Annotated in this window: 53 protein-coding genes, 1 pseudogene and 2 riboswitches (1 of these 56 running past the window's edge); of the genes and pseudogenes, 29 read left to right on the top strand and 25 right to left on the bottom strand. The window is 55.4% G+C overall.

All coding sequences use genetic code 11. The annotated features are described in order from the left end of the window. The 6 genes in view from QQJ87_RS00270 to QQJ87_RS00245 are tightly spaced (at most 17 nt apart) and all read right to left on the bottom strand, a layout consistent with a single transcriptional unit that may run on beyond the window. Positions 1–746: the 5' portion of a lysophospholipid acyltransferase family protein gene (locus QQJ87_RS00270; RefSeq protein WP_284279247.1), read on the bottom strand. 22 nt of this gene lie to the left of the window's left edge; the window shows 746 of its 768 coding nt (coding positions 1–746); it begins with the start codon at positions 744–746; its stop codon lies beyond the left edge, outside the window. Positions 747–748: 2 nt separating this feature from the next. Then, on the bottom strand, positions 749–2,062 hold the full coding sequence (locus QQJ87_RS00265; RefSeq protein WP_284279245.1) for a dihydroorotase: 1,314 nt from the start codon (positions 2,060–2,062) through the stop codon (positions 749–751). A gap of 17 nt (positions 2,063–2,079) precedes the next feature. Continuing rightward, a complete protein-coding gene (locus tag QQJ87_RS00260; protein ID WP_284279244.1) occupies positions 2,080–3,054 on the bottom strand; it encodes an aspartate carbamoyltransferase catalytic subunit in 975 nt (324 codons plus the stop codon). After that, positions 3,055–3,555 (bottom strand): bifunctional pyr operon transcriptional regulator/uracil phosphoribosyltransferase PyrR, encoded by a 501-nt coding sequence (gene pyrR, locus QQJ87_RS00255; protein ID WP_284279243.1) that lies wholly within the window; start codon positions 3,553–3,555, stop codon positions 3,055–3,057. Continuing rightward, on the bottom strand, positions 3,552–3,977 hold the full coding sequence (ruvX, locus tag QQJ87_RS00250) for a Holliday junction resolvase RuvX (RefSeq protein WP_348534564.1): 426 nt from the start codon (positions 3,975–3,977) through the stop codon (positions 3,552–3,554). The genes pyrR and ruvX overlap by 4 nt, the downstream gene beginning before the upstream one ends. Position 3,978: 1 nt before the next feature. Further along, on the bottom strand, positions 3,979–4,563 hold the full coding sequence (locus QQJ87_RS00245) for a YqgE/AlgH family protein (protein ID WP_284279242.1): 585 nt from the start codon (positions 4,561–4,563) through the stop codon (positions 3,979–3,981). A 96-nt stretch (positions 4,564–4,659) separates the two neighbouring features. On the opposite strand from QQJ87_RS00245, the gene QQJ87_RS00240 reads away from it, so the two are divergent. Further along, entirely contained in the window at positions 4,660–6,174 is a 1,515-nt protein-coding gene (locus QQJ87_RS00240) for a cryptochrome/photolyase family protein (RefSeq protein WP_284279241.1), read from the top strand. Here the strand turns inward: QQJ87_RS00240 and hemL are convergent. From hemL to thiD, 3 genes are read right to left on the bottom strand one after another with little or no spacing between them, the layout of a single operon-like run. Then, a complete protein-coding gene (hemL, locus tag QQJ87_RS00235) occupies positions 6,166–7,443 on the bottom strand; it encodes a glutamate-1-semialdehyde 2,1-aminomutase (RefSeq protein ID WP_284279240.1) in 1,278 nt (425 codons plus the stop codon). The two genes, QQJ87_RS00240 and hemL, sit on opposite strands and share 9 nt — an antisense overlap. After that, on the bottom strand, positions 7,440–8,123 hold the full coding sequence (locus QQJ87_RS00230) for a thiamine phosphate synthase (RefSeq protein WP_284279239.1): 684 nt from the start codon (positions 8,121–8,123) through the stop codon (positions 7,440–7,442). The genes hemL and QQJ87_RS00230 overlap by 4 nt, the downstream gene beginning before the upstream one ends. Then, on the bottom strand, positions 8,116–8,937 hold the full coding sequence (gene thiD, locus QQJ87_RS00225; RefSeq protein WP_284279238.1) for a bifunctional hydroxymethylpyrimidine kinase/phosphomethylpyrimidine kinase: 822 nt from the start codon (positions 8,935–8,937) through the stop codon (positions 8,116–8,118). The genes QQJ87_RS00230 and thiD overlap by 8 nt, the downstream gene beginning before the upstream one ends. A gap of 127 nt (positions 8,938–9,064) precedes the next feature. On the opposite strand from thiD, the gene QQJ87_RS00220 reads away from it, so the two are divergent. Continuing rightward, entirely contained in the window at positions 9,065–9,229 is a 165-nt protein-coding gene (locus QQJ87_RS00220; protein ID WP_284279236.1) for a rubredoxin, read from the top strand. Between the two features lie 25 nt (positions 9,230–9,254). Then, the gene (locus QQJ87_RS00215; protein ID WP_284279235.1) at positions 9,255–10,604 is read left to right on the top strand and encodes a hypothetical protein; all 1,350 of its coding nucleotides are present in this window, start codon (positions 9,255–9,257) and stop codon (positions 10,602–10,604) included. On the opposite strand, the gene arsS is transcribed toward QQJ87_RS00215, so the two are convergent. Continuing rightward, on the bottom strand, positions 10,568–11,524 hold the full coding sequence (arsS, locus tag QQJ87_RS00210; RefSeq protein ID WP_284279234.1) for an arsenosugar biosynthesis radical SAM (seleno)protein ArsS: 957 nt from the start codon (positions 11,522–11,524) through the stop codon (positions 10,568–10,570). The two genes, QQJ87_RS00215 and arsS, sit on opposite strands and share 37 nt — an antisense overlap. 112 nt (positions 11,525–11,636) lie before the next feature. Here arsS and thiS point away from each other — a divergent pair, with 112 nt between their 5' ends. From thiS to QQJ87_RS00190, 4 genes are all read left to right on the top strand, one after another. Further along, complete coding sequence (gene thiS, locus QQJ87_RS00205) at positions 11,637–11,837, top strand: sulfur carrier protein ThiS (RefSeq protein WP_284279233.1); 201 nt, start codon at positions 11,637–11,639, stop codon at positions 11,835–11,837. A gap of 37 nt (positions 11,838–11,874) precedes the next feature. Then, positions 11,875–12,669 (top strand): thiazole synthase, encoded by a 795-nt coding sequence (locus QQJ87_RS00200; protein WP_431310062.1) that lies wholly within the window; start codon positions 11,875–11,877, stop codon positions 12,667–12,669. After that, positions 12,666–13,391 (top strand): tRNA (guanosine(46)-N7)-methyltransferase TrmB, encoded by a 726-nt coding sequence (trmB, locus tag QQJ87_RS00195; protein WP_284279232.1) that lies wholly within the window; start codon positions 12,666–12,668, stop codon positions 13,389–13,391. Before QQJ87_RS00200 ends, trmB begins: the two co-directional genes overlap by 4 nt. A gap of 86 nt (positions 13,392–13,477) precedes the next feature. Continuing rightward, positions 13,478–15,499 carry a putative bifunctional diguanylate cyclase/phosphodiesterase gene (locus QQJ87_RS00190; protein ID WP_284279231.1) on the top strand — a complete coding sequence of 674 codons (2,022 nt, stop codon included), beginning with the start codon at positions 13,478–13,480 and terminating at the stop codon, positions 15,497–15,499. On the opposite strand, the gene QQJ87_RS00185 is transcribed toward QQJ87_RS00190, so the two are convergent. Continuing rightward, positions 15,472–16,305: an undecaprenyl-diphosphate phosphatase gene (locus QQJ87_RS00185; protein WP_284279230.1), complete on the bottom strand. Its 834-nt coding sequence runs from the start codon at positions 16,303–16,305 to the stop codon at positions 15,472–15,474. The two genes, QQJ87_RS00190 and QQJ87_RS00185, sit on opposite strands and share 28 nt — an antisense overlap. Before the next feature lie 101 nt (positions 16,306–16,406). Here QQJ87_RS00185 and nadB point away from each other — a divergent pair, with 101 nt between their 5' ends. Next, a complete protein-coding gene (gene nadB / locus QQJ87_RS00180) occupies positions 16,407–18,023 on the top strand; it encodes an L-aspartate oxidase (protein ID WP_284279229.1) in 1,617 nt (538 codons plus the stop codon). An 8-nt stretch (positions 18,024–18,031) separates the two neighbouring features. On the opposite strand, the gene nadC is transcribed toward nadB, so the two are convergent. After that, positions 18,032–18,898, bottom strand: coding sequence for a carboxylating nicotinate-nucleotide diphosphorylase (nadC, locus tag QQJ87_RS00175; protein ID WP_284279228.1), 867 nt, complete (start codon positions 18,896–18,898; stop codon positions 18,032–18,034). A 26-nt stretch (positions 18,899–18,924) separates the two neighbouring features. Then, positions 18,925–20,079 (bottom strand): quinolinate synthase NadA, encoded by a 1,155-nt coding sequence (nadA, locus tag QQJ87_RS00170; protein WP_284279227.1) that lies wholly within the window; start codon positions 20,077–20,079, stop codon positions 18,925–18,927. A gap of 184 nt (positions 20,080–20,263) precedes the next feature. Between nadA and QQJ87_RS00165 the strand changes: the two genes are divergently transcribed. Genes QQJ87_RS00165 through QQJ87_RS00155 form a run of 3 tightly spaced genes read left to right on the top strand, consistent with a single transcriptional unit; the run spans position 20,264 to position 22,509 of the window. After that, positions 20,264–20,851, top strand: coding sequence for a hypothetical protein (locus tag QQJ87_RS00165; RefSeq protein ID WP_284279226.1), 588 nt, complete (start codon positions 20,264–20,266; stop codon positions 20,849–20,851). A 48-nt stretch (positions 20,852–20,899) separates the two neighbouring features. After that, the gene (locus QQJ87_RS00160; RefSeq protein ID WP_284279225.1) at positions 20,900–21,271 is read left to right on the top strand and encodes a hypothetical protein; all 372 of its coding nucleotides are present in this window, start codon (positions 20,900–20,902) and stop codon (positions 21,269–21,271) included. Between the two features lie 20 nt (positions 21,272–21,291). Continuing rightward, positions 21,292–22,509 (top strand): CsgG/HfaB family protein, encoded by a 1,218-nt coding sequence (locus tag QQJ87_RS00155; protein ID WP_284279224.1) that lies wholly within the window; start codon positions 21,292–21,294, stop codon positions 22,507–22,509. Positions 22,510–22,562: 53 nt separating this feature from the next. Here QQJ87_RS00155 and thiC read toward each other — a convergent pair whose 3' ends face one another. Continuing rightward, positions 22,563–24,479: a phosphomethylpyrimidine synthase ThiC gene (gene thiC, locus QQJ87_RS00150; RefSeq protein WP_284279223.1), complete on the bottom strand. Its 1,917-nt coding sequence runs from the start codon at positions 24,477–24,479 to the stop codon at positions 22,563–22,565. A 229-nt stretch (positions 24,480–24,708) separates the two neighbouring features. On the opposite strand from thiC, the gene QQJ87_RS00145 reads away from it, so the two are divergent. After that, positions 24,709–25,266, top strand: coding sequence for a cob(I)yrinic acid a,c-diamide adenosyltransferase (locus QQJ87_RS00145; protein ID WP_284279222.1), 558 nt, complete (start codon positions 24,709–24,711; stop codon positions 25,264–25,266). On the opposite strand, the gene QQJ87_RS00140 is transcribed toward QQJ87_RS00145, so the two are convergent. From QQJ87_RS00140 to mscL, 4 genes are all read right to left on the bottom strand, one after another. Continuing rightward, positions 25,267–27,273 carry a hypothetical protein gene (locus QQJ87_RS00140; protein ID WP_284279221.1) on the bottom strand — a complete coding sequence of 669 codons (2,007 nt, stop codon included), beginning with the start codon at positions 27,271–27,273 and terminating at the stop codon, positions 25,267–25,269. Positions 27,274–27,315: 42 nt separating this feature from the next. Next, complete coding sequence (locus QQJ87_RS00135; protein WP_284279220.1) at positions 27,316–29,139, bottom strand: glutamine--tRNA ligase/YqeY domain fusion protein; 1,824 nt, start codon at positions 29,137–29,139, stop codon at positions 27,316–27,318. A 47-nt stretch (positions 29,140–29,186) separates the two neighbouring features. After that, on the bottom strand, positions 29,187–30,476 hold the full coding sequence (locus QQJ87_RS00130) for a D-amino acid dehydrogenase (protein WP_284279219.1): 1,290 nt from the start codon (positions 30,474–30,476) through the stop codon (positions 29,187–29,189). Positions 30,477–30,538: 62 nt separating this feature from the next. After that, positions 30,539–30,636: riboswitch (glycine riboswitch) on the bottom strand. Between the two features lie 4 nt (positions 30,637–30,640). Then, positions 30,641–30,723, bottom strand: a riboswitch (glycine riboswitch). Positions 30,724–30,753: 30 nt separating this feature from the next. Continuing rightward, the gene (mscL, locus tag QQJ87_RS00125) at positions 30,754–31,197 is read right to left on the bottom strand and encodes a large conductance mechanosensitive channel protein MscL (protein ID WP_284279218.1); all 444 of its coding nucleotides are present in this window, start codon (positions 31,195–31,197) and stop codon (positions 30,754–30,756) included. A gap of 151 nt (positions 31,198–31,348) precedes the next feature. On the opposite strand from mscL, the gene QQJ87_RS00120 reads away from it, so the two are divergent. The 15 genes from QQJ87_RS00120 to QQJ87_RS00050 all read left to right on the top strand — a co-directional run bounded on the left by QQJ87_RS00120 (position 31,349) and on the right by QQJ87_RS00050 (position 44,329). Further along, on the top strand, positions 31,349–32,074 hold the full coding sequence (locus QQJ87_RS00120; RefSeq protein WP_284279305.1) for a YebC/PmpR family DNA-binding transcriptional regulator: 726 nt from the start codon (positions 31,349–31,351) through the stop codon (positions 32,072–32,074). 13 nt (positions 32,075–32,087) lie between these two features. Continuing rightward, positions 32,088–33,359, top strand: a complete 1,272-nt coding sequence (purD, locus tag QQJ87_RS00115; protein ID WP_284279217.1) for a phosphoribosylamine--glycine ligase — start codon at positions 32,088–32,090, stop codon at positions 33,357–33,359. Positions 33,360–33,363: 4 nt separating this feature from the next. Further along, complete coding sequence (hemF, locus tag QQJ87_RS00110) at positions 33,364–34,281, top strand: oxygen-dependent coproporphyrinogen oxidase (RefSeq protein WP_284279216.1); 918 nt, start codon at positions 33,364–33,366, stop codon at positions 34,279–34,281. Then, a complete protein-coding gene (gene nadD, locus QQJ87_RS00105; protein ID WP_284279214.1) occupies positions 34,281–34,931 on the top strand; it encodes a nicotinate-nucleotide adenylyltransferase in 651 nt (216 codons plus the stop codon). Before hemF ends, nadD begins: the two co-directional genes overlap by 1 nt. A gap of 42 nt (positions 34,932–34,973) precedes the next feature. Further along, entirely contained in the window at positions 34,974–35,384 is a 411-nt protein-coding gene (rsfS, locus tag QQJ87_RS00100; RefSeq protein WP_284279213.1) for a ribosome silencing factor, read from the top strand. Positions 35,385–35,402: 18 nt separating this feature from the next. Beyond that, entirely contained in the window at positions 35,403–35,873 is a 471-nt protein-coding gene (gene rlmH / locus QQJ87_RS00095) for a 23S rRNA (pseudouridine(1915)-N(3))-methyltransferase RlmH (RefSeq protein ID WP_284279212.1), read from the top strand. 4 nt (positions 35,874–35,877) lie between these two features. After that, on the top strand, positions 35,878–36,516 hold the full coding sequence (locus tag QQJ87_RS00090) for a Maf family protein (RefSeq protein ID WP_284279211.1): 639 nt from the start codon (positions 35,878–35,880) through the stop codon (positions 36,514–36,516). 50 nt (positions 36,517–36,566) lie between these two features. Then, positions 36,567–38,042, top strand: a complete 1,476-nt coding sequence (gene rng / locus QQJ87_RS00085; RefSeq protein WP_284279210.1) for a ribonuclease G — start codon at positions 36,567–36,569, stop codon at positions 38,040–38,042. Beyond that, positions 38,042–39,220, top strand: a complete 1,179-nt coding sequence (locus QQJ87_RS00080) for an aminotransferase class I/II-fold pyridoxal phosphate-dependent enzyme (RefSeq protein WP_284279209.1) — start codon at positions 38,042–38,044, stop codon at positions 39,218–39,220. Before rng ends, QQJ87_RS00080 begins: the two co-directional genes overlap by 1 nt. Continuing rightward, entirely contained in the window at positions 39,217–39,972 is a 756-nt protein-coding gene (locus QQJ87_RS00075; RefSeq protein WP_284279207.1) for an alpha/beta fold hydrolase, read from the top strand. The genes QQJ87_RS00080 and QQJ87_RS00075 overlap by 4 nt, the downstream gene beginning before the upstream one ends. Beyond that, the gene (locus QQJ87_RS00070; protein ID WP_284279206.1) at positions 39,972–40,772 is read left to right on the top strand and encodes a methyltransferase domain-containing protein; all 801 of its coding nucleotides are present in this window, start codon (positions 39,972–39,974) and stop codon (positions 40,770–40,772) included. Before QQJ87_RS00075 ends, QQJ87_RS00070 begins: the two co-directional genes overlap by 1 nt. Beyond that, positions 40,769–41,389: a dethiobiotin synthase gene (gene bioD / locus QQJ87_RS00065; protein WP_284279205.1), complete on the top strand. Its 621-nt coding sequence runs from the start codon at positions 40,769–40,771 to the stop codon at positions 41,387–41,389. The genes QQJ87_RS00070 and bioD overlap by 4 nt, the downstream gene beginning before the upstream one ends. Continuing rightward, complete coding sequence (bioA, locus tag QQJ87_RS00060; protein WP_284279204.1) at positions 41,386–42,735, top strand: adenosylmethionine--8-amino-7-oxononanoate transaminase; 1,350 nt, start codon at positions 41,386–41,388, stop codon at positions 42,733–42,735. The genes bioD and bioA overlap by 4 nt, the downstream gene beginning before the upstream one ends. A 17-nt stretch (positions 42,736–42,752) precedes the next feature. Further along, positions 42,753–43,751, top strand: coding sequence for a biotin synthase BioB (gene bioB, locus QQJ87_RS00055; RefSeq protein ID WP_284279203.1), 999 nt, complete (start codon positions 42,753–42,755; stop codon positions 43,749–43,751). 191 nt (positions 43,752–43,942) lie between these two features. After that, positions 43,943–44,329 carry a hypothetical protein gene (locus QQJ87_RS00050; protein ID WP_284279202.1) on the top strand — a complete coding sequence of 129 codons (387 nt, stop codon included), beginning with the start codon at positions 43,943–43,945 and terminating at the stop codon, positions 44,327–44,329. A gap of 101 nt (positions 44,330–44,430) precedes the next feature. Here QQJ87_RS00050 and QQJ87_RS00045 read toward each other — a convergent pair whose 3' ends face one another. The 4 genes from QQJ87_RS00045 to QQJ87_RS00030 all read right to left on the bottom strand — a co-directional run bounded on the left by QQJ87_RS00045 (position 44,431) and on the right by QQJ87_RS00030 (position 48,738). Next, entirely contained in the window at positions 44,431–45,540 is a 1,110-nt protein-coding gene (locus tag QQJ87_RS00045; protein ID WP_284279201.1) for a porin, read from the bottom strand. A gap of 211 nt (positions 45,541–45,751) precedes the next feature. After that, positions 45,752–46,630, bottom strand: a complete 879-nt coding sequence (locus QQJ87_RS00040) for a hypothetical protein (RefSeq protein ID WP_284279200.1) — start codon at positions 46,628–46,630, stop codon at positions 45,752–45,754. 36 nt (positions 46,631–46,666) lie between these two features. Continuing rightward, a complete protein-coding gene (locus tag QQJ87_RS00035) occupies positions 46,667–47,809 on the bottom strand; it encodes a glycosyltransferase family 4 protein (RefSeq protein ID WP_284279199.1) in 1,143 nt (380 codons plus the stop codon). Further along, positions 47,806–48,738, bottom strand: a complete 933-nt coding sequence (locus QQJ87_RS00030) for an O-fucosyltransferase family protein (protein ID WP_284279198.1) — start codon at positions 48,736–48,738, stop codon at positions 47,806–47,808. The genes QQJ87_RS00035 and QQJ87_RS00030 overlap by 4 nt, the downstream gene beginning before the upstream one ends. 107 nt (positions 48,739–48,845) lie before the next feature. Here QQJ87_RS00030 and rfaQ point away from each other — a divergent pair, with 107 nt between their 5' ends. Both rfaQ and QQJ87_RS00020 read left to right on the top strand, forming a co-directional pair. Then, a complete protein-coding gene (rfaQ, locus tag QQJ87_RS00025) occupies positions 48,846–49,904 on the top strand; it encodes a putative lipopolysaccharide heptosyltransferase III (protein ID WP_284279197.1) in 1,059 nt (352 codons plus the stop codon). Between the two features lie 98 nt (positions 49,905–50,002). Then, on the top strand, positions 50,003–51,121 hold the full coding sequence (locus QQJ87_RS00020; protein ID WP_284279196.1) for a DegT/DnrJ/EryC1/StrS family aminotransferase: 1,119 nt from the start codon (positions 50,003–50,005) through the stop codon (positions 51,119–51,121). A 13-nt stretch (positions 51,122–51,134) separates the two neighbouring features. Here QQJ87_RS00020 and msbA read toward each other — a convergent pair whose 3' ends face one another. From msbA to QQJ87_RS00005, 3 genes and pseudogenes are all read right to left on the bottom strand, one after another. Then, positions 51,135–52,889, bottom strand: coding sequence for a lipid A export permease/ATP-binding protein MsbA (gene msbA / locus QQJ87_RS00015; RefSeq protein WP_284279195.1), 1,755 nt, complete (start codon positions 52,887–52,889; stop codon positions 51,135–51,137). Then, positions 52,886–56,413 (bottom strand): DNA polymerase III subunit alpha, encoded by a 3,528-nt coding sequence (gene dnaE / locus QQJ87_RS00010; RefSeq protein WP_284279194.1) that lies wholly within the window; start codon positions 56,411–56,413, stop codon positions 52,886–52,888. Before dnaE ends, msbA begins: the two co-directional genes overlap by 4 nt. A gap of 205 nt (positions 56,414–56,618) precedes the next feature. Beyond that, positions 56,619–56,975: pseudogene (locus tag QQJ87_RS00005) on the bottom strand (hypothetical protein); the annotation flags it as partial.

Here is a 56,975-nt window from a genome sequence, read left to right as displayed (position 1 = left end):
CGCTGCTCACAGCGTGCCGCAATTTCTTTGCGAACGGCGTCACTTAAATCGCGGCGGCTTACACCGTGGGCCGGCACCACCGGCTTGTGAAAATACAGCTTCACTCGATAACCCGTCTGACTGTTGAACAAAACCTTCAGGTTTTCAACCATGGTTTGTTCACCCACAAATGCGGGCTCGGGCGTAAATCGCCCATCGGGCAAAAAATACTGCAAGCTAACGGGCAGCACGGGCACATCCGCCTGTATGGCAGGTTGCACGAAATTGCTGTGAAATGGCAAAGGGGTTTCGCCATAACCCGTGGTGCCCTCCGGAAACACCGCGACACACCGGCCTGTTTTAAGCACACCCACCGCAGCCTCGATCACGTCACGCACGGCGGTGCGCTTGCCACGTTCAATGAACAGCGCGCCACTGCGTCGGGCAAACAGCCCAATCACTGGCCAGGATGCTATTTCAGATTTGGCAATGAACGTCACCGGGTAATGGGCATTGATCGCAAAAATATCCAGCCACGACACATGGTTGCTGAACAACAGCATGGGGCCGTCTTTGGAGAAGTCGGCTTCGGGCACCTCAAACTCAACGTCTACCTCCACATTCAGGATGTGAAGCAGCTTGCGAGCCCATTTTTTCTCAATGGTCTCCCGCCGAGCATCGCCCAACAAGGGCCACAGCACAGCGGCGATCCAAAGGCCGTACAGCAGGTGCGCCAGCAGACGCAATTTCATCAACAGCACGCGCATGGTCAGGCAGCGGCTCGGCTTGGCTTGACTGACAAGTCGTCGTAACCCAGATGCCCGTTCACCATGGCGGCCTTTACCTTGCCCATCATCGGAAAACCATTGAAAGGCGTGTGCTTGCCCTGGCTGATCAAGGTTTGAGGACCCACCACCCAGTCGTGATTCGGGTCAAACAGGCACAGGTCTGCCGCCATACCCACGCGCAAGGCACCTGCCTGTGCTTTGATGATTTGTGCCGGGTTCAGACTCAGCCACTGCACCACACGGTGCGCAGGCACACCCGCCCCATTGGCCCACTTCAGGGTCAAGGCCAACAACAGCTCCAGGCCGGTGGCACCCGCTTCGCTTTCCGCAAATGGCAACAGCTTGAAGTCATCGTCCACGGGGGTGTGGTCTGAACAAATGGCGTCAATCGTGCCGTCCAGCAAGCCCTGACGAATGGCATCGCGGTCGCGCTGCTCGCGCAGAGGCGGCACCAAGTGGGCGTTGGGGTCGAAGTAACCAATGTCGATGTCAGTCAAATGAACGTGATGCACACCCACATCGCAGGTAATGGGCAGCCCCTCAGCCTTGGCCTGGCGAATCAGCTCGACACCCTTGGCAGAACTGATTCGGCAAATGTGCACGCGGGCACCGGTGGAGCGCATCATCTCAAAATACATTTGCAGGGCAATGGTTTCTGCCATCACCGGAACGCCACTTAGGCCCATTCGGGACGCGTAGGCACCAGCGTGGGCCACACCCCCACGGCTTAAATTCGGCTCGTTGGGACGCAAAAAAACCGTCAGGTTGAAGCTGCGTGCGTATTGCATGGCGCGCAGCAACACACGGGCATCTTCAATGGGCTGCTCGGCCTGAGAAAACCCCACACAGCCTGCCTCGGTCAGCTCGGCCATTTCCGTCAGTTCCTGGCCTGCCAGTCCGCGTGTCAAGGCACCCAGCGGATACACTTTCGTTAAATTCAATTGCTGGGCCTTGAATTTCAACATCTCAATCAGACCTGGCTCGTCCAGCACCGGGTCGGTGTCGGGCGGGCAACACAGTGAGGTGACCCCGCCTGCCATGGCCGCTTCAATTTCGCTTTCCAGTGTGGCGCGGTATTCATAGCCTGGCTCACGCAGGCGCGCCGACAAGTCCACCAAACCCGGCAACACCCACAGGCCAGTGGCGTCAATTTCACGCGCAGCGTCAAATCCATCGGGCATTTCACCGGCCGGGCTGACCGACACAATGCGCCCTGCGGCAATGGCCACATCCATCAGTCCGTCTGTTTCGCAGGCTGGGTCAATGACCCGTCCATTCTTGATCAATACACGCATCGCTATTACCTGCCCCGTTAACCGTTCACACCCTTGCTGGATGCCAATATGCTCATCACCGCCATTCGCACTGCGATACCAAAGGTCACCTGGCTCAAAATCACACTTTGCGGGCCATCGGCCACCACAGAATCAATTTCAACGCCACGGTTCATCGGCCCAGGGTGCATCACAATTGCATCCGGCTTGGCGTATTTCAACTTGTCTTCGGTCAGGCCATAGTGCTTGAAATACTCTTGCGCAGAGGGAATCAGGGCGCCTTTCATGCGCTCTTTCTGAAGGCGCAATCCCATGATCACGTCCACATCGGCCAACCCTTCGCGCAGGTCATGAAACACCTTGACCCCCATGCCTTCCAGATGACTGGGCAGCAAGGTACTGGGGCCCACAGCGCGCACTTCGGGACACCCCAAGGTGGTCAGCGCGTGAATGTCGGACCGTGCCACACGGCTGTGCAAAATGTCGCCCACAATGGCCACGCGCAGCTTGGTGAAATCCTTTTTGTAGTGGCGGATGGTGTACATGTCCAGCAAACCCTGCGTGGGGTGCGAATGTCGGCCATCGCCGGCATTGATGACATGCACAGCACCGTCGCGGGTGCGATTCAGATGCTGGGCCAGAAAAGTGGCCGCTCCACTCTCGGAGTGACGCACCACGAACATGTCCGCCGACATGGCCGCCAGGTTGTCGATGGTGTCCAGCAGCGACTCGCCTTTGCTGGTGGACGACGCACCAATGTTCAGGTTGACCACATCGGCCGACAGGCGTTTTGCGGCAATCTCAAAAGTGGTACGCGTGCGGGTTGAGTTTTCAAAAAAGACGTTGAAGACGGACTTGCCACGCAGCAGGGGGACTTGTTTAACCTCTCGGTCAGTCACCGACAGAAAAGACTCTGCCGTGTCCAGAATTCGGTGAATCATGGCCTTGGGCAGGCCCTCCACGCTGAGCAGGTGAATCAGCTCTCCGGCTGAATTGATTTGCGGGTTGTGCACTCAGTTTTCCTCCAGACCCAGCTGAAAAGCCCCTTGATCATCCAGTGTCAGCACAAAAGCCTGATTGGGGTTCAAAGGCTCGTGCTTGCCAACGTATTGCGCATCGATGGGCAGTTCTCTGCCACCCCGATCCAGCAACACGGCCAATTCTATTTTTGAGGGTCTGCCAAAATCAAACAGATGATTCACGATCGCGCGGGTGGTGCGACCTGTGTACAACACATCGTCAACGAGGAGGATTTGCCTGCCGTTGACATCAAATGGCACTTCGGCGGGTTTGGGGTCTTGTTTCAGACCCCGCTCGGAGAAGTCATCCCGATAAAAGGCGCTGTCCAGAAAGCCGCAAGGCAGGGTGAAATTCAGGTCCCGGTGCAAACGCTCAGCGATCCAGGCGCCGCCGCTGTGTACGCCAATCAAACCCAGCTCAGACCGGTCGGGAAACGCTTTGGCGATCTGGTCGCGCAGGCGGGCATACAACACCTCAGGGTTTGGCAAGTTCATCGCCCCTCCAGAAAAAACTGCTCAAGTATCAGGCAGGCACTGCCCATGTCCACTTTGCCTTTGCTGTCTCGGGCCGCTTTGCCGCCCATGCAACTTTCCACCACGGCACTGGTGTAGCGTTCATCCACTGTGCTGCAAGGCAATTCAAAGCGCCCCTGAAGCTGCCGCGCAAAACGCTCGCATCTCGGCGTCAGGTCATTGGGTGTGCCGTCCACGTTGCGCGGCACGCCCACCACCAGGGCCTCGGGCTGCCATTCGCGAATCAGCGCCTCGATTTTTGAAAATCGGGCAGCGTCGTCGTCGGCTTCCACCACGGCCACGCCACGCGCGGTTTTGGTCAAGCTATTGCCAAAAGCCACACCCACGCGTTTCAAACCAAAGTCGAATGCCAAAAACAGGGTCGGATTGGGCATGTGTTTCATGCTAGGCATGTCCGGCCGCCCCCGACAACATCAGGGGGTCGATGCCCAGCAAGTGATAGGCCCCTGCAAATCGCTCTGGCAAGGGCATGTCAAACAGAATGTGTTCATCGGCGGCCACGGTCATCCAGGCATTGGCCGCAAGCTCCTGCTCCAATTGACCTTCACTCCAGCCCGCGTATCCCAATGTAATCAACCAGCGCTGGGGTGCTTTGCCATCGGCCACCGCCTCCAGAATATCCAGTGAAGTGGTCAGCGCGATCCGGTCATTGATCACGAGTGATGAATTCCAGACCCGGTCATTGGTGTGCAGCACAAATCCACGTTCTGCCGACACGGGGCCGCCCGCCATGACAGGCATGCAGCCAGACATGTCGGTGGTCACTTTCAGATCAATCCGGTCCAGCAATTCATCAATGCCCATGTCGGTGGGCTTGTTGACGATCAACCCCATGGCGCCCTTGCTGGAATGCTCACACAAATAGACCAGTGAACCCGCAAAATTGGGGTCGAGCATGTTCGGCATGGCAATCAGGAACTGCCCTGACAAACTAAATTCTTTGGAGTCGGAAACTGAATCGGATTTCATGCCAAAATTGTAATGCCTTTTGGAGACCGCTTGGGGCACCCTGATTCGCCAGCGGAATCTATTGCGCGATGTTTCAACTTCCTGGCAGCACAATTCATGTCGAACACTTCTCAGTCACTGGCCAACCACCCCCTGTCCACCCAACCCCGACCAGCCTTCGTCAAAACAGGCCTGATGTGGTTTCGGCGGGACCTTCGAACCCAGGACAACGCAGCCCTGTTTTATGCCTTGAAGCACAGTGAACAGCTACATTGCGTGTTTGTATTCGACAAAACCATTCTGGATGCCCTGCCGAACAAGGCAGACCGTCGAGTCGAATTCATTTGGGAAAGCTGCGCCGAGCTGAAACAGACGCTTCAAGCCGCAGGAGGTGACCTTCACCTGGTGCACGACAACGCCGAGCAAGCCATTCCAGCCCTTGCAAGGCAGCTCAAGGTGCAAGCGGTGTTTGCCAACAAAGATTATGAACCCGCAGCCAAGCAGCGGGACGACACGGTCAGAACGACCTTGGGCGAAGCGGGCATCGAACTGCACCTGTTCAAAGACCAGACCATTTTTGAAGAATCGGAAGTGCTGACCCAGGCCGGGGGGGTGTTCAGTGTGTTTACGCCGTACAAAAACGCCTGCCTGAAAAAGCTGGACCGCTTTCACCTCACGCCCTACCCCAGCGAACACCGACTTGCCAGTTTGGCAAAACACCCTGAATCGCTGCCATTTCCAGGCCTGGAAGACATGGGCTTTGAGCGCACCAACCTGCTCAGCCTGCTCAAGCCCGGCATGTCAGGCGCGCAGGCCACCTTCGACGACTTTTTGGGTCGCATCGACAAATACAAGGAAAAACGGGACTTCCCCGCAGTGCGTGGTGTCAGTTACTTGTCTGTGCACATGCGGTTTGGCACGCTGTCCATTCGCACTGCCGCCAGCGCCGCCTACGATCGCTATCAGGCACACGGCTCCGAAGGCGCGATGGGCTGGCTGAATGAGCTGATCTGGCGAGATTTCTATTTTCAGATCATCCACCACAGGCCCGACGCGGCCACACAGGCCTTCAAACCTGAATACGATCAAATTCAGTGGGAGTCTGGGCCCCAGGCGGAAAAAATGTTTCAAGCCTGGTGCGAAGGCAACACGGGTTTTCCGATTGTGGACGCGGCCATGCGCCAGCTTAACCAAACCGGCTTTCAGCACAACCGGCTGCGCATGGTCACCGCCAGCTTTTTAACCAAAGACCTCGGCATCGACTGGCGTTGGGGCGAACGTTACTTTGCCGAACACTTGAACGATTTTGACTTGTCAGCCAACAACGGTGGCTGGCAATGGGCGGCATCCAGCGGTTGCGACGCACAACCCTATTTCCGGATTTTCAACCCTTACAGCCAATCCGAAAAATTCGATGGCGAGGGCAAATTCATTCGCAAATATTGCCCCGAACTGGCCAAACTGAACAACAAGCAGATTCACAATCCGGCGGCCTGTACACCGATGGAACTGCAAATGGCGGGCGTAGAGCTTGGAAAGACCTACCCGCGCCCGGTGGTTGAACACGACGAAGCGCGCAAGAAAACCCTGCTGCGCTACGAAGTGGTCAAGAAAAAAGCCGCGTCAGAGTGATGCAAATGCCCGGCGAGCGGCCTGGCGCGTTTGCTCAATAACCTCATCGGTGTGGGTGATCGACACAAAACCCGCCTCGAAGGCCGAGGGCGCCAGGTAAACACCGGCATTCAGCATGGCATGGAAGAAACGGTTGAAGCGCGCCATGTCGGAGGTGTTGACATCCGCGAAACCCGCGGGCGGCGTGGCGCTGAAATACACACCAAACATGCCACCGATGTGATCTGCACAAAACACCTCGCCGGCAGCGGAAGATTCCTCGTTCAGCGCAGCCACCAGCTTGCCCGTCTGCAAGGTCAAGCGCTCATAAAAATCAGGCTGTTTCAACAAACGAAGTGTTGTCAGACCCGCCGCCACTGCCACGGGGTTGCCACTCAGGGTGCCAGCCTGATAAACCGGCCCCAGCGGGGCAATGCAAGCCATGATGTCTTTTCGACCACCAAAGGCTCCCACTGGCATACCGCCACCGATGATCTTGCCCAGCGTGGTCAAATCAGGCGTAATGCCGTACACGCCCTGTACACCGCGTGGCCCCACCCGGAAACCGGTCATCACCTCGTCAAAAATCAGCACTGCACCATGCCGAGTGCACAACTCACGCAGGGCATTCAGGAATTCAAAGCTGGGTTTGACCAGGTTCATGTTGCCCGCCACGGGTTCCACGATCACACAGGCAATGTTGTCACCATCGGCCTTGAACAGCTCGGTCACCTGCTCGACGTTGTTGTAATCCAGCACCCGGGTGTGTTTGGCAAAATCCTCAGGCACACCAGCCGAGGTCGGGTTTCCAAAGGTCAACAGACCTGAACCCGCTTTGACCAACAAGCTGTCGGCGTGGCCGTGGTAACAACCTTCGAACTTCACAATGGTCGCCCTGTTGGTAAAGCCACGCGCCAGGCGAATGGCGCTCATGGTGGCCTCGGTGCCCGAGCTGACCAAACGCACCTGCTCCATCGAGGGCAGCATGTCGCACAGGGTTTCAGCCATCACGATTTCAGCCTCGGTGGGGGCACCAAAGCTCAACCCGTTCACGGCGGCTTTCTGCACAGCCTCGATCACTTCTGGATGCGCATGACCCAGCACAGCGGGGCCCCAAGACCCGATGTAATCAATGTATCGTGTGCCATCGGCGTCCCACACATAAGGGCCACTGGCCTTCTGGAAAAAGCGGGGGGTTCCACCGACCGACCGAAAGGCCCGAACGGGCGAATTCACTCCACCGGGAATGGTTTTCTGTGCGCGTTCAAACAACTCTTCATTGCGGCTCATGCCCGACTTCTCCATGTTTCAAACTCTTCAATCCAGCGACTTGCTTCAGACCCAATTTGCTCGGGTTCCAACAAGTCTTCCGTTGGGCCGGAGGCCCCAAACAGACCACTAATCACGGCCACTGCATCGGCCCCTGCCTCGGCCAGCGCCCGCAGATGACCCAACCCAATACCACCAATGGCCACGCTGTTGTACGCGTTCGCGCGTGCCTGCCCGAACAACGACAAAGGGGCCTGAACGGCAAGCGGCTTGGTGGAACTCGGGTAAACAGCGCCGAAGGCCACATAGAGTGCACCTTCAGCGGTTGCCTGCTCAGCCAGTGACCAGTCATTGTAACAAGACACGCCCACGCGGACGCGTTCACCCAACAGGCCTTTCAGCTGCGCGATCGACAGATCGTCTCGACCGACATGCACCGCAAAATGAGCCTCATCAAGTTCGCCCTGCTGAACCAACACCGACAGCACGTCGGCGGGCGCATCGTTCAGCACAAACAGGGCACCGTATTTGGCACACAAATTGGCAAGAGACTGGGCCCGCTGTATCCACAGGTCATGCGCCAGGCCTTTTTCACGCAACTGCAAGGTAGCAACGCCCGCCTCAAGCACGGCCTCGGCAGACTCCAACAGACGATTTTCATCCAGCCCACTGGGCGTGATGGCGTAAATGCCTTCAATCATGACTACCCCCTTTGGCGTGCAGGGTTTGCATCAAGTGCATTCGGTCCGGAATCAATTGCCCTTGCCCCACCACAATCGCATGGCTCAGCGCACCCCAGGTGAATTCGAGCCCCAGCGCAACCGCGTCAGTCACCGACAGACCGCGCGCCAAACCCACTGCGCAAGCACTGGCCAGTGTGCAGCCAGACCCATGAAACTGCCCAGGCAGGCGGGCACAGGGCATTTCAATTCGCTCGCCGTCCGGCAAATAAAGCGTGTTCACAACCTGAGCAGTCTGTTTGTGTTCACCTTTAATCAGCACCGCCTGACAACCTGCTTTTAAAAAGTAGTCGGCGGCAGCCCGTTCGGTGCGCTTGCCACTCAAGGCTTTGGCCTCGGGCCAGTTGGGGGTCAACAAAGTGCAATGGCCGAACAACTCCGTCTGCATGGCCTCGAACACCGCCTTTTGCCCGAAGCGATCACCCCGCCCTGAAGCCATGACAGGGTCTAGCACCAAAGGCAATTGGGTGTATGCCGAGTGTCTCAAAAGGCCAGCCAACACCGACACTGCGCCCACACTGCCCAGCACGCCCGCCTTTACAGCGCCAATGCGATGCACATCGGCCAACAGTGTGTTCAATTGGCGACCAATGGCCTCTTCCGACAAAGGTTCAAACCAGTCCACACCCACCGTGTTCTGCGCGGTCAACCCGGTCAGCACGGTCAAGGGGTGGGCACCGAGCGCAGAAATGGTCAAGGCATCAGCCTGCATGCCAGCTCCGCTGGTGGGGTCTGAAGCTGAAAAGGTCATGACCAAGGGTGCCACTGCGTTCATTGAAAACTCGAGAAAGTACAGCCACCCTTTGAGATTGGGTGGCAAACTCAGTATTATCCACCGGTTGAAATTTTTTTTCGGCCCCATCGGCGAATATGCCGGTTTGGGTCATCAGGAGTGACTTGAAATGAACACTTGGATTTGTCTGATTTGTGGTTGGGTGTACGATGAAGCCAAGGGGCTGCCGGAAGAAGGCATTGCACCTGGCACCAAATGGGAAGACGTGCCCCCGAACTGGGTTTGCCCAGAGTGCGGCGCACGCAAAGAAGACTTCGAGATGACTCAACTCTAAAACCACCACTGGAGACCGCGCCACAGTGTCCGAACCAGCCACAGAAAGCGCCTCCCCCCTGTACAGCCCTGTTGTCAGTGACCTTACGCTGGGCAGGCTGCGCAGGTTTGGTTCGGGTTTGTGCGCCTGCGCTGTGCTTTTGCTGGTGGTCATGCTGTGGTCTGCGCACCAATCCAGCACGCAAGTCGAGTCCGCATTGAATCAAATTGCAGCGGTGCGCGCCGACATTCAAACTGAGCTGGCTCAACTGGACCGTATTCCACCCGAATTTCCGAAACCCAACGCGCTGAAATCGTTGTTGAAGCTTGGCCAATCGGTCAACGAAAACAACAAGGGCATTGTGTGGTTTGGTCAGTTGTTTGCCCAAAAAGAACAGTACCTGGTGGCCCAAGCGATAGAAACCCTGTCAGAGCCGGTTGGCGGCGTCAACCTGGACGATGACATGCGCCGCAGCCGGGAATCCGCGCTTCGACTCAACACCCTGCAAAAACTGGACTCCCTTCAAACACTGCTTCTGGAAGCCAGCAATGGCTACCTGATCATGCTGGGTGTACTGGCCAGTTTGTTGGGCACAGGCGGCCTGGCCATGGTGATGCAGTGGTTTGTCAGCAACCGCACCAACCAGATGGCCAAACGCGTCAATGCATTGGGCAAAGCCCTGCACACCCAGGAAAAAGCCGACCAGTTGCGCCAGGGTGCTAGCCAGGCGCTGCAGGGTGTCCAAGCCATTCTGGAACAAACCCACAACGTTGAACATCGCCAAACATTGATCCAACTGGGCGAACATCTTGAAACCCTGAAAAATTCAGGCCATTCAGTGCTTCAGTTCGCACACGCCTTTCATCAGATGTCAGCACAGGCCACCCAAGTGGCAAAAACAGCACTCACCAACGAGCAGCGCAACACCAAGGCAGACACTCACCTTGAAGCGGTCAGAAAGCAGCTGGAAGGTCTGCGCGAGGACGTGCGCAGCGCGGCTCAAGGCCTGAGAAAAGCAGGGGAAGCCAGCCGACAGTTGCTGGTCGGGTTGGACCCCAATCAATTGTCACTGGAACTCAGTGAATCCGAGCAAAGCGAGTATTTGCAACACCTGGTGGAACAGGGCCAACAGGCCTTGAAAGAAGCCATTGAAGGGCTTGTGCTGGCCAGCCAGAAAATCAACACAGGAAGCCTGGAGCACACCCGACTGGCGGAATTCATGGCAGTGAATCAGACCGCTTGGTCCAATTTGCTGGAACAGGTCGAACAATACGCCGACTCCGCCTCGGCAGAGTCAGCGAAAGCGCTGATACTGGCCAAAGGCCTGATTCAGCACACCAAAACCATTCCCGGTGCGGTTCAGGCCGCAAGCGCCCCGCCACAGCTGCTGCCCTGACCTGCAGTGCAGCCATAGCAGTGTTCACCCACCAGCACATCAATCTGGTCAAGACTGGTTTGAGCCAGCGAATGCAAGGTCATGGCGCGGCCTTGGGTATCGCGAATGGGCCAGCCAAGCTGTTGATTGAAGTCACAATCAAACAGATTGCCCTGATAGTCGACCGACACCAGAGACTTGCACATCAATGAATCCATGTTGGCTGGATTAAACGCCCCTTTCAGGGTGTCCATGTAGCTGGCAAACGTGCCCTTGCTGATCAAGGTGCTGCCAAAGCGGGCAATTGGCATGTTGGTGATGGTCAACAAGGCATTGAAACGCACTCCGAACTTCTCGGCCAACACCCGCTTGTAATCCGCCTCCAGCGCCTTTTGCGGGGGCGGTAAACTGGGGCCCTGCGGGTTGTAAACCAAATTCAGGGGCAATGTGTCGCCGTAGCCCAAGGCATTTAACTTTTGCAACCCGGCGATACTGGCGTCAAACACGCCCTTGCCGCGTTGCTTGTCCACGTTGTCTTCAAGGTAACAGGGCAACGATGCACACACTTCAACACCCTGCTCCGCCAGAAAATCGGCCAGATCTTCATAGCCTGGCTCCTCGAGAATGGTCAAATTGCAGCGGTCAATGACATGCACATTGCGCGCTCGGGCTGCACGCACCAACCGCTTGAACTCAGGGTTCATCTCGGGCGCACCACCAGTAAGATCAAGCGTTTTAACCCACCCCTGCCCCAGAAGATCAATCAGTAAATCGATTTCAGCCGTCTGCATCAGTTCTGTGCGGTTGGGCCCCGCATTCACGTGGCAATGGGTGCAGCTCTGGTTGCACAGGTAGCCCAAATTCACCTGCAGGGTTTCAAGCTTCAAGCGCTTGACCGCCGGAAAACTAGTGGACTTTAAAAGATGAACGGTTGAATGCATAAGGTGCTCCGAAATCTGTGCGAACCTGCCTCAAAGAGCAAGGATGATGCGACAATATATAACTAGCCAATCCACTGATAGTAACAAACTTCTTTCAGCCACCTGCGCCTTCATGCAAGTCACCGTCAACAGCAAGCCACACTCCTTAAACGACAACAGCACGGTTCTGGATTTACTGACTGAATTGAATTTGGTCGGGAAACGCATTGCGGTCGAACTGGACGGAGACATCGTTCCCAAAAGCGCTCACGCAAGCACCCGGCTTTCTGAAGGTGCAACACTTGAAATCGTGGTGGCAGTGGGTGGTGGCTGATCGTCGGCAAATCAACGGAGCAGTACACATGAATGAAATGCAAGACACCTGGAAAGTGGGAAAACGCGAATTCAGCAGCCGTTTGCTGGTAGGCACTGGCAAATACGCCAGCCTTGAACAAACCGGACAGGCCATCGCCGCCAGTGACTCTGAAATCGTGACAGTGGCCATTCGTCGCACCAACATCGGTCAGGACGCTGACCAACCCAGCCTGCTGGATTACGTTCCGCCTTCCCAATACACCTACCTGCCCAACTCCGCAGGCTGCTACACCGCCAAAGACGCAGTGCGAACACTGCGCTTGGGCCGTGAATTGCTCGATGGTCACAACCTGTGCAAACTCGAAGTGCTGGGCGACCCCACCAACCTGTATCCAGACATGGAAGAAACCCTGATCGCCGCCCGTGAGCTGGTCAAAGACGGCTTCGATGTCATGGTGTATTGTTCCGACGACCCCATTTACGCCCAGAAGCTTGAAGACGCAGGCTGCCTTGCCATCATGCCATTGGCCTCTCTGATTGGTTCAGGCATGGGGATTCTCAACCCCTGGAACATCAACCTGATCCTTGAAAAGGCCAAGGTGCCTGTCATTGTTGACGCGGGTGTTGGTACAGCCTCAGATGCCGCCATCGCAATGGAACTGGGTTGCGCCGGCGTACTCATGAACACGGCCATCGCCAAGGCCCGGGACCCAATCCAAATGGCACACGCCATGAAACTAGCCACACAAGCAGGTCGCTTGGCTTATCTGGCTGGCCGCATGCCCAAAAAATATTACACAGCGAGCCCTTCTTCTCCGACCGAAGGGGTCATCTCGTCCGCCAAACCATGAATTCAGAAAGCCATCAGCCCGCCCCCTTACTGACCGAAGAAGACTTCCGTCAGAAACACATCCGCAGTTTCGTCAAACGGCGCGGGCATATTTCCAAGGCGCAAGAACGTGCGGTCGAACAGGGCATGCCCGTGTGGGGCATCCAATACTCGGCCACCGAGCCTATACAGTTTGAAACACGATTTGGCCGGCAGGCTGACAACTGGCTTGAGATCGGTTTTGGCATGGGCGAAACCACGGCCAAAATTGCAAAAGCACATCCAGAGGTCAATTACCTGGGTGTTGAAATCTACACCGCGGGTGTTGGGTCACTTCTGAAGAAAATTGGCGAAGAAGACATCCACAACATCCGGATCATCTCCCATGATGTGGTTGAGGTTCTGCGTGACATGATTCCCGACAGCAGCCTGAGTCGCGTCCTCATCTACTTTCCCGATCCATGGCGCAAAGCCAGACATCACAAGCGTCGGCTGATCCAACCCGAGTTCATCTCGCACTTGTGCAAAAAGCTAAAGCCCGGGGCGATCCTGCATTGCGCCACAGACTGGGAAAACTACGCCATGCACATGCTGGAAGTTCTTCAAGGCGAACCTCTACTCAAAAACACTGCCTCAGGTTTTGCGCCCAGGCCAGACACCCGGCCGCTGACCAAATTCGAGAACAGGGGCTTGCGCCTGGGCCACGGGGTTTGGGACCTGGTGTTCGAGCGAGTCTCATCCTGACCGGGTAGAACACACCCCGCATGCGGTATTTTTCTGCGGCACACTGAATCGTACACTGCAAGCCTGATCAGACCGTTCTTGCAGCCATGTCCAGCGAATTGCCACAACCCGACAAGAACACGCCAGTTCAATGGAAGTTCCGCTTTCACGACTCACTTCGCCTGCACGCTTTTCAAGCCTGCCTGGTCTCAATGCTGTTGCTTGCATTGGCCATCTACGCAATTGTCGCAAACCAGATTCAAAGCGAACAGGCTCGGCAGGCCGACACGATGCTCCAAAGTCGACTTCACGAGCTACAAACTGACGACAGTCATCACGAATCAATCGACAGCGCCCAAAGCAATCAACCCGTTTTCTACTATCACGGCAATCTTGAAGCAGCGCGATTGACGGTAGACTGGCCCAAGAACTGCGAATTGCCCGCCGAACACGAATCAGGTCAAGGTCGTATTCAAATCGCCCATTGCTCCGAAGGTCAACTGCTTCATTTCATGGAAGTCGATTCAAAATCCGATGAAGGACAACACGACACCCTCACTGTCTGGACGAGCTTTTCAAACAGCGATCCGATCGGCAATGTATCCACTCCTGACCTGGTTAGTCTGGGTTTTTTAATACTGCTCATCAGTTTTTTTTCCAGCGACTGGATTTCAAGATGCGTCAGAAAGCCACTCAGGAAATTGGCAACCACCTGCGAAAAAGTGGCGGCTGAACGAACGGACAGCCCACTGCCCGACTGTGATATTTACGAACTGCAAACGCTGACCCAATCTTTTCGACAAATGTCGCGCCTGATCCACGATCGTGAAAAACACATTCGACAAACCGCCTATCGAGACGCGCTGACGGGCCTGGACAATCGTGCTTTTCTGTTTTTCGCCTTGCTCGATCGAATCAAAAATGCGCGCGAACCCCTGACATTGATCACTTGGGGCGCCGACAATCTGGACTCCATCAATGAAGTGCTCGGACACGACATTTCCGATGCAGTTCTGATCAGATTTGCCTGCAAGGCACGCCGCTTCTTCAAGCAAAGTATTGTGATGGCCAGGCTTGAGGGCAACCTGTTCTGCACAGTCATGCCAAGGGCGATCGCAAAGCGGCTGATCGAGCAAGTGCCTCATGGCAGAGAGCTGAATAACACGGTGCACGTTGCAGGATACACGCTTGACATTCAGAGTCACGCGGGGATCGCACACTTTCCTCAAGACGGGGACAGCCCGGAGACCTTGTTGAGACGCGCCGAAATTGCACGCCAACTCGCCAAGAAAACACAACGAAACTGGATCGAATTCGAGCGAAAACTGGAAATTCGATCCACGCGAAGACTGGCTTTGTTGACCGAATTGAAAGAGGCGATTGCGGCCGATCAGTTTGAGCTGTATTTTCAGCCCAAGTTAAATGTGCGAAACAACACCATCACACAGGCGGAAGTCTTGATTCGCTGGAACCACCCTACCCGTGGACTGATTGCGCCAGGGGGCTTTATCGAACTGGCAGAGCAGACCGGGCTGATCAAGGAGATCTCCCAGATTGTTTTACAGAAAGTGCACACCTTGGTGAGTCAGTGCAACACCCAGGGCATCACACTGTCCATGAATTTGTCTGCCATTGACCTGGAGGACTCCAGGCTGCTTGACTTTGCCAGGTCGCTGAACACCAAGCACCCCGACGATGCCCGGTTCATCACCCTGGAAATCACGGAGAGTGCGTCCATGAAGGATCCTGAGCAAGCACTCAACATCCTCGAAGGATTCTCTAAACTGGGCTACCACCTGTCCATCGACGACTTTGGCGCGGGATATTCCTCACTGTCCTATCTCAAAAAATTCCCGGTGTCTGAACTGAAAATTGATCGTTCACTGGTACAAAACTGTCACAAAGACACCGACAGTGCCATCATTCTGGAATCCACCATTGAAATGGGACACATCATGGGCTTGGTGGTTACCACCGAGGGCGTGGAAACCGATGAGGAATACCAGCAGGTGTGCAACCTGGGCGCAGACTATGTGCAAGGATACTGGCTGTCCATGCCAATTCCCTTCGACGAATTCATGGCCAAGCACCTGCTGGGCAGTTACGCCCAGGAAATCCAGCCCATTTGAGCGGTCAACAAAACCAGCACACCAAATGCAATGCGATACCAGGCAAAAAGCCTGAAGTCATGCTGGGCAACATAACGCAACAACCAGCGCACACACACAAAAGCACTGATGAAACTGAACACCGAACCCACAGCAAACAGCGGCAGGTCTGCCATGCTCAGCAGGTCACGGCTTTTGAACAATTCGTAAGCAGTTGCAGCAAAAATCACAGGCATGGCCAACAGAAATGAAAACTCGGTGGCTGCCATTCTCGACATGCCAAACCACAACGCACCCATGATGGTCGAGCCTGAACGCGACATGCCGGGAATCAGGGCCAAACATTGTGCAAAACCCACCTTGAGCGCGTCACTCCAGTGCATCTCGTCCACGGCCTGCACTCTGGGGGCGTGCTCAGGACTGGCCACGCGACGTTCAATCCACAAAATGGCAAAACCACCGCCGATGAAGGCCAGTGCAACCGGCAAGGGTGAAAACAGGTATTCCTTGATTTTGTGGGCAAAAATCAAACCCAGCACGGCGGCTGGCAAGAATGCCAAAAACAGGTTCAGGGTAAACCGGTTCGCAACAGGGTCTTTGCCAAGTCCTTTTAAAGTGCTCACGACTCGCACCTTGTAATTCATCACGACCGCCAGAATAGCCGCAAACTGAATCACGATTTCGAACACCTTCGCCTTTTCTGAGGTGAAATCGATCAGACTGCCCGTCAAGATCAGATGCCCGGTGGACGAAATGGGCAAAAACTCAGTCAGCCCCTCCACAACACCCATGACTGCAGCCTTGCCCAGCAAAAGCAGATCCCACATGCATAACCCCTGAAATTTTTGAACCTCGTGATCATATCAGCCTATGACTTAGCTATGATGTAGGACTATCGTAATCATTTCGTCATCAGAGCAGTATCACCATGAAACAATTCGACGTTGCCATCATCGGAAGCGGACTGGCAGGCCTGACCACTGCCTTGCAACTGGCTGACAAATTGAAAGTCGCCATCATTTGCAAGCGCTCGGTTTCTGACAACGCCAGTCGCTGGGCACAAGGCGGAATCGCCGCAGTACGCGACCCGGCAGACTCCGTGGAAGAACACGTCGAAGACACCCTGATTGCGGGTGCGGGCCTTTGTGAACGAGACGCCGTTCAGTACATCCTTGAAAATGCATCGGCCGCCATCGACTGGCTGGTTGAAAAAGGCGTCCCCTTTTCCCGAGAAGAAAACCCCGCTGAAACGCAGGCCAAAGACAAAGACGGCTTTCACCTGACTCGCGAGGGTGGCCACAGCCACCGTCGAATCCTGCACGTGGCTGACGCCACGGGCGACGCCGTCCAAACCACGCTGGAAGCCCAGGTCCGCAAGCACCCCAACATACAGCTGTTCGAGCATCACATGGTCATCGACCTCATCACAGGCGATCGGCTGAACGAAAAGAAAGCGGGCATTCTGGGCGCGTACATTCTCGACGAAAACAGCCAGCGGGTGTTCACGCTGACTTGCCCGTACATTGTTCTGGCTTGTGGTGGCGCAGGCAAAGTGTACAACTACACCACGAACCCCGACACGGCGACCGGCGACGGCATCGCCATGGCCTGGCGTGCAGGCTGCCGTGTGGCCAACATGGAATTCATCCAGTTCCACCCCACCTGTCTGTACCACCCCTACGCCAAAAGCTTTCTGATTTCAGAGGCGGTTCGGGGTGAAGGTGGTTTGCTGAAACTTCCCGATGGCACGCGCTTCATGCCCGAGCACGATGAACGCGCGGAACTTGCGCCGCGCGACGTGGTGGCCCGCGCCATCGACTTTGAAATGAAAAAGCGTGGCTTGGATTGTGTGTATCTGGACATCAGCCACGAGCCCGCCGACAAATTGAAAAAGCACTTTCCGACAATTTACAAACGCTGCCTTGAATTGGGCATCGACATCACAAAACAAGGTATTCCAGTCGTTCCGGCTGCGCATTACACCTGTGGTGGCGTGGTCACTGACTTCAACGCACGCACCGACATTCCGGGCCTGTATGCCGTGGGCGAAACCGCTTACACGGGCTTGCACGGCGCCAACCGCCTGGCCAGCAACAGTCTGCTTGAGTGCGTGGTCATGGGTCAAGCCGCCTCCAGCCACATTTTGAGCAAACCCAACCGTGAATCCATGGAATTGCCAGAATGGGATGAAAGCCGGGTAACCGATCCAGATGAAGAAGTGGTTATTTCGCACAACTGGGCCGAACTGCGTCAAACCATGTGGAATTACGTGGGTATTGTGCGAACTGACAAACGCCTGGAGCGCGCCCAACACCGGATCAAACTGCTGCGTGACGAAATTGCCGAGTTTTACAGTCACTTCAGGGTTAGCCGCGACTTACTGGAACTGCGCAACCTGGTAGACGTGGCCGACTTGATCATCACCAGTGCCCTGTTGCGCAAGGAAAGCCGAGGTTTGCACTACAGCGCAGACCACAAAAACACCCTCCCCAAGGCCTTTCCCACGGTGTTGCAACGCCCGCGCAAAAACGGACAGTCCTTTTAAAACCGCAGCTAAGCAACCACCCGCAGTGAATAGTCGGTTGCCTTGACATCTTTGGTCAGGGCGCCGACTGAAATGCGATCTACGCCGGTTTCGGCGATTGCCCTCACAGTGGACTCATTCACGCCACCCGAGGCTTCCAGCAGGGCACGCCCTGCGGTTCTGGCGACCGCGTCACGCATCATCTCCAGGGTGAAATTGTCCAGCAACACAGACGTCGCACCCGCTGCAAGTGCCTCGTCCAGCTGCGCCAGGGTTTCCACCTCAATCTGAACCGTCACACCGGGTGATCTCACTTTGTCTGCGTTGGCCAGGGCCTGGGAAATACCGCCCGCTGTCGCAATGTGGTTTTCTTTGATGAGAATGCCGTCGTACAAAGCAAGACGCTGATTCTCGCCACCACCCACACGCACGGCGTATTTTTGGGCCAGACGAAGCCCTGGCAGTGTTTTTCTGGTGTCCAGGACGGCGGCACGCGTGCCTTTAACAAGCTCGGCGTAGTGTCTGGTGCAGGTGGCCACGGCGCTCAGCAGCTGCAGAAAATTCATGGCTGAACGTTCTGCAGTCATCATCGGTCGGGCAAATCCGTCGATTTCGCACACCACAGTGCCGGGCTCCACCACCGAGCCCTCTGCCACATGCCAAAGCACTGTCGCAGTGGGGTCAAGCACTTCAAACACCTTGTCAAACCAGGGTTGCCCACACACCACGGCTGGGTCGCGGCACACCAGTTGCGCCCTGCATCGTTGGCCAGCTTCAATGAGCAAGCCCGTATAATCGCAACTGCCAATGTCCTCTGACAAGGCGGACTGCACATTGCCCAGCAACGCCATTTCCAGCGCCGGGCCAAAGGTCAAAAACAACTCGGATCGAGACATTTCAATATCCTGTGATGAAGTCACGCTCAGGCGGGACCGATGCCACGGTGGGCATCCGACACGGAGTTCTGGCCACGGGGGCCGGATATTCCATGGGTTTTGGCAAAATCGAGCATTCGATCAATACACCGGTAGGCCTGACGCCCCAGATCAGCATCCACCAATACCTCACCCACGCCTGAATCAAAGCCATCGCGCAGTACGTCACGCAGGTTGCGCAGACCATTCATGGCCATCCATGGGCAATGCGCACAGCTTTTGCAAGTTGCAGAATTGCCAGCAGTCGGCGCCTCAATCAGCACCTTGCCGGGCGCAGCTTGGCGCATCTTGTGCAAGATGCCATTGTCGGTGGCCACAATGAATTCATGGACACCGCTGGTTTGCGTCGCTTTGATCAACTGCGTGGTTGAACCCACCACATCCGCCATGGCCACCACTTCAGCTGGTGACTCCGGATGCACCAGCACCATCGCACCAGGGTGCTTTTCCTTCAGCAGCTTCAGTTCTTCGTATTTAAACTCGTCATGAACAAGGCAAGACCCTTGCCACAGAATCATGTCGGCACCGGTTTGACGCTGAATGTATTGACCCAAATGACGGTCAGGTGCCCACAGAATTTTTTCACCACGGGCGTGAAGGTGCCCCACAATGTCCAGCGCAATGCTGGAGGTCACCATCCAGTCTGCGCGGGCCTTTACCGCCGCACTGGTGTTGGCATACACCACCACGGTTCGGTCGGGGTGCTGATCACAGAAAGCCGCAAATTCTTCAGCAGGGCAACCCAGATCAAGCGAACAGGTGGCCTCCAGATCGGGCATGAATACCCGTTTTTCTGGATTCAGAATCTTGCTGGTCTCGCCCATGAAACGCACACCCGCCACCACCAAGTTTTTGTGGGTACTTTCACGGCCGAAGCGCGCCATTTCAAGAGAGTCCGACACACAACCACCGGTTTCTTCCGCCAAGTCTTGCAGCTCGGCATCGACGTAATAATGGGCAACCAACACCGCATCACGTGCTTTCAGCAAGGCCTTGATCTCTTTTTTCAGATCAGCCCTTTCGGCGGCAGACGGCTGCTCGGGCACCTTGGCCCAAGCCAGCGAAGTGCTGCAGCTGGAGGCCGGCGCCGAACTGGAAGGAAGATCAAACTCAACAGGCTTGGTTTCTGCAATAGAGGACATGGAATGCTGCTCGTGTCACTTAAACCGATATTTTACCGCCAATTGGAACCTGCAATGATCAATTTCCACTCATGCATTACAGCTGTTACGGCAAGTCGTCAGAACGAACCCGACCGAGAACAGACTGGAACCACGAAGGCGTAACCAGCCACTCAGTGGCTTTAACCCCCAGAAAAGGAAACACATGAAAGCCTCATTGATCAAATCAGCTGCAATTACTTTGTTGATTGGCGCCTCTGTTCCCGCATTCGCATGTGCGCCCACAGATCCAACCTGCAACTCCTCCACCGACGTCACCGTCAACTTTGGCAGCAGCTATCAGCTCGATCCAAACCACGCTGGCATCTACCTGCAAAACAACACGGGCGACAACGCTGCGCTGGGCGATCTGCAACATGTGGTCATCACCAACAATGGCAACGTTGACATCAGCACAGCAGCCGTAGGCAACAGCATTCAGGTGAACCTGCAAAACGCATCCGGTGGCCTGGCCCTGAACCACGTCAATCAAGTCAACTCAGGCGACCAAGTGGCCAAAACCGTGCTGGGCACCGCAGGCAACACAACCGGCGAAATTTCACTGTCTACTACAGCGGTTGGCAACAACTTCAGCGTCACGGCAGAAAACACTTCACTTAATCTGTCCTCACTGTCAGTCAACCAATGCAACACCGGCAACATGACAGCCAACACCCAATACTTCTGGGATCCAACCAAGCTTGCAGTCAACACATCAGCCATCGGCAACGCTGTATCCATCACCGTCAAGTAATTGATTGACCCAACGGCGAGGCAAGTCCTCGCCGCCACAGGAAACACCATGATCAAGACAGTCATCGCAGGCCTGCTTGCAGCCGCAGCCACCCAGCTGTGCTTCGCACAGACTTTTGAATCCAATATGAACAGCTTTGAAACGCCGCTAGGCATGAACAGCGTGACCAGCATCGACACTCCCGTTTCAAGCACACGCGATGCAAATTTCAACCGCACAGTGGTCAATCAACCAGGTGCCACTTTCTCGGTCAGCTCAATTGGCAACTTGGTGAATGTGCAAACCACTGGCAGCAATAACACCATCGTGGTCAATGCCAACCAAGTCAACAATGGCAACCAATCTGCCAACTTCAGCGTCGGCATGCAGAACTCCAGCGACAACCCGGGCAGTGGCTCGGCTGCAGGCGCATCCAATTAAGACAAGACAGGCGATTCACCATGAAAGCACCTTCCATTTCCAATTTGCGCACCTTGCTGGCATCGGCTTTATTAATTGCCACACTGCCAGCTTGCACCACACTGCCGCATTTTTCTCGGGACAACTATGTGGACGCTATGGATGGTGCCGAAGTCATTGAAAATGACACACGTTACAGCCGCGAGCTCACTTGCCTTCGCCCAGCAATCAAGGCGGCACCCGTGCACCGGTTTGCGGTGGGTCGCGTCAACGACTTCACTGGCAAAGAAGACCTGGTGAACGGCAAGCGCATCACTCAAGGTGCAGCCCTGATGGTGATGTCCGCCCTCGCGAAAGCAGGTGTTCCCATGGTTGAACGATTTGACACATCCATCGCCGACATGGAGCTGAAATACTCCGACAACAAGTTAATCACCGACGATCCCTCCAGTGGCAATTACCGAAAAATTTTCGGAGGCTCTATCCCTGGATCTGACTATCACATTGTGGGTGGCATCACCGAGGTCAACTACAACATCAAAAGCGGCAGCATCGACTCAAGCATCAAGTTTCTTGGAACTTCAGCACAGTATTTCGTAATGAACGTCGGCGTAGACCTTCGATTGGTCAATACCAAAACGCTGGAAGTCGTCGACGTACAGAGCCTGCAAAAGCAAATCATAGGCACTGAGCTTCGTGCTGGCTATTTCAGGCTCTTCACCGATGGTGTGTTTGACTTGAATGCCGCCGAACGCACACAAGAGCCGATTCAAAAAGCAGTAAGAATGGTCATTGAACAGGCAGTATTCAACATGGTCGAAGATGTTTACAAAATCAGCCCTGCGGGTTGTGGCAATTTGGGCAAACTTCAGGTGCTTGATTCACAACCGGTGCATCAGTCGAATGCTCGAACCGCACAAACTCAGGCAGCACGGCCTGCTTCGACGTTGCCAACCTCTACTGCCCCTACGGCAACTCCGGTACCTGTCACGACAGTTACAGCAGCACCGGCTAAAAAACCACTGGAAGCGCAAACTCCCATCGAATTAAGCACACCGCCCAAAGCGGGCAAAACCGCTGGAGAAAAGGTGGTCATCGACCCCAACACGGGCGAGATCATGTACGCCGATGACAAAACAGCCAACATGAATGGTTTGGTGGGTGCTGGCGTTGGGGCTGGCACCAGTGGCGCTGAAAGCACCAGCACTGACCGAATGAAGGAAAAAATGCTCTGGGGCAGTAAACCCATGATTCAATAAAAAAAGGGGGCTACAAGCCCCCTTTTTCACATCAGACCCGAAACACCGAGGCATCAGCTTTTGTGATAAATCTCTGAACCCTTCTTCACGAACTCAATCGACTTCTCTTGCATGCCCTTGTTCAAGGCTTCCTGCTCAGACACCCCAAGGTTGGCAGCGTATTCACGCACATCCTGCGTGATCTTCATCGAGCAGAAATGCGGCCCGCACATGGAGCAGAAATGCGCCACCTTCATGCTCTGCTTGGGCAGGGTTTCGTCGTGATATTCACGTGCCGTATCCGGGTCAAGCCCCAGGTTGAACTGATCATCCCAGCGGAATTCAAAACGCGCTTTTGAAAGTGCATTGTCGCGAATTTGTGCACCGGGGTGGCCCTTCGCAAGGTCAGCCGCGTGCGCTGCAATTTTGTACGTGATGATGCCGTCCTTCACGTCCTTTTTATTGGGCAAACCCAAGTGCTCTTTGGGGGTGACGTAGCACAGCATCGCAGTGCCATACCAGCCGATTTGCGCAGCGCCGATGCCACTGGTGATGTGGTCGTAACCGGGTGCAATGTCGGTAGTCAGTGGGCCCAGTGTATAGAACGGCGCTTCATGGCATTCCTTCAACTGAATGTCCATGTTTTCCTTGATCAGTTGCATCGGCACATGGCCGGGGCCCTCGATCATCACCTGCACATCGTGTTTCCAGGCAATCTGGGTCAGTTCGCCCAGTGTGCGCAATTCTGACAATTGCGCTTCGTCATTGGCATCGTAGCCAGAGCCAGGCCGCAAGCCATCACCCAGCGAGAAGCTGACGTCGTATGCCTTCATGATCTCGCAAATGTCTTCGAAATGCTCGTACAGGAAGCTTTCCTTGTGGTGGGCCAGACACCACTTCGCCATGATGGAACCGCCGCGAGACACAATGCCCGTCATGCGATTGGCAGTCAGCGGCACGTAGGCCAGGCGAACACCCGCGTGAATGGTGAAATAGTCCACGCCCTGCTCAGCCTGTTCAATCAGAGTGTCGCGGAAAATTTCCCAGGTCAGGTCTTCGGCCTTGCCATTGACCTTCTCCAACGCTTGATAAATAGGCACGGTGCCGATTGGCACAGGGCTGTTGCGCAAAATCCATTCACGGGTTTCATGAATGTGCTTTCCAGTGGACAAATCCATGACCGTGTCGCCACCCCAGCGGATGGACCAGGTCATTTTTTCAACTTCTTCGCCGATGGATGAACTTACCGCTGAATTGCCGATGTTGCCGTTGATCTTCACCATGAAATTGCGACCAATGATCATGGGTTCAATTTCAGGGTGGTTGATGTTGGCTGGAATAATCGCCCGACCACGCGCCACTTCATCGCGCACAAACTCGGGCGTGATTTTCTCAGGAATGGCTGCACCAAAAGACTGACCCGGGTGTTGGCGGGTCAACAACTCCACCATCTTTTGCCCGGTTTTACCGCCTGACTCCAGCAGGCTTTGAATGTATTCCTCGCGACACTGATTCTCACGAATGGCGACGTATTCCATTTCTGGCGTGATAATGCCCTGACGCGCGTAATGCATCTGCGTCACGTTTTTCCCGGCCTTGGCCTTGCGAGGTTTGCGGGTCAGGTTGAAACGCAACTCGGTCAGTTTGGGATCGTTCAACCGTTCAACACCGTAAGCCGAGGTCGGTCCATTCAGCACTTCTGTGTCATTTCGTTCCTCGATCCAGTTGGCGCGAATGGCCGGCAAGCCGGATCGAATGTCGATTTTTGCAGCGGGGTCGGTGTAAGGGCCAGACGTGTCGTACACATAGATGGGTGGGTTTTTTTCACCGCCGAACGCTGTCGGTGTGTCGTCCTGCCAGATTTTGCGCATGGGAACCCGAATGTCTGGCCTTGAGCCTTGCACGTAAACCTTTTCAGAATTGGGAAGCGGTTTGACAGCAGCCTCGTCCACCTTGGCGGTTGCGGCTAGAAAATCGGGATTGGCGCTCATGAAAACTCCTTGTTGGGCGGTAAAGGGCAGGACCATTTCACCACCGGAGCCTGGGCACTGGACGGGGAAACGCTTCCTGCAAACAGCATTATCTGCACAGGTGTGAGGGTTTTTCTCACCCGGCAAAACCATTTGCCAGGACCCCTGCGTTAAACTCCAAGTATAGGCTTGCAACCCGCTGATCTCAAGACAGTAGTTGCCACACCCCACCAATTTTTAGAAGCAGACCATGGGAAACCGACTCAGCAGCATAACCACCCGCACCGGCGACGACGGCACCACTGGCCTGGCCGACGGTCGGCGCCTTCCAAAAACAGACTTGCGCGTCCACGCCATGGGCGATGTTGACGAACTAAACTCGGCCATCGGCCTGATCCTCACCGAAACGCTGCCCAGTCCGCTGGACACCGAACTGGTTCGTATTCAGCATGATCTGTTTGACCTTGGGGCGGCACTTTGCATGCCGGGCTATGACATTTTTCCAGTCACGGCCATAGAGCGCCTGGACACTCTGATTGAATCGTTCAACAAGCCACTGACCCGCCTTGAAGAATTCATTTTGCCGGGGGGTAGCAAAGCCGCGGCGCTCACCCACGTTGCACGCACCGTCTGCCGTCGGGCGGAACGCACTGTGGTTGATCTGCGAGCCCACGAAGAGACCCCGCAGGCGCTGGTGTTGTATTTGAACAGGCTGTCGGACTTTCTGTTTGTGGCCGCCCGCTGGATTCACCACCAACAGGGCCGCAACGACGTGATGTGGAAAAAAGGATTCAATAAACCCGAATAGTCATTTTGAGGGCGGGAAAAAAAACAGTTTGGGCTGCTTCAGGAAACCCTGGAGCAACTTGCGAAACAGTACCCCACCCTGAATCACGCGCACACCCCGTGCGCGCATGGCGGTGTACAGTGCCAACGCAAAACTGACGCTTAAATTGCCCGCCCCTATCGCGAAAATACCCAGAATGGACATTCCAACGGTCCACCAACCAATGTCCGCGCCACCCGACTGGAACGCGAAGCCCATGTTGGCAGACGAAAATGCAAAGTGCGTGGTGTCCAGCGGCAGCCCGAGAATAAGGCCCACAAAGCCCAAAGACCCCAACATGATGCCCAGAAAGATGCAACCCATCAGTGCACCCAGGTTGCCTTCCAGATAATTGGCAAAACGTTGCAAACGGCTGATTCCCAAAATCTTTTTGAGCCAGACTACTTGGCGCAACCTTAGGGGTATGCGCTCATACAGGCACAAATTGTCATAATAGCCAGACACCACCCCTGTTAAAAACAGACACACACCGGCAACCGCTGCATGTGGCACCGCAGCTGACGTAACGGGATTGATCGAGTGAAGCAACAAGGCTGTTTTGTCTTCGCTGACCGGCTCGAAACCAAACGCCAGCGTCCACACATACGAAATCGCCATGCCAGTCAAGGCCGCCAATACCATGTTGCCGAAGATGGCCACAAACTGGGCCCGCGAGACCTGCGCCACCAAGGCGATCACCTTGTCATAGCTGCGCATTCGCCCACCGGCAGAATCAATGGCGGCGGCAATGCTGGCTGCGGTCATGGCTGGCTGTTTGGTGGCCACGGTGCCATGAAACAGATGCACCACCACAAAACACAAGGCGTAATTGAAGCTGAAAGCCACTGCTTCCAGAAGAAGGGGCAGATGCAAACTCACCAGCCACACCTTCACAAAAGCAAACAGGGCGATAAAAAACCCACCGATCAGGGCAGCGCGCGCGATGCCCCAATATTCACGCCTGGATTCAGCCGCATAATGCTCACCGGCCTGACTGGCATGCTCGGTAATGCGCATGGCCATTTTTTCGGTGTAACTGCGCCACAAGTCCGAGATGGAATGCTTTCGGTTTTCTTCTCGCACCAGCGTCCGGAAAAAAGACACGCTCGCTTCGGCGCGACTTTCAACAGGCAAGGCACCCAGCAGTTGCAACAGAATTCGCATTCGAGTGATCGACTGCTCCAGACGGATCAACTGCAGGCTAAGGGCCATCGACAAGCCTTGCAAACGGGCCTGGGCATGAGCCTTGCGGATCTGATCTGTACATTGGTCGAGCAACACGTCCAGATGACCCCCTAGTTCGTCAAGGCGACCTTGCTCGCTCAGCTGAATGTGGGCCTGTTCAATGACCTTTCGCAATTCCATGTGCTGCTCGACAAAAGGGGAGGTGTGCCGGTCACTCATGCCGAGACAACGCACCACTTCACCCTCAATGCCCAAGGCCGCTATTCGCACCGCCAACATTTCCATGGCCTCCAGCATTTCATGCTGAATACGCCGCCACAAAGGGTGATCCGGGTTGTTCCACTCCAAGGCCTCAAACAGTCGCAACCACGCTTCCATGCTGATTTTGTCGAACCATTCATGATCATCCGACTTCGGAAACAGAATGTTCAGGGACTCCCGAACCGTTTTGTCTTCGACTGTGGCTGGCAAAAGGCGTTGAAACAGCCTGCTTTTAAGCGCCTGACCAAAGGTTTCGCTGCCCAGAATGCCAAGCTCGGCAAAGGTGTAACGGTATTTGGACTCTTGCAGAAACTGCTCAAGATAGTCTTTGACCTGTGCACGAAGTGCGGGATCCTGCACAAGCACCTCGACCCACATCAAAAACCGTCGATCAATTTCGAAATCCGAGCCGGTGGCCCCCACTTTCAACCAACGCACCAGATGGACCAGATGACCAATGTCAGCCTCTTCAGACTGAGCACTCATGCCACTCAGAATGGTCAGCAAGGCCGATCGTGTTGAATACACTGCGTCTGTTGCCATTTTCACCTCACCCTTCTCGACAAAGGGAAATCACCCGGCAGCTTATTTGGACCAGCTGTCCTTCAGTGTCACTGCCCTATTGAACACCAGTTTGCCCGGCGCGCTGTCTTTCAGGTCTGCCACAAAATAGCCGTGCCGCTCAAACTGGTAGATGTCCCCAGCCTTCACATCAGACATGCCGGTCTCCAGCCAGGCCCGAACTTCGGTCAGCGAATCGGGATTCAAGCTGTCCAAAAAGTTTTTACCGCTGGAATCGGGATGCTCATCTGAAAACAGACGATCGTACAGTCGAACTCTTGCAGGCACTGCCGTGGCCTGATCAACCCAATGCAAATTGCCTTTCACCTTGTAAGTGTCGGCCCCGGGTGTGCCGGATTTGCTGTCCAGAAACACCTGGGCGTGAACAGCCGTGACTTTGCCATGCTCGTCCTTGTCGCAGCCTGTGCATTCAATCACATAGCCATAACGCAGGCGCACACGGTTGCCCGGGAACAGCCGGAAAAACTTCTTGGGTGGATCTTCCATAAAATCTTCCGCCTCAATCCACAACCGCTTGCCGATGGTGAATTGACGGGTACCCCAGTCCTCATGGTGCGGGTGGACAGGGGCAGAACAAGTGTCCGACCAGTCGTCGGGCACATTGTCCAGAATCAGTTGCACTGGATCAAGCACTGCCACCGCCCGATGGGCCTTTGGATCCAGGTCATCGCGCAGCGCGCCTTCCAGCACGGAATAATCGATCCAAGAATCGGACTTTGACACCCCAATGCGCTGGCAAAACAACCGAATGGCCGAAGGCGTGAAACCGCGCCTGCGCAGCCCGACGATGGTGGGCATGCGGGGGTCGTCCCATCCGCTGACCCGACCATCTGACACCAACTGCTGGAGTTTGCGCTTGCTGGTGATGACGTAACTGAGGTTCAATCGGGCAAACTCGACTTGCTTGGGCAAAGGGTGGCCCAACAAGGCCTGCAAGCGCTTTCCGTCTGGCAGTTCGTGATCACGCGCCAGATTGCCCAGCAACCAGTCGTAGAAAGGCCTTTGGTCCTCAAACTCCAACGTGCAAAACGAATGTGTAATGCGTTCCAGTGCGTCTTCAATCGGATGGGCAAAGGTGTACATCGGGTAGATGCACCAGGCGTCGCCGGTGCGAATGTGATGCGCCCGTTTGATTCGGTAGATGGCCGGGTCACGCATGTTCATGTTGGGGCTGGCCATGTCAATTTTGGCGCGAAGCACAGCCGCGCCGTCTGGCAACTCGCCCGCGCGCATCGCGCGAAACCGAGCCAGGCTCTCGGAAGCAGGCCTCTCACGGTAGGGTGAGTTTTGCCCAGGCTGCGTCAAGGTGCCACGGTTGGCCCGCATTTCATCGGGCGTTTGCTCATCCACATAAGCCAGACCCGCCTGAATCAGGAATTCAGCCGCCGAGTACATGAATTCGAAGTAATCGCTGGCGTAATACAGATTGTCATCGCCAAAATGCGTCCAGCCAAACCCCAGCCAGCGAACAGCATCCAGAATGGAATTGGCAAATTCTTCGGTCTCTTTCTCTGGATTGGTGTCATCAAAGCGCATGTGGCATGCGCCTGCGTACTCTTCCGCCAGTCCAAAATTGACGCAAATGGCCTTGGCATGGCCAACGTGAAGATAACCGTTCGGTTCAGGCGGAAAGCGAAGCCGGATCCGCGCCGGGTCAGCCTTGGCACCTGTATGCACACTGGCAGGCCCAGGCTTGCCAGCCCATGGACGAGCCGCATATTCTGGCAAAGCCAGATCGTGATCAATGACGTTTTTTAGAAAGTTGCTGGCAGGCGCCGCTTCTGGGGCACCTGCAGCAGTCTTGGGTGAATTTCCTGCAGTAGACATCAACGCATCCTGTGTGGCGAATGCGCCGATCTTAGCAAACCTTGGCCTTATGCAGTGGCCAGTTGCTCGCCTCTTCTGGAAGAAATTCCGGTAAAGGCGAAGTCCAGCTCAGGCTGCTTGCCGTTCATAATGGCCGCGATCGAACGTGCGGAGCCACAGGAATGAGTCCACCCGAGCGTTCCATGACCCGTGTTCAAATACAGGTTTGGAATTTTCGAACGGCCGATGTAAGGCACGTTTGAAGGCGTGGCGGGGCGCAGACCTGTCCAATACACGGCATCATCGGGGTTGGCCATGCCGGGGAACAGCTCCATGACGCGCCGCGTAATGGCCTTGCAGCGCACCTCATTCAGCTCGGTGCTGTAACCATTCAACTCAGCGGTGCCCGCAATGCGCAGGCGGTCACCCAGGCGAGAAAACACAAGCTTGTATTCGTCGTCTGTCAGGCTGACTTGCGGCGCTTTGGAAGGGTCGAGAATCTGCATGGTGGCTGAATACCCCTTGGCGGGATAAATCAGCAGATCTACACCCAGATCTTTGACCAGCATTGGGCTGTAACTGCCCATGCACAGCACGTATTTGTCGGCCTTCAAAATCTGCACCTGACCGTCTTCACCGCGCACGCGCACGCCCGATATTTCGCCGCCTTCCATGTCCAGACCAAGAATGGTGGTGCCGTACTTGAATTCAACGCCCTTGCTGGCCGCGTGTTTGGCCAGATTCTGGGTGAATTTGTGGGCATCGCCACTTTCGTCGGCCTCGGTGTAGGTTGCACCGGCGATGCGGCTCTTGATGCTGGCCAGCGCGGGCTCCAGCTCAATCGCCTTGTCCGCATCAATCACTTTTCGGTCGCAACCGAATTCACGCATGATTTCCGCAGGGCCCATGGCGTCTTCAAATTCTTTCGGGTTGGTGTAAAAGTGCAAGATGCCTTTGGTCAGGCAGTTGTATTCCACACCGGTTTCAGCGCGAAGTTCCTGCAGGGTCGAACGTGAAAAGGTGCCCAGGTTCACCATCTGAATAATGTTGTGACGGGTGCGCTCTGGCGTGCACTCGCGCAAAAACTGCATGCCCCAGCGCCACTGGCGGGAATCTGCCCGCAAACGGAACAACAGCGGCGCGTCTTCTTTCATGAGCCACTTCAAAACTTTTTTGGGGGCTCCGGGGTTGGCCCAGGGCTCAGCGTGAGACACAGAAATTTGCCCGCCATTGGCGAACGAGGTTTCCATGCCAGCGGCCGGTTGACGATCAATGACGGTGACGTCAAATCCTTCTTTGTGCAAAAACCAGGCTGAGGTTGTGCCGACCACACCGGCACCGAGAACGATTGCTTTCATTTTTCAAGCTCCAGAATAGAAAAAGGGCAGTAGCAGCCACCATGGCCACACGCCTGCCCCTCTCTGTCCTTTGGCCTGAGAGATTCGCAGTGGATCGCACCGCTTGCCCCTTCGGCGGCTGATTACTGCGTGCCGTCAGGCACGCTCAGCGCTCTCCAGATTAAATTCCTGAATCTGTACTTCAACCTGAGCGTTCGTGGGGGATGCGCCTTCGGCGGGTTAAAAACCTCTCTCCAGATTCAATGCTGATTGTACGCCCCTGATCGGCCGAGTCCAATCAGTTTTTCTTCAATGCGTCGCGAATTTCACGAAGCAAAACGATGTCTTCCGGGGTAGGCGCCGGTGCGGCAGCTTCCTCTTCCTTCTTCTTTTCAAGTGCTTGGGTAAGTTTGGTCACTTGACGCACCATCATGAAGATGATGAAGGCCAAAATGATGAAGTTGATTAAAACCGACACAAAACTGCCGTAAGCCAGCACCGGTACGCCCGCCTTGCGCAGGGCGTCCAGCGTTTCGGGGGTACCTTCAGGAATTTTGCCAAGTGCAATGTAAAGGGCTGAGAAATCCAGATTGCCGAAAATAGACCCAACAATCGGCATGATCACGTCAGACACCAGACTTTTGACAATGCCCGAGAAAGCACCGCCGACAATCACCGCAACGGCCAGGTCGATGACGTTGCCCTTGACTGCAAACTCTTTGAATTCTTTTAATAAACTCATTAATAACCTCGTTTTCAAGACAGGTTGAAATAAAAAACACACCAAAATACATCTGTTGCAGATTATCACCAAGGAATACGCCATCCACAAGGCGCAGTTGGGGCGAGGTGGTAAAATTCCGGCTTGTCGATCATTCATACAAGTGCAAGCCATGGCAGGACATAGCAAGTGGGCCAACATTCAGCACCGCAAAAATCGCCAAGACGAGAAGCGGGGCAAAATCTGGACAAAAATCATCCGTGAAGTCACGGTTGCCGCGCGCGTGGGCGGCGGCGACGCCGACACCAACCCCCGCCTTCGCTTGGCCCTTGAAAAGGCCGCTGCCGCCAACATGCCCAAAGACAACCTGAACCGCGCCATCTTGCGTGGCACGGGTGAAGCCGAGGGTGTCAACTACGAAGAAATCCGCTACGAAGGCTATGGCGTGGCTGGCGCAGCCGTCATCATTGACTGCATGACCGACAACCGCACCCGCACAGTCGCGGAAGTGCGCCATGCCCTGTCAAAACACGGTGGCAACCTGGGCACAGACGGCAGTGTGGCCTTCATGTTCAAACACTGCGGTCAGTTCATCTTTGCACCAGGCACCAACGAAGACAAGGTCATGGAAGTTGCCCTCGAAGCAGGCGCCGACGACATCGTCACCGACGAAGAAGGCATGATTGAAGTCATTTGCCCAGTGGTGTCCTACCACACCGTCAAAACCGCCTTCGAGCAGGCCAACCTGCCCTTTGAGGCGTCTGAAATCACCATGAAGCCAGACACTGAAACTGAACTGGACGGTGAAGACGGTCAGAAAATGCAAAAACTGCTGGATGCGCTGGACGATCTGGACGACGTTCAGCAGGTGTACACCAACGTGATCATTAACGAATAAGACCGGGGTTTTCATGAAAATTCTAGTGGTAGGTTCTGGCGGCCGAGAACACGCGATGGCTTGGCGAATTGCGCAATCACCTCGGGTGCACAAGGTGTTTGTCGCCCCCGGCAATGGCGGCACCGCGCTTGAAGAAAAGATGGAAAACATCGCGATTTCCGACCTCGAACAGCTTGCTGAGTTTGCCAAAAAAGAAGAGGTCCATTTGACAGTCGTCGGGCCTGAAGCGCCGCTGGCGGCGGGCATCGTGGACCTGTTCCGCAAAAAAGGCCTGCGCATTTTCGGCCCCACCAAGCTTGCGGCCCGCCTCGAAAGCTCCAAAGACTACGCCAAAGCCTTCATGAAGCGGCACCACCTGCCCACCGCTGAATACCAAACCTTCACTGACGCGGCCTTGGCCCATCAGTACGTAAACAATCAAGGTGCCCCCATTGTCATCAAGGCAGACGGGTTGGCGGCCGGCAAAGGCGTGGTGGTTGCCATGACCCTCGACGAGGCCCATCAAGCCATCGACGACATGCTGGTTGGCAACTCCATGGGAGAAGCCGGGGCACGGGTCGTCATTGAAGAATTTCTGGAAGGTGAAGAAGCCAGCTTTATCGTGATGGTCGACGGCACGCACGCACTCGCCCTGGCCTCCAGCCAGGACCACAAGCGCCTGCTGGATGCCGACCTGGGCCCCAACACCGGCGGCATGGGCGCATATTCGCCCGCACCAGTGGTTACGCCAACCATGCACGCGCGCGTCATGCGCGAGGTCATTAATGCCACCATCACCGGCATGAAAAAAGACGGCTTGGTGTACACCGGCTTTCTGTATGCGGGCTTGATGATCGACCAAAAAGGCAACCCCAAGGTTCTGGAATTCAACTGCCGAATGGGCGACCCGGAGACCCAGCCCATCATGATGCGCCTGAAAAGCGACTTCGTTGAGCTGCTGGATCACGCCATCGACGGCACGCTGGACAAAATCGAAGCTGAATGGGACCGCCGCACCGCGCTGGGGGTCGTGCTGGCTGCTGAAAATTACCCGAAAACACCGCGCACCGGCGATGAAATCCACTTCACGCCATGGACAGGCGATGACGGCAAGATTTTCCATGCTGGCACGCAAGCGCAGGGCGACAAAACTGTGACCACAGGTGGACGTGTGCTGTGCGCCACAGCCTTGGGCGACTCGGTTCGACAGGCGCAGCAAAAGGCCTACGAAGTCGTCAAACACGCCGACTTTGAGGGCATGCAATACCGTTCCGACATCGGTTATCGCGCCATCAACAGAAAATAACGCCATGGAAAAAACCCAGCTCGATGCAGTCCGCACCTACCTTGAGAACCTACAGACCTCTATCGTAGACGGTTTGGGCCAGTTTGAAAGCAAACCTTTTCTGGTCGACGAATGGACCAGAACGGAAGGCGGTGGCGGCCGCAGCCGTGTGGTCGAAGAAGGCAGCCTTTTCGAGCGGGGTGGGGTTAACTTCAGCCACGTAACAGGCAGTAATCTTCCGCCTTCCGCCACGGCCAACAGGCCAGACATGGCCGGCGCGGCATTTGAGGCCATGGGAGTGTCTCTCGTTCTGCACCCCCGAAACCCATACGTGCCCACCGTGCACATGAATGTACGGCTGTTTGCCGCCAGTCACCCGTCAGGTCGAAGCATGTGGTGGTTTGGGGGCGGCATGGATTTAACACCCTATTACGGACACGCAGAAGACGCAGTTCACTTTCATCAAACCTGCAAAAACGCTCTGACGCCATTTGGTGATGCCCTGCACCCGCGTTTCAAAGCCTGGTGCGACGACTACTTTTATTTGAAACACCGACAGGAACCACGCGGTGTGGGCGGCATCTTTTACGATGACTTTTCCGAACTGGGTTTCGATCAAAGCTTTGCAATGACCCAGAGCGTGGGTGACGCTTTCCTGAAGGCTTACCTGCCAATCGTGGAGAAGCGGCTTGACACACCTTACGGTGAGCGAGAGCGCGACTTCCAGGCCTACCGACGAGGCCGGTATGTCGAATTTAACCTGGTGTTCGACCGGGGCACCCTGTTCGGCCTTCAAAGCGGCGGACGAACCGAATCGATCCTGATGTCCATGCCACCCAACGTCAAATGGCGATACAACTGGCAACCCGAGCCAGGCTCGGCCGAACATCGTCTGTACTCTGACTTTCTGGTCCACAAAGACTGGCTGGCCCAGCAAGCCTGATGAATCCACAACAAATCTGCATCATCGGCGGCACATTCAATCCTGTGCATCTCGGGCACCTTCAAATGGCGCGTTCAGCACAGGCCCAAAGCATGGCTGACGAAGTCTGGTTTATGCCCGCGGGGCAGCCTTGGCAGAAAAGCGAGACTGACCTTGCGCCGGCGCAAGTGCGGGTCCGAATGCTGGAGTTGGCCACGGAAGGGGTGCATTCATGGCGTGTTGAACGCATGGAGGTGGACAGCACAGAGCCCACTTACACGGTGAACACGCTAGAGGCCCTGTGTGAAAAACACCCCGAAAAGCGTTTTTCATTCATCATCGGCGCTGACCAGCTTGCAAACCTCACCACCTGGAAGCATTGGCAAAGCCTGTTCGACTTTGCCCGCATCGGGGTCGTGGATCGCCCGCCCTGGGACACATTCAAAGTGCCCAGTGAATTGAAGCGGCATCTGATGCAAGACCGACTGTTTCGAATTCCGATGCCCATCGTCAACGTCAGTTCAACTGAAATACGACACTGCTTTGAACTGCTCAAAACCAGCGAATATGGACAGCGTCAGGCTGCATTGCTGAGGCTGGAAGCCAGCCTTCCCGGCCCGGTGTTCCGATACCTTCAGAACAACCCCGTTTATGGTCGCCTAATTCCCTGAAAGTTGTTAAACTTCAGCCATCTACAACACATCCGAGATTGAATGGACCTCCGCAAGTTACAACGCGTCGTGATTGACGCGCTAGAAGACATCAAAGCCCAAGACATCGCTGTATTCGACACCACCAAACTGACCGGTGTATTTGACCGGGTCATCATTGCCTCAGCTTCTTCAAACCGGCAAACCCGCTCATTGGCCAGCCATGTGCGCGACAAGGCCAAAGAAGCAGGATTCGAAATCATTAGCATCGAAGGCGAGGACACGGGTGAATGGGTGCTGGTGGACATCGGGGACGTGGTGGTGCACATCATGCAACCCGCCATTCGTCAGTACTACAATCTCGAAGAAATTTGGGGCGGTGCTTCCGTGCGCGTCAAACTCAACCCGCACAGCTTGAGCAAACCTCAGCCAGGCATCGATTACTTTCCGAACGCGGCCGAATTTGCCAGCTGATCTGCTGGGGCTGTACTTTTGAAAATTCACCTGATTGCCCTGTCCCACAAAATTGAACCGTGGGCTCAGGCGGGCGTCGAGCAGTTCATCAAACGGTTTCCACCGGAGTGGCGGCTCACCATCAAAGAGCTGAAGCCTGAAGATCGATCAAGCGGAAAGCCGGTCGACCAGATTCTCGCCAAAGAGGCTGAACGAATTCGACAGGCCATACCCGCGGGCAGCCTGGTGGTTGCGCTGGACGAACGCGGCACCGACCACTCCAGCAAAACCCTGGCCATGGATCTTCTAAAATGGCACGAAGCAGGCGAACAGCTTTGCCTGCTGATTGGCAGTGCTGACGGATTAGACCCCCAACTCAAAGCAGAATGCCGGGCCATGTGGCGGCTTTCTTCACTGACACTGCCCCACGCCCTTGCGCGCGTGCTGGTGACCGAGGCCCTCTACCGCGCCTGGTCTATTCTTTCAAACCACCCCTATCACCGGGAATAAGGCCATGCAGGTCGACACCTTGCCCTCCGGTTTGCCAAAGTCCATTTGGCTTGCCTCCCGAAGCCCAAGGCGAAGGGAACTCCTTGAGCAGTTGGGTATTCAGGTTCAACTGTTGATTGCCCAGACACCCGAGGACGCAGAAGCCCTTGAGGCACTGCGGCCGGGCGAAGCGCCGCTGGACTATGTTGCAAGAGTAACGCGCCTGAAACTGGATCAAGGTATTTCTGCCATGCAACAGCAGAATCTAACCGGTTGGGTTCTTACGGCAGACACCACGGTGGACCTACACGGGGAGGTGTTGGGCAAACCGGAAACGCCCCTGCAAGCCATGCAGATGCTGAACCGCCTGCAAAGCACCCTGCACCGGGTACACACCAGTGTGGCCGTGGCCTTTGTTCAACACAAGCAAGTCAGCCCCTTGATCCGGCAAACCACCCAAACATCGGAAGTGGAGTTTGATCACATACCCGAAGAATTTACCAAGGCCTACGTGGCTGCGGGTACGCCGTTCGACAAAGCGGGGGGTTACGGCATACAAAGTGAAATTGGGCAGTTTGTCAGAAGAATCTCGGGCAGTTATTCTGGCATCATGGGGTTGCCGGTCTACGAGACCAGCATGCTACTTCGGGACAACAACCGTTGAGCATTCCCGAAAACCCCAGAGGCAACATGTGAACCGAATTGAACAGCAGCATGAATGAACAGATTCTTGTGAACGTCACGCCACAGGAAACCCGCGTGGCCATTATTCAACACGGGGCCGTGCAGGAATTGCACATCGAACGCTCATCGACGAGGGGCATTGTTGGCAATGTGTACCTGGGCCGAGTGGTCAGGGTGCTGCCCGGCATGCAATCCGCCTTTGTGGACATCGGGCTGGAGCGTGCCGCGTTTCTTCACGTGGCCGACCTCTGGGAACACCGCGCCTACAATCACCATCAATCCAAATCTGGCAGCCAACAACCACCGCCCATTGAAAAAATGGTGTTTGAGGGTCAAACAATTGTGGTGCAGGTCAGCAAAGACCCCTTGGGCACCAAAGGCGCTCGTTTGACCACCCAGATCAGTCTGGCTGGTCGCATGCTGGTGCACTTGCCCCAAGACCCGCACATCGGCGTGTCGCAACGCATTGAAGACGAGACTGAGCGGGAAGAATTGCGCGCCAAACTGACCGCCCTGCTACCGCCAGACAGCGGAGGCTTTATCATTCGAACCCACGCTGAAGAAGCCAAAGACGAAGAACTGGTGGCCGATGTCAACTATCTGAAGCGTCGATGGAAAGAAGTGCTGGACCAGACCAAAAAGGTGCCAGCCCCCGCCTTGGTGTACGAAGACCTGAACATGGCCCAGCGCGTGGTTCGCGACCTGGTGTGCAACGACACACAGAGCATTCTGATTGACTCGAAAGAAACCCTGAAAAACCTGATTGCCTTCGCCAGCACTTACGCCCCCGAGGTCACAGAGCGACTGAAACTGCACAGCGGAGAAAGGCCGGTGTTCGAGCTGTTCAATGTCGAAGATGAACTGCAAAAGGCGCTGGGTCGTCGGGTTGAACTCAAATCGGGTGGGTATTTGATCATCGACCAGACCGAAGCCCTGACCACGATTGACGTCAACACTGGCGGCTTCGTGGGTGCCCGCAATTTCGACGACACCATCTTCAAAACCAATCTGGAAGCCGCCCAAACCATTGCCCGACAGCTCCGCCTGCGCAATCTGGGGGGGATTATCGTGATCGACTTTATCGACATGAGCAATTCTGAGCACCGCGATGCCGTGCTGCTGGAATTGCAACGGGCGCTGGACCGAGACCGTGCTCGAACCACAGTCACGAATTTTTCGGCGCTAGGACTGGTCGAAATGACCCGCAAACGCACGCGAGAAAGCCTTGCGCACCTGCTGTGTGAACCCTGCCCCTCTTGCCAGGGCAAAGGCCAGGTCAAAACCGCTCAAACCGTGGCTTATGAAATCATGCGCGAGATCATACGCGAGGCCAAGCAGTTCAACCCCCGAGAATTCCGCATACTCGCCAACCCGGCTGTGATTGACCTCTTTCTGGAAGAGGAAGCCCAACACCTGGGCATGCTGGAAGAGTTCATCGGCAAACCGATCACCCTGCAAGTTGACAACCTCTTCACGCAGGAACATTACGACATTATCCTGACGTGATGAACCTCACTGAATCCGCTTTGGCCAGCCTGGAAAAAAGGCGCGCTGACCTGTTGCTGCGCACGCTGCCTGACTATGCCAGTGCGGCCGGCAATCTGGTGGATTTTTCCAGCAACGATTACCTGTCCCTGAGCCGAAACCCCGATATCATCGAAGCAGGCGTTGATTGTGCAAGGCGCTACGGCGCCGGTTCGACGGGTTCCCGATTGCTGTCTGGCAACCTGGCCTGCTTCGAGGCGCTGGAAGCACAAATAGCCCAATACAAGGATTCACCCGCTGCAATCGTGTACAGCAGTGGCTATCAGGCCAATTCCACAGCCTTGTCTGTTTTGCTGGACAAAACACTTTGGCAGGCGGAACCGCTGCTATTCACAGACCGCCTGAACCACGCAAGTCTTCACCATGCCTGCCAATTGGCGGGCGTTCGGCAGATCCGTTTCAGGCACAACGATTTAAGCCACTTAGCCGAATTGCTGGAACAGCACGCACAGGCGGACAGACCGATTGTGATTGTCACGGAAACTGTGTTTGGCATGGAAGGCGACAGCTTGAACATCGAGGCACTGGCCGAATTGGCCTGCCGCTACAATGCGCTTGTCTATCTGGATGAGGCGCACGCCACCGGGGTCTGGGGGCCACAGGGCCGGGGCTTGGGCGTAAGCACACACCCTGCGGTCACCGCACTGAAGCGCGCCGGCCACTGGGTGGTCATGGGCACATTCAGCAAGGCCGTGGGTGTCAGCGGGGCCTACATCGCCTGCTCTGAGGCACTGAAAAGCCTGCTGATCAACAAAAGCAGCGGCTTTGTCTATTCCACAGCGCCCAGCCCTTTTGTGGTGGGTGCCGTCAGCCGCGCGCTGGAACTGATACCTGGCCTGGAAGCCGAGCGCACGCGGTTGCATCAATTGGCCAGCGGGCTTCGGCGCATTTTGCAGGACAAAGGCTTCTCCACCGGCGAATCCAACACCCACATTGTGCCCATAATCACCGGGTCGTCCGCCTCTGCCTTGATGTTGAAAGCCAGACTGGCAGAGGCTGGCCTGCTGACTTCAGCGGTTCGGCCACCCACGGTTCCACCCAACACCGCCCGTGTCAGGCTTGCCCTGTGTGCGCACCATCGGGAAGAAGACACCGCACGCCTAAGCGCAGTGCTTGACAACTGTGAGCTCATACCATGACCACGCGCGCGCACGATGTGATCGTTTTTGCGCACGGCTGGGGCTACGACCCCTCGTTTTTCAATCCACTGATCGAAGCCCTTCAGCGTGAGCACGCCGACTGGTTTAACCAGTGCCTTGTTGTTGCACTTGATCAAGGCTATTTCTCAAAGTCGGGCGAAGGCGCATTGAAGGTTTGGGAGCAATCCGCGTGGGTGCCCCACCCCGCAGAAACCCTGCACGGCCTCGTTATGGGCCATTCGGATGCGCACTGGGCAGGAGTTGGACACTCGCTGGGGTTTGCCCATTTGCTGGCCTATGCCATCAAATGGCGCAAGCTGGTCAGTGTAGCTGGCTTCACCCATTTTTGCAGTCAGGGCGATTTGCCCGGCACTGCACCCCGGGTGCTTCAACGCATGGTGACGCAACTGAAGACCGACCCAGCCGGCGTCTTGACGGCTTTTCAGCAACGTGCAGGTTACCTGCCAATGCACACCCCTACCCTGCCTTCCACCTTGAACGCACACCACCCGCTACTTCAAGATCTTGAAAGCATGCTGACCCTGAACTGCGCCGACACTTTGACAAAGCTCCTCAACCAAGGGGTTCAGGTTCTGGCCATTGAGCAGCCAGGCGACCCCATCGTTGAACACACCATGGCTGGGCGGCTGCATCGCCTGACCGTAACGAATGCCCCCCACAGTGAACTGGCCCGGAACCCTTCGCGGTATACTCAGGCACTCGTTGATTTTTTAAAGCAAGACGCAAGCTGATGCTGACCACCGTGGACGACCTGGCGCGCCCTCAAAAGCTCAACCCAATCGAAGCCCGTTTCTCAGCCGCTGCTCAGCAGTACGGTCAGGCCGCGCACGTTCAAAAGCAGATCGCCGATGCGCTGCTTGATGCATTCAAGGACTTTGCTGCCGATTTCTCTCCACGAAAACTGCTGGATGTTGGGTGTGGCACTGGTTTTGTAACTGAACCCCTGCTGAAGCAACACCCCAATGCCCGCGTAATGGCCGTTGATCTTGCCCAAGGCATGTTGGACCAGCTGCAGGCGCGTCTATCAAACCCCAGGCTTGAACTGCTGCGGCACGACGGACAAGACCTGCCAGCATCCATTATTCAAGGTGGGGCAGACCAAGCGGTGTTGTCCAGCATGTGCATGCAGTGGTTCGACAAACCGGCCGACACACTTTGCCACTGGGCCCAGTTCAATCGAATAGTGGCTGTGGCCGTGTTGCTGGATGGCTCGTTTTCAGCCTGGCGCGCAGCGCATGCGGCCAGCTGCCAGCCCTGTGGCCTTCACCCCTTACCCAGTGAAAATGCCCTGCATTTGGCACTTCGCACGCTGAAAGCGCGTAGGCCAGGGCTTCGAGTGCAAAGCCACACCCTTGAGGTACTGGACCACCATCCGGATGGACTGTCGTTTGCCAGAAGCCTCCGTGCCATCGGCGCGCACACCCCCAAACCCGGTCATCAACCCGCCAACCTTCGCAAGGTGCTTCAACAACTGAGGGCAGATTGCACCTTGAATTACAGGGTAGGCATTTACCTGATCGAAAACCCATGAAAGCTGTATTTGTCACCGGAACAGACACCGACGTCGGAAAAACAGTTGCCAGCGCCTGGCTTTGCAAACACTGGCGAGCCGATTACTGGAAGCCCATCCAAAGTGGTTTGGACGGGCAGACCGACAGCGACAAAGTTCATCTGCTCAGCGGTGCAAGTATTCATCCCGAAACCCATCGGTTGACACAACCCCTTTCACCCCACCAGGCCGCAGATCTGGATGGCGTGCAAATTCGCCTGTCCGATTTTCAATTGCCGCAAGGCCCTGAACGACTGGTGGTGGAAGGGGCGGGCGGGTGCCTCGTACCCTTGAATTGGCGTGAACAGACCACCGATCTGATTGCGGCGCTGGACCTGTGTTGCCTGGTGGTGGCACGAAGTGGCCTGGGCACCATCAACCACACCTGTCTCAGCATTCAAGCCTTGCGCAGTGCGAATATTCCAATTTTGGGTGTGCTGATGACCGGCCCTCAAAACGACGCCAACAGAGAAGCCATCGAACACTTCGGCCAAATTCCGGTGCTGGCGTGCCTGCCGCACTTTGATACACTGAATGCCGAGGCCCTGGCCCGATTCGAACCCACCGAACGTCTCATGAAAGCACTGGAATCCCTGTGACCCACACTGCAGATCAACTGATAGCCCGAGACGCCGAATTCTGCTGGCACCCGTTTACGCAAGCGCAAACGGCCAAGGCGCCATTGCCGATCGTTCGTGGCGAAGCCGAGTTTCTGTTTGACGCCAAAGGAAAGCGCTATTTCGACGCGGTGTCCAGTTGGTGGGTGAACCTGCACGGTCATTGCAACCCGGTCGTCTCGGAGGCGATTAAAGCGCAGCTGGACACCTTGGAGCATGTGATGTTTGCCGGCATCACTCACCCCGCCGCAATCGACCTTGCCCAGGCACTGGTTGATCGTGCGCCACAACCCCTGAAGAAGGTGTTTTTTTCGGACAACGGATCCACAGCCATTGAAGTGGCACTGAAGGTGGCTTTTCAGCACTGGAGCAACCTGGGGCTGGGCCAGCAAAGGCGCAAACTGCTGGCCTTGCAAGGCGGCTACCATGGCGACACCTTTGGCGCCATGGCCGCAGGGCGCTCCAGCGGATTCTACGACCCCTTCAAACCCTGGCTGTTTGAGGTTGAGTTTTTGCCAACCGGCACCTGCGCCTGCACTGAAGAAGAAGCATTAAGCAGTCTGGATTCCACGCTTGCGCAACAGGGTGATCAAATTGCAGCCCTTATTCTTGAACCTTTGGTGCAAGGGGCCAGCGGCATGCGAATGATGCGTGCCGAGCACGTGGCTGAAATCACCAAACGCTGCCAGCGTGCGGGGGTTCTGGTGATATTCGACGAAGTCATGACCGGTTTTGGCCGAACCGGCAGCTTGTTCGCCGCGCAGCAAGTGGCCCAATTTGGCGGGCATGCGGACCTGCTTTGCCTGTCCAAGGGGCTGACCGGTGGCTACATGCCCATGGGTGCTACGCTTGCAAGCCAGGCGCTTTATGATTCATTTTTAAGCGACGACGTTGGCAAGGCTTTTTTGCACGGTCATTCCTACACGGCCAATCCACTGGGCTGCGCAGCAGGCCTGGCCAGCCTTCAATTGCTGGACAACACGGCCACGCAACGCAATATTGAACGCATTCATTCGATTCACCAGTATTGGCAAGTGCAACTGAGTACGCACCCCCTGATCGAAAATCCACGGGTGTGCGGCACCATTGCGGCCTTTGAGCTAAAATCGCCCATAGACGCATACGGATCAGCAAGCAGTCAATGGCTGCGCGAGGCCTTTCTGGACCATTCAATCATCGTGCGGCCACTGGGCAACACCATGTACTGGATACCCCCTTACTGCACCTCGTCCGACACCCTGGAGCACGCCTACCAGACCTTGCTGAAAGTATTGAAGCAATGGGAAGTGACACAAGCCCGGTTGTTCTCAGACACCGAGCTGTTTTAAAAAGAAAAGGAAAAACCATGGAAAGCCAAATCACCTGGACGGGCAAGCAGGCCAAACAAGCGGCCACCACCAGGCAAACCGTTCGCTGGACCGTCGAACAAATCGAAGCATTGTTCAACTTGCCCTTCAATGACCTGATCTACAAAGCCCAACAGGTGCATCGTGAACACTTCGACGCCAATGCGGTGCAATTGTCCACTCTGCTTTCCATCAAGACCGGTGGCTGTCCCGAGGACTGCGCCTATTGCCCACAATCGGCCAAATACGACACCGGCGTGGACGCTGAAAAACTAATGCCGCTTGATGAGGTCTTGAAAGCGGCAAAGGCCGCCAAAGACAAGGGCGCCACCCGGTTCTGCATGGGTGCCGCATGGCGCAGCCCCAAAGACCACCAGGTGGAAGCGGTGGGTGAGATGATCCAGGCCGTCAAGGCCATGGGCATGGAGACCTGCGTCACGCTGGGCATGCTCAAGCCCCATCAGGCTCAAGACCTTCAGAAGGCGGGACTGGATTACTACAACCACAACCTGGACACCTCACCCGACTTCTACGGTGACATCATTTCAACCCGCACCTACCAGGACAGGCTGGACACCCTTGAAAACGTGCGAGAGGCAGGCATCAAGGTGTGCTGTGGCGGCATCGTGGGCTTGGGTGAAAGCCTGACACAGCGTGCAGCACTGATTGCCCAACTGGCCAACATGGAAAAACCGCCCGAGTCTGTGCCCATCAACAACCTGGTGAAAGTGGAAGGCACGCCGCTGGCTGACAATGACGAGCTGGACCCGATTGATTTCGTGAAAACCATTGCTGTTGCGCGAATCACCATGCCACGTTCGTTCGTCCGCCTGTCTGCTGGCCGTGAACAAATGAATGAAAGCACACAGGCGCTGTGCTTCTTGGCGGGCGCGAATTCCATTTTTTACGGTGAAAAACTGTTGGTCACCGACAACCCCGAAGCAGACCGCGACCGTCAGCTGTTTGACAAGCTGGGCTTAAAGCAATTTGGGAAATAAAGCACCCATCTGATTGATTCATATCAATTTAAATCAAATCAGCACTTCGAAATTCTTGTTTTAAATCAACAAGGTGGCGGGCATTCCCGCCACTACTCCATCTTTTCCTGTTCTCGGGTTGGGCGCATAATGGAACCATCAAACTCGGGATGGTTTCTAAACCCTTAGAAGCGTTCCAAAGGACGAGACCTATGAACAAGACAATCGCTGCGCTGTGTTTGGCTGTCGTTCCGCTGGTGTCTTTTGCCCAAGCGGGTGGTGTGTCCTTGAATCTGGACCAGGAAAGCCCCTTGAGCAAATGGGGACGTTGGACCTACCTCGAAGAAGGCACAGCCAATTATGGCTTCAAGCTTTCACAAAACCGGAACCGCATGCCATTGACCGCCAACTGGCGACATGGTGACTGGGTGTTCAAGATGAACAAAGACATGATGTCGGATCGACACGACCTGTTCTTTGGTCTGAGAATTTCGGAAGATCAACTGCAAACAACCTCGCTGGGCTGCATGAGCAACCGCGCCAAAAACGGATTTGGTTCGGCGTTGTGCGGTGTTCAGCTGGATATGAATTTGAAATAAAAACCGCTGCAGATTTGCGCTTCTGATTCAACGCCTCTAAGCTTATAAAAAAAGCCACCCGAAGGTGGCTTTTTTCACTTTCAAATTGAGTAAAACTCAAATTAGAAGTTGTGGCGCAGACCCAAAACTACGGCAGTAGTCTTTTGATCGCTTGTACCAGCTACTTCTTTCTTTGCCTGGTTCACACCGAAGTATGTACGAGTGCGCTTGCTGAAGTCGTAGTATGCAGCAACCTGCAGTACTTTGTCTTTCAGGTTAGGAGCGGCCAGCTGGTCAGCACGGCCGTAAGAAGCTGTCAGACCGGTGTTGCCATTGATTGGAACCCATGTTGACAGGCGGTAGTCGGCAATGCGGTCGTCGCCAGCAACTGGTTGACGCAGCTTGGCACTACCATATACCAAACTAACTTTCGCCACGTTGAAGTCGTATGCACCGACCAACTGATACAAATTGTCCAGGTTGTCGGCTCCAGCGGCAACGCCAGATGCTACAGAGTTAGCGTAGGTGTAGTCTTGATAACCGCCACCGACGGTGATTGGGCCGTGACGATATGTGGCTGCAATTTCAGTTTGACGTGCACCGCTTTCATTAACAGTTGCTGATGAGTTTACACCAGCAGGAGGAGCACCAAGATTGTCCTTACCAACCATGGCGTGACGGAAGTTCACCTCGACATCACCAAATTTCTTGGCGTAACCAATGGCGTTAGCAACGCGCTGAGTGCGGTTGATCACAGAGTAGGAATTGGTGGCAGTGTTGATGCCGCTACCGATGTAACCAAAGCCGCCACCGATTGTTGTCAACTCACCACCGTTGTTGGACACACCATAAGCAACTTCTTGGGCCTGGTTATACAAAGGAGCCTGAGAGTCGTTACCGCCGTCTTGCTTACCGAATACCAGGGTGCCCAGTTCGTTGCTCTTGAAACCAACGTAGGAATGACGACCACCTACACCGTTGTTGTTGTCAGCAGCAACTGAAAATTCGTAGGCGAAGATGGCTGACAGACCGCCGCCCAGATCTTCAGAACCTTTCACGCCCAGACGTGAAGACACGTCTTGCATGGTTGTGCCTTGACCGGCTGTACCGTCAGTCTTGTTATGAACGAGGTTTTCGTTCACACGGCCGTACAGAACTACGTTTGATGAATCAGCGAATACTGGGGCAGCGAAGGCCAGACCCAGAGCAGCAGCTAAAAGCTTCTTGTTCATATTTCACCCTTATTAGTGTTGGTTGAATATTTGCCGCCTATTCAGACGGCACGAGAAACAATGTACACGCACACCCCAAGAGCAACCAACCAAATCACCCGGAGAAAATTCAAAAGAACAGGGTTTTGTAGCTGACATGCAACATCGGCGAGGGGGTATTTACAACTGTAAAAGTGTGTGGCGGAGCGATTGAAATGACGCAATTGCTGGATTACAAGGGGAAAATCACTTTTTGACGACCCATTTCGGCTGCAATCGCTGTGATATCGGGGCTCACGGGCAACACCCAATCCACATAGGCCATATGCCCAATCAACTGGTTCCAGTTCACCAAAGTAAGGCTGCCCAGGTTGGCCGTCAATTGCCGACGCAGCAGTCTATTGCCCGTGGTTACGACGAGGGTACTGACAAACAGCTCGTGGCCCATGGTACCCAGCAATTCAGATCGCCTGCGCTGAATCAACTGACTTGCAAATTCTTCGCGCTGCTGCAATACAGACAATGACTCGGTGGCTTTGCCCAGATAAACAAGCACCTTGACGCAGCGTGGTGGCGCATGGTGATAGACCTGGTTGGCATAAGCGATGGCTTGCGGTCCGGGCTGCAGGGCCTCAGCTTGGTAGGACACAGGGTTGGCCAGTAAGGGCTGCACTGCGATGGCTCTCTCAGGTCGAAACGCGAGCATTCGAACGAACAGGCGCCAGCTGCGCTTTATTTGAGAATACAAGGTCTCATTGTCAACAGGCATCACCGACACACAAGCGTCCAATTGCAGACCGCGCAGTTTTTTGAACGATGCGCGATTCTCGAGATAACGCGCCACGCGGCCTTGTGTCGGTCTGGGCGGCTCCAAGGCATTCAACGGCAAAAAGGCAGCAACCCGCTCGTCCATTTCAAAAAAAGCGAGCGCATCTCGTGCTCCCAACACAATCAGGCTTGCCTGAGGATGTGTGGCGTGAAGCGTGTTCAACAATCGACGAGCGGCCAGCGACTCCTGAAGTCCCCCGCAACACCAGATGCCGATTCGACGAAGTTCCTGTTCGGGCCAGGCCTTGAATTCGGGATCAGGACGAGGGGCATCGGCGGGCATGAATTGAAACATTCGGGACAGGGACAAAGAGGCTTTTCAAGAGTATCCACCGGTTTGGAGTCGCGGCAGGCTGAATTGTTCCACCAGCCTGGCCAGATTCGCCTCACGGCCAAATTGGTGACGTACGGCAAGCGCGCCAGACTTTGCCATGCGTTTGGCATCCAGAGGCTTCGAAAAGATCAAACTTAAAGCGTGGGCCCAACGCTCAACCGCGCCTTTCTCAAAAGGCGGCGGGCACACAAAGCCAGTTTGTCCATCAACCACCGTTTCCGGAAGGCCCCCAACCTTGCTGACCACCACAGGGGTCTCAAGCCCCAAAGCCTCAATTTGACTCATCCCCAGCGGTTCATAGCTTGAGGGCATGACAACCACGTCTGCACGGGCAAGCAAGGGCGCCACGGGCTTGATTGTGCCTGGCAACAGGACATGCTTGGCGAGACCTCGCCTTTGCACCTCCGCTCGAACAGATTCCAGCAACTCACCTTCACCCGCCGCCAGATAGGTCAGACCCGGATAATCGGCAATCAGTCGCTCAATGACATCCAGCATGAAGCTGTGCCCTTTTTCAAGGCGAAACATGGCGGCATGCACAATGAGTGGACGCCTGGACGAATCAGATAACCATTCAGCAAGTTGGCCGGTCGGCATGGGCGCTGCCTGACGGTCAAGTTGATCAAAATCAATGCCCGGGTACATGACTGCGATCCGGGATGGATCAATTGCAGGGTTGGTCAATAACTGATCTCGAAGTGCCTCGCTGGGCGTAAACGTGACATCAAACAACCGATTGTAAGTCAATGCTTTTGCAGGCCCGGGTTGATAGGTGCGCATGCGAATAAGCTTTGGTTTGTATGGCAGACAGCTTAAACCGGCCAGGGCGTGCACAGCCAGTGCGCTCACATTGGAATCGTGCCCGCTGTGGCACACCACAGCGACGGGCTGATGCTTTCGGAGCAAACGGGACACACGCCACAGACTGGGCGGGTGGGCGGCATTGCGAAAGGGCACCCATTCCACCGAAAGCCCACGCTTCAGCGCTTCCTCCCCGACACGGCTGCCTTGTCTGCACAGCACGAATGGACTGTAACCCAGAGACTTCAATCCTTGAGCCTGATCAAGCAACTGAAATTCCTGTCCACCCATGTTGCGTGAACTTTCCGTGAAAAACACAGCGGTCATGTGGCCAGCCACTCCAGATTTGCGGGACGGGAAAGATCGACACCCTGCCAACGTTCGCCCAATGGCAGAATGTCGCTGCCTGTGCGGCCTGATTCACGCCAGCGTGGCATTCGCGAGCCAAACATGCGAACCAGACCAAATTGAGGATTGTCTGAAGTGCACCCGGATATTGGTACGATGGAATCAGAAGGCGCCCCCATCACATTGGCGGCCCAATGAGAATAGCCAGACACCGGTGTAGCCAGTAGAACCGGGCAGCACGCCAATGCGAACAGGTCTGCCACTGGATTGACCTCTGAGGCATGGTCTGGCCCTTTGTAGGTGTAGGGCGACTTTAAATCCAGCTGAAAAACAGGAAAACGATCGGTGATGGGCTTAAGCACCTCTGCCGAGCCGTTGGACGCCAAAAAGAACACGGTATCCGGTTGCAGTTCAAGCACCTTTTGCATGGCCGCTGCATACCACCAGATGGGCACGGCTGGCCACTCGGCGCCTATGTCATAGCGGGATTCGCTGACCAGTTGATAATCGCCCTGACGAATGTGAACAGCCACGACAGGGCGTCCCCGCCAGGGGGCAAACGCTCGCTGTATGCCCTCGACGACAAAAGGCGCTGCCTTGACCCTGCGAGCAACCTCGAGATAGATCGGATCTAAATATTCTGAGGGCCCGTCAAGCGACCTGCAGATTACCTTCTTGTTGCCGAGCGATTCAAAAAGACTAAGGTCGCAGTTTCGAACCCGGAGTGCACCCAGTTTTGCAAACAGGCCCACTTTTCCCCGTTTGGTTCCCTTTACGCAGAATGAGTCCAGCTCATGCCAGTCGAGCACGATGGGATGCCCGAACTTTTTCTGGATGGCGAAAGCCAGGGGCAAAGCCTCAAAGCGGTTGGATATTCCAACAAATTCATCAATGTATACAGTGGGCATTGGACGAAGGGACCTGTCTGTGCGACGTTTTGACTGATAATACGACGAAGTTTACTTGCATCCACTGCCCTGCCAGTTGAGGGCAGCCTCGAAATAGGTGATTCGCTTTGCAAAAAATCCTGGTCATCAAGTTGCGCCATCATGGCGATGTGTTGCTGAGTACCGCCCTGTATTCAGCGCTGAAGGGGCATTTCCCGAACTGCCACCTGGACGTGCTGATTTACAAGGAAACCACGCCGCTGCTGGAGGGTAACCCGCACATTGATGGGGTGATGACCATTGACCGGAAGATGAAAGGGCTGAAGCGGATTCGGCATGAACTGGGCCTGCTGCTGAAGGTGCGCAAAGCACGCTATGACGCGGTGGTTCACTTAACTGACCAGTGGATCGGGGCCTTGTTGGCCCGTTTCAGCCGCGCACCCTTGCGCATCGAAATGTTTGTGGCCAAGCGTGACCGCCCTTTTTGGCACCACAGCTTTACCCACTGCGTGACGCCCCCACCCAGGGGGCAGGCGCATGCGGTAGAACTGAACCTGATGTGCCTGCAGCATTTTGGGATTGACCCCAAGGGCAAGCGGTATTCACCCGTTTTGATTCCACAAGACCGCTATTTGGCGCAGGCCACTGAAAAGCTGAAGCAGGTCGGGGTTAATTCGCCTTTTGTGTTGATTCATCCCGCGGCCCGCTGGCCTTTCAAATGTTGGGAGGACGATCGGTTTGCACAGGCCGTTTCGCATCTGACGCAAAAGGGCTTTGACATCGTACTGACCTGCAGCCCTGACCCTGTGGAGTTGGCCATGACCCGCCGCATTGAGGACTTGTCGCGCCAGGCTGAGCTACACGGCAGAACGTTGGTGAACTGGGGCGGCAGCATGAGTTTGCCGCTGTTGGCTGCCCTGCTGTCAGGGTGCCGATTTTACCTTGGGGTCGATTCAGCGCCCATGCACATGGCTGCCGCTTTGAATGTGCCGCAAGTTGCTCTATTTGGCCCCTCGTGGGTCAATGAATGGCGCCCGTGGTCGCACAATGCCACGGTGGTTTACGCGGGGGATTATGGCCCACTGCCCCACCCTGACAGCATTAACACCGAGGACCCCACCCGTCTGCTCGCCGCCATTCCAACCGAGGCGGTGTTGAAAGCCATTGACGAGCGACTTGCGAGCTGAAAGCCTGAACAGACGGGACTTACCCCCCGTAAATGGCGATCTGCAGGCAGTCAGCCCGGTTTACACTGCAAGAATGACTTTGTAAGCGGGAGGCCAGTGTGGCTGACTCAAAAATTTTTGTGACCCAACCGGCCCTGCCACCACTTGAGGAATTCATTCCTTATTTGCAGGAAATTTGGGACAGCAAGATACTGACCAACAACGGGCCTTTCCACAAGCAGCTTGAAGTGGCGCTGAGCCAATACCTGGGTGTTGACCAACTGGCGCTGTTTGCCAACGGCACCATTGCACTGGTTACCGCGCTTCAAACACTTCGAATTACAGGCGAGGTCATTACCACGCCTTATTCCTTTGTTTGCACCTCTCATTCCCTGTTGTGGAATGAGTTGAAGCCGGTGTTCGTCGATGTAGACCCGGTGACGCTGAACCTGGACCCTGCTCGCATTGAAGAGGCCATTACCCCGCGCACTACTGCCATTTTGCCGGTGCACTGTTATGGCAACCCCTGTGATGTCGAAAAAATTCAGCGAATTGCCGACATTTATGGCCTGCGCGTGATTTATGACGCTGCGCACGCCTTTGGGGTGCAATACAAGGGCGAAAGCCTTCTTCGACATGGCGATTTGTCGGTATTGAGCATGCACGCCACCAAAGTATTCAACACCTTTGAAGGGGGCGCGATCATTTGCCCCGACAAGACCACCAAAGAACGCATTGGGTTTTTGAAGAATTTTGGATTTGCAGATGAAGTGACGGTGACCGCTTCCGGCATCAACGGAAAAATGAGCGAATTCAACGCAGCGCTGGGCCTGCTTCAACTGAAATACATTGAAGCTGCATTGGCGAAACGCCGACTGATTGAAGCACGCTACCGCCTGTATTTGAGTGACATGCCGGGCATACGCCTATTGCCGATACCCGATGACACCGTGGGAAACTCGGCCTACTTTCCGATCTTCTTTGATCCGGAATTTCCCTTGAGTCGGGACGCAGTGTACGATCGGTTTAAAGCCCAAGACATTTTGACGAGACGTTATTTTTACCCCCTGATCAGCAGCATGCCCATGTATCGGGGCATGCCGTCGGCCAGCGTCCAGAATTTGCCGAATGCCAACAAGGCTGCCAATGAAGTGTTGTGTCTGCCGATTTACCCCGATCTGGCGCTGGACCAGGTGGACCGTATCTGCGAATTACTGACCGAATTTTCCAACCACTGAACACGCACGGCAGTCAGCTGACCGCCTCTACATTCTGGATGGAATGCAGATAGTGATAGCGACCTTTCAGTGCAAGAAGTTCCAGATGGGTGCCGCGCTCAATGATTTCACCTTGCTCGATGACGACAATAAAATCGGCTGTGACCAAGGTGGACAACCTGTGCGCAATCACCAAGGTGGTCCGACCGTGGCGCAGCCTCTCCATGTCGTCTTGCACTTCCCTTTCCGCCTCAGAGTCCAGGGCGGATGTGGCTTCGTCCAGAATCAGAATGGGGGCATTTTTCAAAAAGGCACGCGCAATGGAAATGCGCTGACGCTGTCCGCCTGACAAGCGCAGGCCGTTGTCACCCAACACCGTGTCCAGCCCATTGTCCAGCTTTTGAATGAAAGGCCAGGCGTTGGCCATTTTCGCGGCCTCGACAATGGCTTCCTCGCTGGCTTGACGCATTTCACCGTAGGCAATGTTGTGGCGGACGGTGTCATTCAGCAAATGACTTTCCTGGGTTACAATCGCAATCTGACGACGCAAACTTTCGAGATCCCACTGCTTCAGCGGCACGCCATCCAGACGAACCTCGCCACTGGTGGGGTCCAGAAAGCGCGGCAACAGATTAATCAACGTCGATTTGCCACCACCAGAAACCCCAACAATGCCCACCGTCTGGCCTGGCTGCACAGTCAGGTCAATCCGCTTCAGGGTGGGCACGTCGGTGCCGGGGTACTGCAAACCAACACCGTCGAATTCAATCACCCCCTTGGCCCGTTCGGTGGTGTGTGTGCCCTGCGACGTTTCAATGGCGCGATCCACCACACGAAACACATTGTCGGCGGCCGCCAAGCCCTTTTGCAGCTGTTGGTTGATGTTGGTCAAACGCTTGACCGGGGTCAGCAGCATCATCATGGCCGTCATGAATGAGGCAAAATCCCCCGCGGTCATGGCGTTTTTGCTGGCCAGCTTTCCTGCAAAAAAAACAACAAACGCCACCGCCACTGCGAGAATCCACTGAACGATGGCCGAATTCGCCGCACTGGTGGCCACCAACTTCACGCGGCTTTGACGAATGTCGTCGGCACTTTTCATGAAGCGGTCCGTTTCAACGCGGTGTGCACCGTATATCTTGATGATTTTTTGGGCGTTGATGACCTCGGAAATGCTTTGAACAAGGTCAGCATGAGAGGTTTGCGCACTGTGCGCAAAGCGGTTTAGGCGCTTGGCCGCCACACTCACCCCGATGGCGATCAAGGGGACAATTGCAATACAGACCAGGGTGAGCTGCCAGTTGGTGTACAGCAACATGGCCATCAGCCCTATTACGATTGCCCCATCACGAATGGCCACGGTGATGATGTTGAAGCCCGCCTCAGTCACCATGTCCACATTGGTCGACACGGTCGAAATGACCTTGCCCGCGGGTTGCTCCACAAAATAGGAATTCGGAAAACGCAGAATTCGGGACAGCATGTCGAACCGCAGATCAACCACAACAAGTCCCGCCAACTTGGCACTGCAGTATTCATTGATGTACGTAGCCAGTCCACGCACCAAAAACAGCGCCACGATGATGAGGGGCAACCACTTGGCCGTGCTGGTTCGGGTGGCTGAAAAATTGTCATCAATGAGCGGCTTCATCAGGCGCGCAAACAAAGGCTCCGTGACTGCAGCAAACACCAGCGACACCAGTGCGGCCACCAAAAGAGGCCAGTATTTCAGGCTGTAGGCCAGCAGACGGCGGTAGAGGTCAACGGGCTTTTGTGGCGCAGGGCTCATGAATAGATCCAGTTGGCGTTGCCCTCACCCAGCCAGTCCTGCAGGTTCAGCAACAATTCTTCTTCGGGGCGAACCTTCCAGTCGCTGGAAAGCTGTGCCACGCAAGCGGCCTGGCTGTTGTGATAATCAATTTCAACGAGACAGCCTTGTTCGGTGTCAACAAAGGGGCTCAGCAAACTTTGAAGGCGCTGGGCATCTGATTGCCCGTTCATTTTCAGACGCAAGCGGCTGACGAAATGCGCACGTGCTGCACCAAGGCTGTAAAGGTTGTCGGCAGACACCCTTAAACCACCCGTGTAGGAATCCTCAGAAACCCGGCCTTGCACCACCAGCAAACTGTCCTCTTTCAGCAAGGACCGATTGGCCTCAAACTGCTCATTGAAAATGGACAACTCGATTTGGGCCGAGGCGTCGTCCAGCAACACAATCGCCATTTTGCCTCGGCGGGTCATCATGGTGCGCAAACCCGCAATCACCCCAGCCATCCACACGGGCTCACGGGAAGGGGCCAGGTCTTTCAGTTTCAAACGGACAAATTTGCGCACCTGCGCTTCGTCGGCGTTGAACAAATGCCCGCTGAAGTAATACCCCAAGGCTGTCTTTTCTTGTTGCAGACGCTCGCGCTCGCCCCAGGCGGGCACATCAACCAGCTCGGGCGGTGCATTGCCCCCAAGGTCGTCGCCAAACAGGCTGACCTGGCTGGCAGTGGCCGCCTGCTGTTCAGCCCATTCCATGGCTGGGCCAACACTGGCCAACAAGCGCGCACGGTCGGGGTTGATTGAGTCAAACCCACCCGCGCGGATGATGGCCTCAATGGCGCGGCGGTTAATCTGTTTGCGGTCTACCCGACTTGTGAAATCAAACAGGCTGGTGAACGGACCATTGGCCTTGCGTTCCGCAACAATGGCCTCGCTGGCGGCCTGCCCCGTGCCTTTTACAGCCCCAAGCCCATAGCGAATGGCGCTGGCCTTGGTGTCGCCTTCCAGCTTGACCGGGGTGAAACGATAATCGGATTCGTTGACATCGGGCGGAAGCACCTGCAGGTAGGTACCGGCCTTTTTGCCAGGCACCTGACAAGCGTGCAGCGCATCTTCGACAAACACCTTGACCTTGTCGGTGTCGTCCATGTCAGAGGACATGGATGCCGCCATGAACTCCGCCGGATAATGGGCCTTCAACCAGGCCGTGTGAAACGCAACCAGCGCGTAAGCGGCCGAATGCGACTTGTTGAAGCCGTATTCCGCAAATTTTTCCATCAGGTCAAACAACTGCTTGGCCAGGGCGGGGTCGACACCACGCTCGGTGGCACCCGTCGTGAAAATTTCACGCTGCTTGGCCATTTCTTCGGGCTTTTTCTTACCCATGGCACGGCGCAACAGGTCGGCGCCACCCAGGCTATAGCCCGCCAAAAGCTGGGCCACCAGCATCACTTGCTCTTGATAAACAATCACACCATAGGTGCTTTTCAGGGTGCTTTCCAGCTTGGGGTGGAAATACCATTCTGAGCGCCCAACACCCGTTTTGGATTGTTCCTTTTTACGCGCAATGAAGTCGTCCACCATGCCAGACCCCAAAGGCCCAGGGCGGTTCAGCGCCATTAAGGCGATAATGTCTTCAAAGTTGTCGGGTTTGAGCTTTTTTTCCAGGTCTTTCGCCGAGCGCGATTCAGACTGAAACACGGCAGTGGTGTTGCCTTCCGAGAAGAGCTGATACACCGCTGGGTCGTCCAGCGCCAAATCTTCCAAACGAAAGTCTGCGCGGTCTTCATAACCTTCACGAACCCAGCGTACCGCCCAGTCCAGAATGGTCAGGTTGCGCAAGCCCAAAAAGTCGAACTTCACCAGGCCCACCGCTTCCACGTCGTCTTTGTCGTACTGCGACACCACGGAATCGTGTGCGCCATCGGCGCAATACAACGGGCAAAAATCGGTTAGCTTGCCGGGGGCGATCAACACGCCACCGGCGTGCATGCCGATGTTTCGCGTCAAGCCTTCCAAAGGCTTGGCCACGGCGATGATTTCTTTGGCCTCGTCTTCGTTTTCCACCCGCTCCTTGAACGTGGGCTCTTCATTCAGGGCGCGCTCCAGATCCCAGGGGTCTGTCGGTGTTTGCGGAATCAGCTTGGACAGGCCGTCGCAGTAGTTGTAGGGCATGTCCAGCACACGCCCGGCGTCGCGAATTACCGCTTTCGCACCCAAAGTACCAAAGGTGGCAATCTGGCTGACCGCGTCACGGCCATAGCGCTGCTTCACGTATTCAATGACGCGGTCGCGGTTGTCCTGGCAGAAGTCAATGTCGAAGTCGGGCATGGACACCCGCTCTGGGTTCAAAAACCGTTCGAAGAGCAGGTCATAACGCAGGGGGTCGAGGTCGGTAATGCCCAAGGCGTACGCCACCAAGGAACCCGCACCGGAGCCCCGGCCCGGCCCAACCGGCACACCATTGTTTTTACCCCAGTTGATGAAGTCCTGAACGATCAGGAAATAACCCGGGAAACCCATGGACACAATGGTGTCACATTCAATTTTCAGGCGGGCATCGTATTCAGGGCGCATCTTTTCCCGATCAGCCGGGTTGGGGTACAAATGCACCAGGCGCTTTTCCAGACCCTCTTTGGACAAATGAATCAGGTAATCGTCCAGTGTCATGCCGTCTGGCGTGGGGAACAGTGGCAGCTTGGGCTTGCCCAATTCCAGAGTGAGGTTGCAACGCTGCGCAATCAGCAGCGTGTTTCGCACGGCGCTTGGAATGTCGGCAAACAGCGCCTGCATTTCAGACGTGTTTTTGAAGTACTGCTGCTCGGTGAATTTGCGCGGGCGCCGCGGATTGGACAACATTTCGCCTTCAGCAATGCACACCCGTGCCTCATGCGCACGAAAATCGTCCGGTTTCAAAAACTGAATGGGGTGCGTGGCCACCACGGGCAGTTTCAATCGGGCCGCCAGCTGGCAACTCAAATTCACCAGGTTGTCTGCCTGTTTGCTGCCGTCGCGCTGCAATTCAATAAAAAAACGGTTCGGAAACAGCCGTGCAAAGCGCAGTGCAGCCTTTTCAGCCGCCTTCTGCTTGCCTGCCAGCAAAAACTGGCCGATGTCAGAGTGCTGAAAACCCGACACCACAATCAGACCGTCGCAGCCCACCTCTTCAAACCACTCGTATTTGACGATGGCCTTGCCGCGCACCTGGTTTTGCAAATAGGCTCGGCTGAGAATTTCGCACAACTGCAAATAACCCGCGTGATTCTGCACCACCAGCAAAGCCCTGGCGGGGTGTTGATCGTCGCGCGCGCTTTCGATCCAAACGTCGCAAGCGGCAATGGGTTTGACCCCCGCACCGCGGGCTTTTTTGTAAAACTTGACCAAACCAAACAGGTTGGACAGATCGGAGATGGCCAAAGCGGGCATTTGGCTGGCCACGGCAGCCTTAACGGCCTCGCCCACACGCACCATGCCATCAACCACCGAGAATTCGGTGTGCATGCGAAGGTGGACAAAACTGGCGGGAAGATTGGCGGCTTGGTTCATGCCGCCATTTTAGCGGGAAAATCATTTGAAACTCGGGAGACATCCGAAGCCATCAGAAGTTCTTGGCCGTTAAGCCAAACTTGAGGGACTCCACTGGGTCATTACAGAGTCTACGTCATTGAGATTTGCGTACTGCCGGAACTGTCGCGTTCTCCAGTGAGTTGAGACATCAAAAAATTGCCTGAAGGTAGGAACCGATCGACTCCTACACTTCGTGCTGTGAACTCTTGAACCTGAACAAGAAGAGCGAAAGTCCTCCAAAAATAACGAGCCCTGTAACGAAACCAATAACCACCTCTAGATCAGCCACCTGTTCCGCATTTTGAGCACCATAGAACTCCACCAACTTGATGGCCAATTCTTGAGGAAGAGTCGGAAAGTACTCGGGGTAATGGTTAATGAACCATGTGAAAGCCAAAGAACAAGGCAGAACAAAGAAACAAACCACCTGACCGATTTTACGAATGCTCATAGGACAGTAAGAATCCCATAGGTTGAGGCTGTAAATAAATTTGTGTAAGTGCATTCGGCCAATTAACCTCTTTCGAGGAAATGACCGATG

Origin of the sequence: Limnobacter litoralis (assembly GCF_030160455.1) — a bacterium.
Classification (GTDB): Bacteria; Pseudomonadota; Gammaproteobacteria; order Burkholderiales; family Burkholderiaceae_B; genus Limnobacter; species Limnobacter litoralis.
The sequence above is the reverse complement of the archived record's forward strand: the minus strand, read 5'-3'. Positions and strand labels throughout refer to the sequence as shown.

What these genes read in the sequence shown, in the direction of transcription:
- QQJ87_RS00165 (WP_284279226.1), top strand. Translation starts at nt 20,264, where the DNA reads ATGAAAGCCTCATTGATCAAATCAGCTGCAATTACTTTGTTGATTGGC.
- QQJ87_RS00220 (WP_284279236.1), top strand. Translation starts at nt 9,065, where the DNA reads ATGAACACTTGGATTTGTCTGATTTGTGGTTGGGTGTACGATGAAGCC.
- QQJ87_RS00075 (WP_284279207.1), top strand. Translation starts at nt 39,217, where the DNA reads ATGACCACGCGCGCGCACGATGTGATCGTTTTTGCGCACGGCTGGGGC.
- QQJ87_RS00140 (WP_284279221.1), bottom strand. Translation starts at nt 27,273, where the DNA reads ATGGCAACAGACGCAGTGTATTCAACACGATCGGCCTTGCTGACCATT.
- hemL (WP_284279240.1), bottom strand. Translation starts at nt 7,443, where the DNA reads ATGAGCCGCAATGAAGAGTTGTTTGAACGCGCACAGAAAACCATTCCC.
- thiC (WP_284279223.1), bottom strand. Translation starts at nt 24,479, where the DNA reads ATGAGCGCCAATCCCGATTTTCTAGCCGCAACCGCCAAGGTGGACGAG.
- nadC (WP_284279228.1), bottom strand. Translation starts at nt 18,898, where the DNA reads ATGTCTCGATCCGAGTTGTTTTTGACCTTTGGCCCGGCGCTGGAAATG.
- mscL (WP_284279218.1), bottom strand. Translation starts at nt 31,197, where the DNA reads ATGAGTTTATTAAAAGAATTCAAAGAGTTTGCAGTCAAGGGCAACGTC.
- QQJ87_RS00130 (WP_284279219.1), bottom strand. Translation starts at nt 30,476, where the DNA reads ATGAAAGCAATCGTTCTCGGTGCCGGTGTGGTCGGCACAACCTCAGCC.
- thiS (WP_284279233.1), top strand. Translation starts at nt 11,637, where the DNA reads ATGCAAGTCACCGTCAACAGCAAGCCACACTCCTTAAACGACAACAGC.
- QQJ87_RS00040 (WP_284279200.1), bottom strand. Translation starts at nt 46,630, where the DNA reads ATGCCCGCCGATGCCCCTCGTCCTGATCCCGAATTCAAGGCCTGGCCC.
- trmB (WP_284279232.1), top strand. Translation starts at nt 12,666, where the DNA reads ATGAATTCAGAAAGCCATCAGCCCGCCCCCTTACTGACCGAAGAAGAC.
- QQJ87_RS00030 (WP_284279198.1), bottom strand. Translation starts at nt 48,738, where the DNA reads ATGCCCACTGTATACATTGATGAATTTGTTGGAATATCCAACCGCTTT.
- rsfS (WP_284279213.1), top strand. Translation starts at nt 34,974, where the DNA reads ATGGACCTCCGCAAGTTACAACGCGTCGTGATTGACGCGCTAGAAGAC.
- QQJ87_RS00035 (WP_284279199.1), bottom strand. Translation starts at nt 47,809, where the DNA reads ATGACCGCTGTGTTTTTCACGGAAAGTTCACGCAACATGGGTGGACAG.
- QQJ87_RS00050 (WP_284279202.1), top strand. Translation starts at nt 43,943, where the DNA reads ATGAACAAGACAATCGCTGCGCTGTGTTTGGCTGTCGTTCCGCTGGTG.
- bioB (WP_284279203.1), top strand. Translation starts at nt 42,753, where the DNA reads ATGGAAAGCCAAATCACCTGGACGGGCAAGCAGGCCAAACAAGCGGCC.
- pyrR (WP_284279243.1), bottom strand. Translation starts at nt 3,555, where the DNA reads ATGAACTTGCCAAACCCTGAGGTGTTGTATGCCCGCCTGCGCGACCAG.
- QQJ87_RS00045 (WP_284279201.1), bottom strand. Translation starts at nt 45,540, where the DNA reads ATGAACAAGAAGCTTTTAGCTGCTGCTCTGGGTCTGGCCTTCGCTGCC.
- bioD (WP_284279205.1), top strand. Translation starts at nt 40,769, where the DNA reads ATGAAAGCTGTATTTGTCACCGGAACAGACACCGACGTCGGAAAAACA.
- QQJ87_RS00145 (WP_284279222.1), top strand. Translation starts at nt 24,709, where the DNA reads ATGGGAAACCGACTCAGCAGCATAACCACCCGCACCGGCGACGACGGC.
- QQJ87_RS00245 (WP_284279242.1), bottom strand. Translation starts at nt 4,563, where the DNA reads ATGAAATCCGATTCAGTTTCCGACTCCAAAGAATTTAGTTTGTCAGGG.
- hemF (WP_284279216.1), top strand. Translation starts at nt 33,364, where the DNA reads ATGGAAAAAACCCAGCTCGATGCAGTCCGCACCTACCTTGAGAACCTA.
- purD (WP_284279217.1), top strand. Translation starts at nt 32,088, where the DNA reads ATGAAAATTCTAGTGGTAGGTTCTGGCGGCCGAGAACACGCGATGGCT.
- QQJ87_RS00120 (WP_284279305.1), top strand. Translation starts at nt 31,349, where the DNA reads ATGGCAGGACATAGCAAGTGGGCCAACATTCAGCACCGCAAAAATCGC.
- arsS (WP_284279234.1), bottom strand. Translation starts at nt 11,524, where the DNA reads ATGCATTCAACCGTTCATCTTTTAAAGTCCACTAGTTTTCCGGCGGTC.
- thiD (WP_284279238.1), bottom strand. Translation starts at nt 8,937, where the DNA reads ATGAACGCAGTGGCACCCTTGGTCATGACCTTTTCAGCTTCAGACCCC.
- rng (WP_284279210.1), top strand. Translation starts at nt 36,567, where the DNA reads ATGAATGAACAGATTCTTGTGAACGTCACGCCACAGGAAACCCGCGTG.
- QQJ87_RS00240 (WP_284279241.1), top strand. Translation starts at nt 4,660, where the DNA reads ATGTCGAACACTTCTCAGTCACTGGCCAACCACCCCCTGTCCACCCAA.
- nadA (WP_284279227.1), bottom strand. Translation starts at nt 20,079, where the DNA reads ATGTCCTCTATTGCAGAAACCAAGCCTGTTGAGTTTGATCTTCCTTCC.
- QQJ87_RS00190 (WP_284279231.1), top strand. Translation starts at nt 13,478, where the DNA reads ATGTCCAGCGAATTGCCACAACCCGACAAGAACACGCCAGTTCAATGG.
- QQJ87_RS00070 (WP_284279206.1), top strand. Translation starts at nt 39,972, where the DNA reads ATGCTGACCACCGTGGACGACCTGGCGCGCCCTCAAAAGCTCAACCCA.
- nadD (WP_284279214.1), top strand. Translation starts at nt 34,281, where the DNA reads ATGAATCCACAACAAATCTGCATCATCGGCGGCACATTCAATCCTGTG.
- QQJ87_RS00090 (WP_284279211.1), top strand. Translation starts at nt 35,878, where the DNA reads ATGCAGGTCGACACCTTGCCCTCCGGTTTGCCAAAGTCCATTTGGCTT.
- QQJ87_RS00160 (WP_284279225.1), top strand. Translation starts at nt 20,900, where the DNA reads ATGATCAAGACAGTCATCGCAGGCCTGCTTGCAGCCGCAGCCACCCAG.
- QQJ87_RS00230 (WP_284279239.1), bottom strand. Translation starts at nt 8,123, where the DNA reads ATGATTGAAGGCATTTACGCCATCACGCCCAGTGGGCTGGATGAAAAT.
- ruvX (WP_348534564.1), bottom strand. Translation starts at nt 3,977, where the DNA reads ATGAAACACATGCCCAATCCGACCCTGTTTTTGGCATTCGACTTTGGT.
- nadB (WP_284279229.1), top strand. Translation starts at nt 16,407, where the DNA reads ATGAAACAATTCGACGTTGCCATCATCGGAAGCGGACTGGCAGGCCTG.
- QQJ87_RS00155 (WP_284279224.1), top strand. Translation starts at nt 21,292, where the DNA reads ATGAAAGCACCTTCCATTTCCAATTTGCGCACCTTGCTGGCATCGGCT.
- QQJ87_RS00265 (WP_284279245.1), bottom strand. Translation starts at nt 2,062, where the DNA reads ATGCGTGTATTGATCAAGAATGGACGGGTCATTGACCCAGCCTGCGAA.
- QQJ87_RS00200 (WP_431310062.1), top strand. Translation starts at nt 11,875, where the DNA reads ATGCAAGACACCTGGAAAGTGGGAAAACGCGAATTCAGCAGCCGTTTG.
- QQJ87_RS00080 (WP_284279209.1), top strand. Translation starts at nt 38,042, where the DNA reads ATGAACCTCACTGAATCCGCTTTGGCCAGCCTGGAAAAAAGGCGCGCT.
- msbA (WP_284279195.1), bottom strand. Translation starts at nt 52,889, where the DNA reads ATGAGCCCTGCGCCACAAAAGCCCGTTGACCTCTACCGCCGTCTGCTG.
- dnaE (WP_284279194.1), bottom strand. Translation starts at nt 56,413, where the DNA reads ATGAACCAAGCCGCCAATCTTCCCGCCAGTTTTGTCCACCTTCGCATG.
- QQJ87_RS00185 (WP_284279230.1), bottom strand. Translation starts at nt 16,305, where the DNA reads ATGTGGGATCTGCTTTTGCTGGGCAAGGCTGCAGTCATGGGTGTTGTG.
- QQJ87_RS00135 (WP_284279220.1), bottom strand. Translation starts at nt 29,139, where the DNA reads ATGTCTACTGCAGGAAATTCACCCAAGACTGCTGCAGGTGCCCCAGAA.